Source organism: Candidatus Pelagibacter sp. HIMB1521, assembly GCF_052047875.1.
Lineage (GTDB): Bacteria > Pseudomonadota > Alphaproteobacteria > Pelagibacterales > Pelagibacteraceae > Pelagibacter.
This window is the reverse complement of sequence record NZ_JBNAIZ010000001.1, coordinates 1-56,823: the sequence shown is the minus strand read 5'-3', so window position 1 is coordinate 56,823 and position 56,823 is coordinate 1. Positions and strand designations below refer to the sequence as shown.

Below are 56,823 nucleotides of genomic sequence, written 5' to 3'. Positions count from 1 at the left end.
GTAGAAACTCTTCAAATTCAGTTAGACTTGTTGAAGTAGCAAAAAAATCAGGTTGTCAAAATTCACAACTTTTTCATTCTGAAAGTGAAATTCCTTTTGATCAAATACAGAATTCAAATACTATTGGTATATCATCAGGAGCATCAGCACCCGAAATTCTTGTAGAAAATTTTATTAATGAATTAAAAAAAAAATTTTCTATAAATCTTGAGGAAGTAGAAATTATAAAAGAAAATGTGGTCTTTAAAGTTCCTAACAAATTAAATTAAATGGCTGTATATACAAAAATAAATCAGAGTAATATCGATATAATAAATAAGAAGTTTAATATTGAAAAAATTTTAAGTTTCCAAGGAATTACTAAAGGAATTGAAAATACAAATTACATTTTAAAATCCAAAAATAAAAAGTTTATTCTCACAATTTTTGAGAAGAGAGTTCTTCCAAAAGAGATACCTTTTTTTATGAAATTAATGGATTATTTAAATGATTCAAAAATTAATTGCCCAAGACCACTTAAAACTAAAGACAAAAATTATTTAATTAAACTAAAAAATAAAACAGCCTGTATTGTGACTTTCTTAAGTGGAAAAGATAAAAAGAAAGTTAACGAAAGTGACTGCTATGTTATTGGAAAAGCAGTAGCTAAAATGCATATGGTTACTAAGAAGATAAAATTTACTAGAAAAAATTCAATGGGTGTAAAATATTTAAAACCTTTACTCCAGAGTATTAAATTTAAATCAAATAAAGGATCAAATTTGAAAAAATTTTTATTTAATAATTTTAATGATATTAAAAAAAATTGGCCAAAAAATCTTCCTTCTGGAATTATACATGGTGATTTATTCGTAGATAATATTTTTTTTGATAAAAATAAGCTGTCGGGAATTATAGACTTTTACTTTGCTGCTAACGATTACTATATGTATGAAATAGCAATCTGTATTAATGCACTATGTTTTGATGAAAAAAATAAAAAATTTGTAATTAATAAGAAGAAAGTTGATAAATTAATCAAGGGATACAACAGTGTTAAGAAAATTAATTTAAATGAAAAAAACAATTTAAATATTTTGTGCAGAGGTGCTGCTCTAAGATATCTGTTAACTAGACTATTTGATTATACAAATACTCCAAAAACAGCATTAATCAAAATTAAAGATCCAAACGAATATTATCAAAAACTTATTACCCATAACAATTTGAATAGTTTTAAAGATTATTTGATTTAATGATTAAAATTTATACTGATGGCTCATGTTTAAAAAATCCAGGAAATGGTGGATGGGCAGCAATAATATGCACTGATAATGAAGTGAAAAAAATAAGTGGAAGTGAAAAAGATACAACAAATAATAGAATGGAATTAATGGCGACAATCAATGCATTAAAAGAGGTAAATTCTGAAGATTTGATAGAAATCTACACGGATTCTAAATATGTTAAAAATGGAATTACTGATTGGATCCACAATTGGATTAAAAATAATTGGAAAACATCTAATAAAGAAGATGTTAAAAATAAAGATTTATGGGTTCAATTGCATGATTTGAATAATAATTCTAAAATTAAGTGGAACTGGGTTAAAGCTCATGCTGGAAATCCACTAAATGAAGAAGTTGATTTATTAGCTAAAAAAGCTGCAAGTCTAGATTAATTTAAAGAAATTTTCTGCTGCTGAGATTTCACAAGATCCTGTATCTGCTTCTTCCTGAAGTTTAATAACCTTCATGTTATCAACATACATCGTGTATCTATTAGATCTAATCCCTAAACCTCTGCCACTCTTATCAACATCTGCACCAATTTCTTTTGTGAAATTAAGAAATGGGTCACCCATCATAACAATTTTTTCACCTACATCATTTTGTTTACCCCAAGCATTCATCACAAAGGGATCATTTACTGAAATACAAATTATATGATCAATACCTTTTTCTTTATATTGATCATGCATCTTAATATATCCTGGCAAATGTTTAGCAGAACATACAGAAGTATATGCCCCAGGTAGTCCAAATATTACAACTTTTTTGTCTTTAAAAAAATCTTCTATATTTTTTTTTACAGGCTCTCCATCTTGAAGAACAAAAATTTCTGAATTTGGTAGGTTATCGTTTTCTTTTATTTTCATTTGGATCTATCTTTAATATGTTCTTTTACTTTTTCAATATCATTTTCAAGAATATCATAATTTTCTTTCTCATTTAATATAAATTGAAGTTCATTTGGTAACTCAGCTTTAATATTTATAGCACTTTGAATTGCATCAGGAAACTTACACGGATGTGCTGTTGCTAGCACAATATTATTACCATTGAGATTGTGTTTATCAAAAGCTCCATAACCAATTGCAGTATGAGGGTCTAAAACAATATTAAATTCTTGATAAACAGACTTAATAATATCAAGTGTTTCGGTCTCGCTCATTCTTGCTGATAAGAAATCTTGATTAATTAAATTTAACTTTTCTTTATCAATTGAATATTTTCCTTCATCTTTAATTTTCATCATGTCTTTTGATGTTTGTTCTGAATTCTTATCATTCAAATCAAAAATAAGTCTCTCAAAGTTACTTGCAATCTGTATATCCATGCTAGGAGAAATAGTCTCGGAAACAGTCTCAGCCTCGTAATTACCGTTTGAAATAGCTCTATGGAGAATGTCATTTTGATTTGTTGCAACAATCAACTTATTAATGGGCAAACCCATTTTTTTGGCTAAATAACCTGCGTATACATCTCCAAAATTCCCTGTGGGAACAGAAAAATTAGTGGGTTTAGTGTGATCATCAATGAGATAATAGCTGTAAAAGTAATAAACACATTGAGCAATAATTCTTGCCCAGTTGATTGAATTTACACCTGACATATTAATATCTTGAGAAAATTTTGTGTCTGAAAACATTGATTTAACTAAGTTTTGGCAGTCATCAAAATTTCCTTTAATAGCGATATTAAATACATTTTCATGTTTTCCAGTAGTCATGATTTTTCGCTGAACAGAAGAAACTCGATTATCAGGATGTAGTACAAAAATATTTAAATTTTCTTTTCCTTTTATTGCATCTATAGCTGCTGCCCCTGTATCTCCAGATGTGGCAACTACAATATTAATTTTTTCTTTTTGCTTGCTTAAATAAAATTCGTAAAAATTTCCAAGAAGTTGCATAGCAACATCCTTAAAGGCTAGTGTTGGGCCATGAAATAACTCTAAGACTGATCGATCTCCTATTTTTAAGAAATCAATTACATTTTCTCTCCTAAAAACAGAATAAGATTTATCAATTATTTTAGACAATTCATCTTTATCCATAAAACTTCCTATAAAAGGAAAAATAATTTTTTTTGCTAAATCTGAATAATTAAGTGATCTCAATTCTTGAATTTCTTTTTCACTATATTTTGGAAGTGAGCTAGGAATAAACAACCCCCCATCATCAGCAAGACCTTTAATAAAAACATCCTTAAATTCATATGTTTTTGAAGTATCTCTAGTGCTGACGTATCTCATTTAATAATTTTTCTTTCTAAAATATAGATATATTAAAAGGATTGAAATCGCCATCAAAAACCAAGTAATTGCGTACTTTTTGTGATTGTTTGAAATTTTAGCAGTGATCACTCTTGGTCTTGGGTTTTCGTAGTTACCGTTTAAATAAATAATATATTTTGAAAAGTTTTTTCCTGTAAATTTTAAAATATCTTCCCGATCTAGTGTAAACCAATAATTTTTATCCACTTCATTCTTAGGTTTGAATGAGCTTGATTTTGATTGAAGCATTAAAGTACCAATAATATTTTTTTGATCAACAACATTAATCTCTGGTTTGTTTTTATTATCAAAAGATATCCAGCCTCTATTAATTAGATAATCTTCATTTCCTATTTTAATTGGATTAATTACTTCGAATCCGGGTTTACCAGCTTCATTAAGATTATAGAGATAAATTTGTTTTTCAAAATCAATTTGTCCTGATGTTTTTATTCTTAAATAATTTTTTTTTTCTACATTTTGAAGTTCAACTGGATCAATCTTTAAAGAATTTTCAATTTGATTGATTAGATCTAATTTCCAACTTAATCTATACAATTGCCAAAAGCCTAATGACAACAAAACTAAAATTATAAAATAAACAAAAACTGAAAATAGAAGCTTATTCTTCAAGGATTAAATATTAACTTCCCCAAACGTAGATAGCCGCAAACAAGAATAACCAAACAACATCAACAAAGTGCCAGTACCAAGCAGCTGCCTCAAAACCAAAGTGGTGATCTTTCGTAAAGTGACCCAATCTTCCTCTCCATAAACAAACAGCAAGAAAGATTGTTCCAACAATTACGTGGAAACCGTGAAAACCTGTTGCCATATAAAATACTGCACCATAAATATGTCCTGAATAATCAAATGTAGCATGATGATATTCGTAAGCCTGCAACAAAGTAAAAAAGAAACCTAGTGCAACAGTTGCTGTTAGTCCTTGAATAAATCCTTTTCTATCATCTTCTAATAAAGAGTGATGAGCCCAAGTTACTGTAGTACCAGATAATAATAAAACTAGTGTATTGATTAATGGAATGTCCCATGGATCAAAAGTTTCTATGTCTTGTGGAGGCCAAACATTTCCAACAAACTCATTTGGGAACAAACTTATATCAAAATATGCCCAAAACCATGCAACGAAAAACATAACTTCAGAAGCAATAAATAAAGTCATTCCATATCTATGATGGATTTGAACAACTGGGGTATGGTGACCTTGATGTTCAGCTTCAATCACAACATCTCTGAACCACATATAAGCTGCATAAATTACAAGAGCTAATCCTAAATACATTCCCCAAGATACATCATTGTGCATATAAAAAATTGCTCCAATAGCTAGTACCAAGCATGCAAAAGATGTAAATATAGGCCAAGGACTTGGGTCTACTAAGTGATAATCATGTTTTTTTTCAGCTGACATATTTTTTTAATTATGATTGTTTATAATAATCTGTCGAGAAAAAAGTATACGACATAGTTACATCCTGTAAGTTTTTAACTGTTGGATCATTTACCAGTTCTGGGTCCAAATAAAAAGTCATAATATAAGTTGCCTTCTCACCTGCCTTAAGTTCCTGTTTTTCGAAGCAAAAACAGCCTAATTTACTATAATATTTACCAAAACTTGCAGGCGAAACATTGAAACTAGCAACTCCATAAGTTGTTTCATCTCCATAGTTCTCAACCTCAAACTCAATTCTATTTACCTGACCAACTTTAACATCAATGACATTTGATTTAGCCCTAAAATCCCAAGTAAGATTGTTTACATTCGTATCAAATCTTACACTCACAACTTTATCTAAAACTATTTTCGGAGCTTCTTTAGATACTTGGGTTGTTCCTCCAAAGCCAGTTACACGACAAAAAAGATCATATAAGGGCACTGCCGCAAAAGATAAACCTAACATTAAACAAAAAATACCTGCCAGAAGTAATGGAGTTAATGTTTTGCTCTTAATCATATCTGCCTATCAAATACGCCAACGTTATATAATGTAAAAACAAACAAAAAAACCATAAAAGCTAAAATTGCTAAAGCAGTAATAATATTTTTTTTCTTTGTTTTTTTATCGGGTGTTATCATAAAATTTTATCTATTAAGAAAAATACAAAAACTAAAAACAAATATAATATGGAGTATCCAAAAATTGTTTTTGCTTTTTTTGCATCAAACTTGTTCTTCTTAAATTTGTAAAGTTCAAAACATAAGTAATTATAATAAATTGTCAAAATTAATGATGGAATTAAAAATACTAGACCAACAAAATTAATTGCGTATGGGAAGACAATAACTGGCAACATTATTAACGAATAAACAAATATATTTAATTTTGTGCTTTCAACACCATTAGTCAATGGAAGCATTGGAATATTTGCTTTTTTATAATCATCAGATTTATATAAACTTAGTGCCCAGAAATGTGATGGTGTCCAAAAAAAGATAATTAGAAAGAAAGTTAATGGCTCAAGTGAAAGTGAGTTAGTAGCTATAGTCCAACCAATTACAGGTGGTAATGCTCCTGCAGCGCCTCCAATAACTATATTTTGAGGCGTTTTTCTTTTAAGCCAAACGGTATAAACCAGCACATAAAACAAAATTGTAAATAACAATAAAGCTGCTGAAACTGTATTTGCAAAATAGTCTAAAGCAACAACAGAAAATATTGATAAAGCGATACCAAAAATCAAAGCTTGGTTTTTATTAACCTTCCCAGTTGGTATAGGTCTTAAACAAGTCCTTGTCATTAATGCATCTAAATCAGACTCGTACCACATGTTTAAAGCTCCAGCGGCACCAGCCCCAATAGAAACTAAAATAATTCCAATTATTGCATCTTTTGTTGGAATAATATTTGGCGCCATTAACAATCCAACTGCACATGTAAAAATTACAAGAGACATTACTCTTGGCTTCATAAGTTTAAACAACTCAGAGAAATTGAAAACGTCTTCTTGACTTAAATTTCTATTTTTTAACTTAGACTTAATCATTTAATTTTAGACAAAAAATCTAAATACTTTTTAAGTAGTAGATTTTTCTGCACTTTCTTCATCTTCAAACTTCGGTAATTCATCAAAAGTATGAAAATTTGGAGGAGACGGTACTGTCCACTCTAAAGTTGTTGCCCCCTCACCCCAAGGGTTTTGTGCAGCAGCTTTTTTCTTATAAAATGCATAAATTAGATTTGCGAAAAATACTCCTAAACCAATTACAGAAATATATGATCCAATTGAAGATATATAATTCCAACCAGCAAATGCATCTGGATAATCTGCATATCTTCTAGGCATCCCCGCTAAACCTAAGAAGTGTTGAGGGAAGAAAATTAAGTTTACACCAATAAATGTTAACCAGAAGTGTAATTGACCTAACCATTCTGAATACTCGTAACCACTCATTTTTCCAAACCAGTAATAAAAGCCTGCAAAGATTGCGAACACCGCACCTAAAGATAATACATAGTGGAAGTGAGCTACTACATAGTAAGTATCATGCATTGCTGTATCTACACCTGCGTTTGCAAGAACTACACCTGTAACTCCACCAACTGTAAATAAAAATATAAACCCTAAAGCCCAGACCATAGGTGTCTTAAATGATATTGAACCACCCCACATAGTTGCTATCCAAGAAAATATTTTAATTCCCGTCGGAACAGCAATAATCATCGTAGCTGCTAAGAAGTAAGCTTTAGTATCTGTACTTAAACCAACTGTATACATATGGTGAGCCCATACAACGAAACCAACTATTCCAATTGCTACCATTGCATATGCCATTCCTAAATATCCGAATACTGGTTTTCTAGAAAATGTTGAAACAATATGACTGATCATTCCAAAACCTGGTAAAATTAAAATGTATACTTCAGGATGACCAAAGAACCAGAATAGGTGTTGAAATAATACTGGATCTCCACCTGTTTGAGCATCAAAGAATGCAGTTCCGAAATTTCTATCAGTTAATAGCATTGTGATTGCACCTGCTAACACTGGAAGTGATAAAAGTAATAAGAACGCTGTAACTAAAATTGACCAAGCAAATAAAGGCATTTTATGCAATGTCATACCTGGAGTTCTCATGTTTAAAATTGTAGTTATAAAGTTTACCGCTCCTAAAATTGAAGACGCTCCTGCTAAGTGTAAACTTAAAATAGCAAAGTCCATTGCTGGACCAGGCTGTCCTGCTGTAGATGATAAAGGAGGATAGATTGTCCATCCACCACCAACTCCAGTTTGACCTGGAGGGCCATCCATAAATATAGACATGATTAATAAAATGAATGAAGTTGGTAGTAACCAAAATGAAATGTTATTCATTCTTGGGAATGCCATATCAGGTGCACCAATCATAATTGGTACAAACCAATTTCCAAAACCACCAATCATTGCTGGCATAACCATAAAGAAGATCATGATTAAACCATGACCTGTTACTAAGACATTGTATAAATGATAGTTTCCACCTAAAATTCCATCACCTGGATGCATCAATTCCATTCTCATTAAAACTGAGAATGCAGTTCCTATCACACCTGCAACAATTGCAAAAATAAGGTACATTGTACCGATATCTTTGTGATTAGTTGAATACGCCCAACGTTTCCAACCAGTTGGTGTATGATGATCGTCGTGTGATGCAGTTTGTGTATACATATTATTTACTCGCTAGTTTTTTAAATTGATCTTCTTCATTAATTTCTTTTGCAAATTTTATTTTAGCACCAGTAAGCCATTCTTGATATTCCTCCTCAGAAACAACTCTTACTGTAATTGGCATAAAAGCATGTTTAATTCCGCAAAGCTCAGAACATTGTCCATAATAAGTTCCAACTTCTTCTGCTTTAAACCATGTTTCATTTATTCTTCCAGGAACTGCATCTCTTTTAACTCCAAAAGATGGTAAAGCCCAAGCGTGTAAAACATCATTTGCAGTAATTAAAACTTTAACTACTTTATTTACTGGAACCACTAATTCATTATCTACTGCTAATAATCTTGGCTGATTTTCTTTTAAATCCTTATCTTCAATCATGTAAGAGTCGAAAATAATATTTTCGTCTGGATACTCATATCCCCAGTACCATTGATAACCAATTGCCTTAACTGTTACATCTGCTTTTGGTATTGAATCTTGTTTATATAAAATTTTAAACGATGGAACTGCCATCACAATTAAAATTATACATGGAATTAATGTCCATAAAACTTCTACAGCAACATTGTGAGTTCTTTTAGAAGGAACTGGATTTGCTGATGCTCTAAATCTGACACATGCATAGACCATCAAAAATAAAACGAAAACGCTTATCGCAATTATGATTGGTAATAACAATTTGTCATGAAAATTAACTATATCTCTCATAGATTCCGAAGCTGCTTTTTGAAAACCCAATTGCCAATCTTTTGGCTGGTTGGCAAACGCAACTGAAGGAGTTAAAATTGAAATAATTGTTATTAAAATTTTTTTCATTTTTTTACCCTATATAGAACGTCTTCAAAAAAATTACACTTTAGTTTTCGCGACAAAATATCAATTTATGGCGTATTTTATGATCGATATAGCTGAAATTACAGCTGTTTCAGATCTCAATATATTCTCATTAATTTTCAATGGTTGAACTCCGCTAAATTTTAGAATCTTAGCCCTTTCCTCTTCAGAAAAATCTCCTTCTGGACCTATAATTACACATGTAGGTTTATCTGTAACCTTCTTTAAATCTATTTTAGTATTTTTAGAATTTAGATCAGTGAAAATTAAATCAACTTTATTGTTATTTAAAAAATCATCTAATGATTTTGGGTCTTCAATATCTGGAACATTAATTCTATTTGATTGTTCGGACGCCTCAATAATTACTTTCTCTAATCGCTCTTTATTAATTTTACGAACAATCGTTCTATCAAATATTATTGGAATAAATTTTGTAACTCCTAACTCAGTTGCTTTTTGAATCATAAAGTTAAAATAATTTGATTTAATTGGAGAAAATGCCAACCACAATTCTTTTGGATTTTCTTTCTGTCTTAATTGTTTTGTAACATTAAATTCAACAACACCTTTTGAGATATTTAAAATTTTTGCTTCCCATTCTCCACTGCTATTAAATAAAGAAAACATTTCATTTTCTTTAACTCTCATTACTTTGTTTACGTAATGTGATTGAGATTTATCAAGTGTATCAGTTAAATTATTAGATAAACTTTTAGAAAAATATAATCTAATGTTACTCATATTATTAAATTAGTTTATGAAAAATATTAAAGCAATAATTTTTGATGCTTACGGCACTTTATTCGATGTAAATTCAGCAGCAGAAAAATGTAAAGACAAAATTGGTGATAAGTGGGAAGCTTTTGCAAATTATTGGAGAACTACACAATTAGAATACACTTGGCTTAGAAGTTTAATGAAAAGACATAAAGATTTTTGGCAAATCACTGAAGACAGTTTAGATAAATCAATGAGTGTATTTAAAATAGATAATTCAATGAGAGAAGAATTATTAAATCTATATAAAATTCTCTCGCCTTTTGAAGAAGTTCCAGAAGTATTAAAATCTTTAAAAGAAAAAAATTTTAAACTAGCTATACTTTCCAATGGGACGCCTTCTTTGTTGAATGAATTAGTACAAAGTAATAATTTAAATAATTTGTTTGATGATATTTTTTCAATTGAAGAAGTTGGTGTTTTTAAGCCTGACTCTAAAGTTTATGATATGCCAGTAAAAAAATATAAAATTGAAAAAAATGAAGTTGCTTTTTTGAGTGCGAATACTTGGGATGTATCTGGTGGAGGAAACTATGGATACAATTCTATATGGGTAAATAGAAATAATAATATCTTTGATAAACTTGATTATTCACCACAAAATGAAATTAAAAACTTAAATGGTCTACTTGATATAACTAAGTAGATAATTATATCAGCATCTATGAAATCAATTGAAGTATCCAAAATTATAGATCCTATTCCAGCTTCGGATGGTGCAGGAGTAAAATTGAAAAGAAGTATTGGTGTTGAACCAAATTACTTTGATCCTTTCTTAATGTTAGATGAGTTTGGGTCAGAAAATAGTGAAGATTATATTGCTGGTTTTCCCCCTCACCCACATCGAGGAATTGAAACTGTTACTTATATGTTGGCAGGAGATTTTGAACACAAAGATAGCACTGGAGGTGAAGGAAAAATGACTGCAGGTGATGTTCAGTGGATGAAAACAGGAAGTGGAATTATTCATTCAGAGATGCCAGCTATGAAAGAAGGAAGACTTCATGGCTTTCAATTGTGGATTAACATGCCTGCTAAATTGAAAATGAGTAAGCCTGAATACATTTATATAGATGCTAATAAAATGAGTGTTCATAAAGATGATGAGAAACAAGTAAAAGTTATTGCAGGTAAATTTGAAAACGCTGAGGGTCCTGTAAAAGGTCATAATGTAGAGCCAGTTTATTTTGATGTAGAATTAAATAAAGACAAACAATTTAATTTTAATATTCCATCAACTCACAATACATTTATTTATTTAATAAATGGTGAAATAGAGATCGGCAGTGAAAAACATGATAATGTTAAAGATAGTACTTTAATATTATTAACAAAAGGTGAAGAGCTTAAAGTGAAATCAAAAACTAATGCTAAATTTCTTGTGATATCTGGAAAGCCAATAAATGAAGAAATTGCAAGAGGTGGGCCTTTTGTAATGAACACTAAAGCAGAAATCTTGCAAGCTGTTCAAGATTATCATAATGGTACATTTGTAAAATAAATTATGAATTCAGTAATAATATCAAAAGCAGGTGGGCCAGAAGTTTTAGAATATAAAGAACTTAAACTTGAGGAACCAAAAGCTGATGAGGTAACAATTAAAAACCATGCTATTGGTTTGAATTATATTGATACTTATCATCGGTCAGGACTTTATCCATTAACTCTTCCCTCTCCAATTGGTCTTGAAGGAGCTGGAGAAATAACTAAAGTTGGCTCTAACGTTAAAGATTTTAAAGTTGGAGATAAAGTTGCCTACTGTGCAGCTCCTCTTGGTGCCTATTCAACTCATAGAAATTATCCAACAAAAAACTTGGTAAAAGTTCCTGATAGTGTTGATTTAGAAACAGCAGCAACTTTAATGACAAAAGGAATAACTACTTTTTATCTTTTACATAAAACTTATCCTGTAAAATCAGGTGAAGATATTTTATTCCATGCAGCAGCTGGTGGTGTTGGTCAAATTTTTGGTCAGTGGGCTAAAAGTTTAGGATGCAATGTAATTGGTACTGTTGGTTCAGATGAAAAAATAGAAAATGCAAAACAAAATGGTTACGACCATGTAATTAATTATAATAAAGATAATTTTGCTGAAAAAGTAAAAGAAATTACTGAAGGAAAAGGATTGTCTGTTGTTTATGATGGTGTGGGAAAAAATACTTTTGATGGTTCAATTGAATGTTTAAAATTAAGAGGAATGTTAGTTTCTTTTGGAAATGCATCTGGTCCTTTAGATCCTGTTAATGTTGCAAAATCAATTCAGCCAAAAGGACTTTATTTAACAAGACCAAGTATTATGCAGTACACTACAACAAGAGAAGAGCTTGATGAAGCTGCGAATAAAGTTTTTGAAATGGCCTCAAGTGGAAAAGTAAAAGTAAAAATTTCAAAAAAATATTCTATAAAAGATATTGCGCAAGCACACAAAGATTTAGAGTCTAGAGTTCTTACTGGCCCTGCGGTTATACTTCCCTAATTTACATCTACATCCATATCAGACATATGGAGTTTAAGGGCATTTGTTGAAATTTGAATTTCTCTAATAAAAAAAATAATTGATATAATCATGGATAAACAACATGAGCCAAAAATTACTCTCGCTGCAAATACTTCATCTAAATAAAGTGCAAAAACAGTAAGCATATTAAATAGGAAGCCAAATGAAGCAAATAAAATTGTCCATCTAAGAAGTGTTATCCTGCCACTTAAATTGATAAACTGCTTCTTCCATTCAGGTGGAATATGCTTTTCATAAACATGCTCGTCATGAAGTTGACGAATTAAAATACTTAATGAGTGAAATCTATTGCTATAGACACTCATAAGCAATGGAATAGCCGGAAACATTAAAGCAGTAACTGTGTAATCAATGTTCATACGAATCAATTTGATTATGAAACTACCCTTTGTTATTTACAAGTAAAATATTATGAACCAAATTAAACTTTTCATTGAATTAACAAGATTAAAAAAACCTATCGGTTACATGCTTTTATTTTGGCCTTGTGCATGGGGTTTAACACTAGCATATGATTTTTACTTGAGTTGGAATAACTATTTTTTTTATTTAATTTTATTTTTTCTTGGTTCAGTTCTAATGCGTTCAGCCGGATGCATTGTGAATGATATTTTAGATAGAGAATTTGATGCTAAAGTTTTTAGGACAAAGGATCGACCGATAGCCTCAGGAAAAATTTCAGTTAAACTTGCAATCTTTTATTCAACAACACTTTGCTTATTAGCTTTTATAGTTTTAATTAATTTTAACTTATTCACTATAATTTTAGCTTTAGGTTCAATGCCACTTGCTTTTACTTATCCTTTAATGAAAAGATTTACTTATTGGCCTCAATTATTTTTAGGTATTACTTTTAATTATGGTCTAATACTTGGATGGACAGCAGTTAAAGGTCAGATTGATATAATTCCTGTTCTATTTTATTTAGGAGCCATATTTTGGACATTAGGCTATGACACGATATATGGGTTTCAAGATATTAAAGATGATGAAATTATAGGACTAAAATCAACCTCAATTAAATTTAAAGGAAATGCAAAAAAATTTTTATTTTTATGTTACTCAATTTTATTGGTTTTATTTTTTATTGGAGGATATCTAATAGAGTTTAAATCTATTTATTATTTTTTATCTATATTGCCTCTAATGCATTTATTTTTATATCAAATGAGAGTTTTTAATTTAACTGATCCATTTAGTTGTTTAAAAGCTTTTAAAAGTAATAATGTGTTTGGTCTAATTATTTTTATAAATATTTTAATCTCTAAAAATTTTTAATGAATAAATCTGAAATTTATAAAAGATTGTATAAAGATTATTCAAAAAAATATTTAAATAAAATTTTTTTATCAGCTTTTTTATCTATATTAGTGGCAGGGAGCACTTCATCAATTGCATGGCTTTTAGATCCTGCAATTAAAAAACTTTTTGTAGATAAAGATCAGTCGTTATTAGTTTTGATACCTTTAATGATAATATTTGCTTTTACAACCAAAGGTCTATCTTTATACTTTGCAAAAGCCACGATGATAGATGTTGGGGAGTCGATTAAAAAAAAACTTCAGAATGACATGGTAAATAATTTAGTTTCAACAGATACACAAATTATTGACAAAAAACATTCGGGAAAATTTATTTCAAATCTTACTTATGATGTTACACACATTACAAATTTACTAAGTAATGCAATATTAACTTTATTCAAAGATTCATTAACACTAGTTGGTTTGTTAATAGTAATGTTTTCACAAAATTGGAAATTGGCTCTAATATCTATCATAATGATACCTTTGGCGAGCTTATCTGCTAAAACTTTAGGAAAAAGAATCAGCAAAGTAGCTACCGAAGCTCAAGAAAAATCTGGTTTTCTAACCACCTATCTAGTTGAACTTTTCAAAAATCACAAACTGATTAAAATATTTCAAAAAGAGGAATTTGAAAAAAGTAGAGCTGATATATTTTTAACAGAATTAAAAGAGAAAAATCAAAAAATACAAACTGTATTTGTAAGGATGTCTCCAATTATGGAGACCTTTACCGGTATAATGATTGCAATTTTAATTTTTTATTCAGGATTACTAATGTCTAAAGGTGAACTTGAAATTAATAATTTTTTTTCTTTTTTAGCAGCAATGATGTTAGCTTACCAACCTGTGAGGGCACTATCGACGCTAAACTTGGTTGCAAATCAAGGATTATCTGCAGCTTCTAGGATACTTCCAATAATTGACCAAAAAAATAAAATTATTGACAAAAAAGGAGCAAGTAGACTTTTAATTAAAAATTCAAAAATACAATTTTTAAATGTAAATTTTGCTTATGAGAACCAAAGCGAAGATACACTAAATTCAATTAATCTTGAATTTGAAGGGGGAAAAATGACCTCGTTAGTTGGTCATAGTGGTTCAGGCAAATCAACAATTATGAATCTAATTCCAAGGTTTTATGACAAAAAATCTGGAGACATTTTAATAGACAACCAATCTATATATGATGTGAGCATAAAATCTTTGAGAAAAGAAATTTCTCTTGTAAGCCAAGAAACAACACTTTTTGATGATACAATAATTAATAATATTAAATATGCCAAAGACGACGCTACAGATGAAGAGATTTTTAAAGTATCAAAATTATCTTTTTGTCATGAATTTATAAATAATTTACCAAATAAATATGAAACAATAATTGGTGAAAATGGAGTAAGATTATCTGGAGGAGAAAAACAGAGACTATCAATTGCGAGAGCTATGATGAAGGAGAGTTCTATCATTCTTCTTGATGAAGCCACTTCATCATTGGACTCAGAAACAGAAACAAAGATACAAGAAGCATTAAAAATTTTAACTAAAAATAAAACAACTGTTGTTATTGCTCATAGACTTTCAACTATTTTAAATTCTAATAATATTTACTTAATAGATAATGGAAAAATTATTGATAATGGTAATCACGAAGATTTGTTTGGAAGATCCAAACTTTACAAAAGCTTTTATGAAAAACAAATACAAAAATAGAAATGTTATTTTTATATCAAATAATTGTTTTGTTAATTTTAATATTATCCCCTTTTATAATTGTATTTAGATTAATAAAAAAAAAAGAAGATAAAAATAGGTTTACAGAAAAATTTAGTTTTCCATCAAAAAAAAGAATTAAAGGCAAACTCATTTGGTTTCATGGTGCAAGTGTAGGTGAAATTATGAGTGTTATCCCTTTAATTAAACATTATGAAAAAAATAAATCTGTCAGACAAATATTAATTACATCCAGTACATTAAGTTCATCAAAAGTTATAAAAAAATTTAGGTTCAAAAAAACCACGCATCAATTTTATCCTGTAGATTTCTACCAAATTATAAATAGATTTTTAAATTTTTGGAAACCTGATGTGGCTATCTTCATCGACTCAGAAATTTGGCCCTGCATGTTTCAAAATATATATAAAAGAAAAATACCCTTAATTTTATTAAACGCAAGATTAACAAAAAAAACATTTAATAATTGGATTAAAATTAAGAGCTTTGGAAAATCAGTTTTTGACAATTTAACAATTGCTTATCCACAAAATATAGAAACGTTTTCTTATATAAAAAAACTTTCAAATACTAAAATCAATAATCTAGGAAATTTAAAATTTGCAGAAATTGGAGATTATTATTCTGATAAATTTAATTCGAACCTAATATCAGAATTTAAAAAGAAAAAAATTTGGATTGCTTCAAGCACACACAATCCTGAAGAGATATTTTGTGGCAAAACGCATCTGCATCTTAAAAAAAAATATAAAAATCTTTTAACAATTATTATTCCAAGACATATACATAGAGTAAATAAAATTAGTTCTGAACTAAATGACCTTGGATTAAATATAACTTTACATAGTTCAAAAAATCAAAAACTAAAAAATGTAGATATTTATTTAGTTGATAGTTTTGGTGAAACAAAAAAATTTCATGAAATTAGTTCATCAGTATTTTTAGGTGGCTCAATTGTCAATAAAGGTGGACAAAATCCATTAGAAGCAGCCCGATTTGGAGCAAATATATTGCATGGTCCTAATGTAAATAATTTTACTGATATTTATAAACATCTTAAATATTTAAATGTATCAAGAACTATTTACTCACCAAAACAATTAGCTTCTTTAATTAAATTCAAAAAAAACAAAAATACTGGGGTGAAAATAAAAAAGATTGGAGATAAAATTTTAAAAAAAACTATAAAAGAACTAGATAAATATATCCTAAATGAATTTAAAAAAACCTAGATTTTGGGAAATTAAGAAACCTAACTTTTTAGCATATTTATTAGTTCCTATTGCAGTATTAATTCAATTTTTAAGTTTACTTAAAAATAGTCCAAAAAAAACTAAATTTAAAATAAAAACTATCTGCATTGGAAACATTTATATAGGAGGTACTGGAAAAACTTCTCTAAGTATAGAAGTTAAAAATATTTTAGAAAAAAAAAGTATAAAATCTTGTTTTATTAAAAAATATTATAGTAATCAAAAAGATGAACAAATTCTCTTAAAAAATCATGGTGAACTTTTTTTATCTGAAAAAAGATTTAACGCTATTGCGGAAGCTGAAAAGAAAGGTTTTGAGGTTGCTATCTTAGATGATGGTCTTCAAGATAAAAGTATTGAATATGATACAAAAATTGTTTGTTTTAATAATATTAATTGGATTGGGAACGGATTTACAATCCCCGCGGGACCATTAAGAGAAAAAATTAGTAACTTAAAGAATTATGAAAATGTATTTATAAACGGCAATTTACAGAATTTAGAGCAACTTAAAAAAGAGATACTTAATATCAACCCAAATATTCAGATATATATAGGAAAATATATGCCAGAAAATTTAGATGAGTTTAATATTAAAGATAACTATTTAGCGTTTTCAGGAATTGGTAATCATGGAACTTTCATTTCAATGATGAAAGAATATGGTTTTAAAATTTTAAAAGATTTAGAATTTGCAGATCATTATCATTATAAAGATAAAGATATAAAAAAAATAATCAATTTAGCAAAAGAATTAGATTGCAAGATTGTGACAACTGAAAAAGATTTTTTACGATTAAAAGATATGAACTTTAATAATTTAAAATTTATAAAATCTAAATTGAACATCCTAGAAAAAGAAAAATTTATTGAGTCAATAATCTAAAATATGAAATTTATAAAATATTTTGTTCAATTTTTACTAACTTTGTTTTGTTTTATATTATTTAAAATATTAGGGGTAAAATTATCCTCAAAGTTGAGTGGAAAAATATTTGAAAATATAGGACCATTTTTTAGATCCACAAGAATAATTGATGAAAATATTAAAAGAGCATTACCAAACATAAGCAAAGAAAACCTAGATCAGATCAAAATTTCAATGTGGAATAACTACGGCAGGGTATTTGCAGAATATATTTTTATTAAAAATTTTAGATATGGAAATTTAGCAAAAAATATAGAAATAGATGGAAAAGAAATTTTGGAAGAAATAAAAGAAAAAAAATTACAGGTAGTTTTTATTTCAGGACATTTTAGTAATTTTGAATTAATGGCAATGAGTTTAGAAAAAAATAATATCAAACTTGCAACTATTTATCGTCCATTAAATAATATTTTCTTGAATATAATAATGGAAAAAATTAGAAAAAAATATATATGCCAAAATCAGATTAAAAAAGGCATAGGTGGTTTAAAAAATTTAGTAAAATATAAGAAACAAAATTTTTCAACTGCATTAATGATAGATCAAAGAGTATCAGAGGGAATTTTAAGCAATTTGTTTAACAAAAAAGCATTAACAACAACAATTCCAGCACAGTTAGTTAAAAAATACAACATTCCTATAGTGCCTGTCTTTATAGAAAGAATAAATGATTTAAAATTTAAGATAACTATTAATAAACCAATCTTTTTTTCAAAAGATATATCAATAAATTCCATTACTGATGAATTAAATAAAATTCTTGAAAAAATGATAATAAAGAAACCTGAGCACTGGATTTGGTCTCACAACCGTTGGAAGTAAATTTATTATTTTAAAGATAGTTCTCTTTTTTTGTTTGCTTCTACATAAGAGTAATAAGCTTCCTGTTTTTCAACATTCCAATATGTTAAGTCTTCTAACATGATTTTTTTACCTGAAACAGCACACATTACATGGTCACCGGCTTCCAACACATTGAAGTTATTAGGAAGATATTTTAATTTAGCTAATTTATTTTTCATTTCTAAGATATATAAATAGTTATATGAAAATTGCAATTTTAGGTAGTGGAGGTAGAGAACATGCTCTTACATTTTCAATATCTAAGTCAAACAAAGTTGAAAAAATTTACTGCATACCAGGTAATGCAGGAACATCTGAAATAGCTGAAAATATTTCGCTAGATATAAATAACTTCAAACAAGTTCATGAATTTTTAAAAAAAAATAATATCGATTTTGTTGTTGTAGGTCCTGAAGATCCACTTGTGAATGGAATTGTAGACTACTTGGAAAAATTAAATATAAAAGTTTTTGGACCAAATAAAATTGCTTCACAATTAGAAGGTTCAAAAATTTTCACAAAAAATCTATGTAAAAAATATAACATACCAACAGCAGAGTTTGGTGTTTTTAAAAATGCTGAGGAATCTTATAATTATATAGATAATGCAAAACACCCATTAGTAATTAAAGCAGATAATTTAGCAGCTGGTAAAGGTGTCTATATTTGTAGAGAAAAAAAAGAGTCATATTTAGCGGTAAAAGAAATATTTGACGGCAAGTTTGGAGTTGCAAAAAATATTCTTTTTGAGGAATTTTTAGAAGGTGAAGAAATGAGCTATTTCATAATTAGTGATGGAAAAACATTTAAGTATTTTGGCTCAGCTCAAGATCATAAAAGAGTTGGTGAAGGAGACAAAGGTAAAAATACTGGTGGGATGGGTGCATATTCGCCATCAAGATTATTTAATGAAAAATTAGAGCAAAAAATTTTAGAAAAAATTATTAAACCAACGTTAAAAGGTATAAATGATTTAGGAACAAAATATAGAGGTTTTCTATATGCAGGATTAATGATTGTTAAGGATGAACCATTTTTAATTGAATACAATGTAAGGATGGGTGATCCCGAATGTCAAACAATTTTGCCAACTTTAGACACTGATATCATTAAAATTTTTCAATCATGTATTAATGAAAAACTTGATGAAATAGATATAAAATGGATAAATAAAAAAAGTTTGTGTGTCGTATTATGCTCAAATGGTTATCCAGATAAATATGATAAAAATTTAATTATAAATAATTTTGATAAATTAAATTTAAATGAGAATAATTATCTATTTCATGCTGGAACACTAAAACAAGATAACAAAATTTATTCTGTTGGGGGCAGGGTATTAAATTTCATATCACTTTCAAACACTTACAGTGAAGCAAAAAAAAATATTCACGAAAACTTAGAAAAATTAAACTGGGAAAAGGGTTTTTTTAGAAAAGATATTGGATACAAAGTCATTAATAAATGAGAATTATTGGTGGTAATTTTAAAGGTAAAAAAATTCTTGAACCTAAAGATAAAGAAACAAGACCTTTAAAAGATTTAACAAAAGAGTCTATTTTTAACATTATTAATCATTCAAATAAATTTTCTATTGACCTTGAAAAATCTTATGTCCTGGATTTATTTTCTGGGACAGGATCTTTTGGTTTGGAATGTTTATCAAGAGAATCAAAACATGTAATTTTTGTAGAAAATTACAAAGGAATATTACCAATCTTAAAAAAAAATTTAACAAATTTAAAAACGGTCAAAAATTATTCAATTATTGAGAAGAATATTTTAATTGATATTGATTTTTTAGAAAAGAAAGAAAAGTTTGATATTATTTTTTTAGATCCTCCATACAAAGAAAGAGATGTTAATACTATTTTAAATAATCTTTCTAAATTCAAAACTCTTAAACCGGATGGAATAATAATTATTCATAGACATAAAAAAGAAAAGGACAATTTTCCAGACAAATTTAAGATTATTGAAGAAAAAAAATATGGAATTTCTAAAATAATATTTGGAAAATTTATTTAAGTTAAAATTTTCTTTGTTTCAGTTTTAATTAACTCAACAGCTGGTTGGTCAAAAGGATTAATTTTAAGAGCTCTTCCCAACAAGATTGTTTCTAAAATAAAGAAAGTAAAAAGTTCACTTAATGTTTTTTCATCTCTTTTCAAAATCTCAAAACTCCTGAAGGGTAATTTCTTATTTTTAAAAACATTTTCAGTAGCTTGTTTTTGAGCATAAATAATATGATCAATATCTTTATTTTTCAAATAACTTTGCATTTGTAAAATTTGACTATTGTTGATTTTTGGAGAATTTTTTTCTTTTACGTAAAAAAAAGTAAAAAAATTGTTCTTAAAACCATCTAAATATAATTGCATAACACTGTGATTATCTTTTGGCATATTTGAAACAATAGGAAGAATACCAATACCGTTTTTTCCTAAACTTTCAGCTACCAATTGTTGATACCAATTGAATAAATTTGTTGATTTCTCATCATAATTTATGATCACAGAATTAAATTTTTTTCTTTTTGCAAAGAATAGAATTTGGTCAACATTATTTACTAAAGAATTAAAATAATTTTTATTTTTCATCAAATTATTAAGTTGTTTAAATTTATTTGAATCTAGACCCATCAACTCTGCTGGCAACATTCCTACTTCTGATAAAACAGAGTATCTTCCTCCTATGAAATTATTGTGATGAACTATTTCTGATTTAAATTTTTCAGCTAAAATATGAAGATAATTTTTTTTATTTTCTGTAATGAAAATATTTTTACTTTTTTTTTTAACAAAAATATTTGTATTAACAATGGTTTCAGTAGTATTACCAGATTTAGATATTATTAAATTTAAATATCTTTTTTTTGTATTTTTTTTTTTATTTGATTTTAAATTATCTAAAAATTCAAATTTTTTATTTATTTTATGTCCTAGAAAATCATAAATCGCTTGGGTTCCTAGTGAGGATCCTCCCATCCCAATAACTCTAAAATTAATATAACTTTTAAATTTAGAAATTGTCTTTTTGTTAAAATTATTTTTGTATTCTTTTTTTAATGATTTGATTACAAAATTATCTTCTTTGAGGAGACTTATTAATTTTTTTTTTAAGTTTCTGTTTAACTTTTTTTCCCTAAAAAGCTTTAGTTTAATATTTTTTGTGAGCATTAATTATTTTTTATTTTGCCCAAAATAGATCCTTCTAGATCGATATCTGATACTTCCTGTTCGGTATTCGCACTACTATCAGTGATTAGACTTTTAATTTTATTCTCTTCTTTTTGTTCTGTATCTTTATTTTCATTAGGAATAGGAAGCTCATTAAATTCTGGAGGCATCACCAGAGGAGATTTTTTTTCCACCAAAAACTCATCGCTACTATTTTTTTTTGGATTTTTAAAACCTTCTTTAACTGTATTACATCCTGATAAAATAGTTAATATTAAACCTAAAATAAAAATAAGATTAAATTTTTTCATTATTTGTCTCTTCAGATTTGTTCATAATTTCAATTAATATCATTAAAATTATACCTATAGTTATAAATATATCTGATACATTAAAAATAAACCAATGAAAATTTCCCACATGAAAATCTATAAAATCTGGTACAGCTTTGTAAATTAGTCTATCAAAAAAATTTCCCAAAGCACCACCCAGTACTAATAATAGTGCAAATTTTCTTAAAGGATCACTTTTTTTTATCATAAAAATAATAAAAATAATTACTATAAATATTAAAAAAGTTAGTAAATTATAAAAATAATCGTCATTAAATGAAAATAATCCAAACGCTATTCCCTCATTCCAAATTAAATGAATATTCAAAAATTTTGATGAGTATATTTCAGAATTAAAATTAAGTTTATCCTGATGAATTACAAATAGTTTTGAAATTCTGTCTAAAAAAAAAATGATTAAAATAATAACTATTTCTAAAAAATAATTTTTAAATATTTTATTTAAAGACATTAAGAACTTTGAGGACAATTAGATCTGGCACATGCTTTTTCATTTATTTTCCAACACATAGAGCATTTCGTTCCTTTTGCTTTTTCTGTAAGAACATTTACGTCGATATTATTTTCATATTTAACTTCAGCTTTAGACGTTATACAAAGCTCTGAAAAATCAATATCTTTTGTGATACTTTCTAAATTTTGATCTAAATGAATTTTAATTTCAGCTTCTAAACTTGATCCTATTACTTTGGCTGCTCTTTTTTCTTCTATACTTACATTACATAAATTTCTGATTTTAATTAACTCAATCCATTTCTTATTTATTTTTTCATTATGAAAACTTTTTGGAAATGTTAAAAAATTTTCTAAATGAATACTTTTGTGATTTTTGAATAATAATTGATAAATTTCCTCAGTTGTGAAAGACAATATTGGAGCAAACCATCTAAGTAGAGAGTTTAAAATTATATTCAACAATAAAATAGTTGATTTTCGCTTAGCGCTTTCTAAAGAGTCACAGTATAAAGTGTCTTTTCTTATATCAAAATAAAATGCTGACAAATCTACAGTGCAAAAATTTAGTAGTTCTTTATACAAATTGTGAAAATCATAATTCTCAAAATATTTTTTGAAATTATTATTTAAAGAATACAATTTATGTAGCATGTACTGTTCTAAATCAGGTAAATTATTTAATTCTATTTTTTCAAGATCAATTATCTCAAAATTGTCATTAAGATTTCCTAATAAATATCTAAATGTATTTCTAATCTTCCTATATGAATCGGCATGTTGATCTAGGATTGAATAATCTATTCTTAAATCCTCTGAATAATTTGATGATGCTACCCAAATTCTTAAAATATCAGCTCCATATTTTTTTAAAATATCTTCTGGAGCAATCACATTTCCTAATGATTTAGACATTTTTAAACCTTTCCCATCCACAACAAAACCGTGAGATAAAATTGAGTCAAAAGGGGCTCTGCCTCTAGTTCCGCATGATTCTAATAATGATGAATGAAACCACCCTCTATGTTGATCTGAACCTTCTAAATACATTGATGCTGGCCATTTGAGGTCACTTCTTTTCTCTAATACAAATGAGTGAGTTGAGCCACTATCAAACCAAACTTCAACGATATCACTTAATTTGTCATAATCTTGGGCTTTATATTTATCGCCCAAAAATCTTTGCGGATCATCTGAAAACCAACAATCAGATCCCTCTTTTTCATAAATTGATGCAATATTTTCATTAACTTCATCATCAACTAAAATTTCTTTGGTTTTTTTATTAACAAAAATAGGTAAAGGGACACCCCATACTCTTTGTCTAGAAACACACCAATCAGGTCTAGTTTCGATCATAGATTTTAATCTTTCTTTTCCCTTACTTGGATAAAATGTTGTATCATCAATGGCTTTTAAAGCTTTGTCTCTTAATTTATGACTTTCCATAGAAATAAACCACTGAGGTGTTGCTCTATGAACCAATGGTGCTTTTGATCTCCAAGAATGAGGATAAGAATGAATTAGTTCACCATTTGATAATAAATTTTTTTGCTCTTTAAGTTTTTCAATTACTATTGGGTTAGCTTTAAAAATATGAACACCTTCAAATAATTTTACATTATTTGTATATTTCCCATCACCATCAACTGTCTCTATTGCTTTTATTCCATTATTCAAACATAAATTAAAATCATCTGGTCCGTGACTCGGCGCACAATGAACTATTCCTGTACCCTGCTCTGTCGTCACAAATCTTGCTTCTAACATTGGGATCTGAGTTTCATAACCTAAGTTTAAAAAGGGATGATTGCAAATAGTATCCTTGAACTCTTTTCCTTTAAACTTTTTAATCTCTTTATAATTTTTAATTCCACATTCTTTTATGACTGACTCAAGTAAAGCTTCTGCAACAATTATTTTTCTGTTTTGAAAATCTCCATCATCATTAACTTGCAATAAAACATATTCTAAGGACTCATTGTAAGCTAAAGCTTTGTTTGCAGGAATCGTCCATGGTGTTGTGGTCCAAATTATAATTTCACTTTTTTCTAACTCTTTAATCTTAGACGATCTTACTGGAAATGATGTATATATAGTGTCTGACTTGTGATCTTGGTATTCTACCTCTGCATCAGCAAGTGCAGTTTTTTCAACAGTTGACCACAAAACTGGTTTGTAGCCTCTATATAAACTTCCTTCTTTGAGAAATTTTCCTAGTTCTCTTACTATTTGAGCCTCTGCATCAAAACTCATTGTAGAATAATAATTCTCCCAATCACCAACTACTCCTAATCTTTTGAATTGACCTTTGTGAACTTCAATCCATTTTTCAGCAAAAGATCTACACTCTTTTCTAAATTCAACTATAGGAACATCATTTTTATTTTTTTTATTTTTTTTATATTGCTCTTCTATTTTCCATTCTATCGGTAAACCATGACAATCCCATCCAGGGACATAAATTGAGTCTTTTCCATCCATTTGATGAAATTTTACAATTATGTCTTTTAAAATTTTATTTAATGCTGTCCCCATATGAATATTGCCGTTTGCATAGGGAGGGCCATCGTGTAAAACAAATTTTTCTTTACCTTTGCTTGATTTTCTCAATTGATCATAAAGATTTATTTTTTGCCAATAATCCAGAATCTCAGGCTCTCTGATTGGTAAATTGGCCTTCATCGAGAAAGCTGTTTTAGGTAAATTTATGTTAGATTTACTCATTTAGTTTTTTTTGCAATATTTAAATCAGATTTAATTTGTCTTCTAAGTTGATCAACGTTTTTAAATTTTTTTTCTTTTCTAATAAACTTTAAAAACTCCACTGATAAAAGCTTATTATAAAGATTTCCAGAAAAATTGAACAAATGCACCTCAAGTAAGATTTTTTTTTGATTAAATGTGGGTCTATAGCCAAGATTTGCTATACCACTCAATTTTTTTTGATTTTTTTTCCTTAGTACTCTTACTGCATAAACTCCAGGCTGTGCTAAGATATAATCCTTAATATCTATGTTGCATGTTGGAAAACCAATTTTTTTTCCAACTTGTCTTCCCTTTTGAACTACTCCATCAATAGTCCATTCTCTTCCTAAAAATTTATTAGCTTGATTTAAGTTACCTATTTCTAATAAATTTCTTATTATCGTTGAAGATACTATTTTTTTATTTTTTAAAAGTGGCTTTGGTTTAATAACTTTATAATTATAATTTTTTTCATTTTGTATAAGTAATTTAACATCACCTTCTCTTTTATTTCCAAATCTAAAATTATTACTTACAAATATAAACTTGCAATTGAGTTTTTTATATAAAATTTCTTTTATAAATTTAGTTGATTTTATTTTAGAAAAATTTTTATCAAATTTTTTTGTAATTATAAAATCTACTTTTAATCCTTTGATTAATTCAATTTTTTGATTTACAGAAGAAATTTTAAAATTCTTCAATGAATTATTAAAATACATCTTGGGCATTGGATCAAAATTAATCACACCAATTTTTGAATTATATTTTTTTTTATAAGATAGAGCTAATTTAAATAATTTTTGATGTCCTAAGTGAAGACCATCAAAATTTCCAATTAATATAATTGAGTTTTTATGGTGATTATTAATATTGAAATTTTTATATAACTTTACCATTTTAATTCTGTTTGAGTAAAATTAACGATAGCTTCATACTCTTTTGAAACTTCGGTAACTCCTTTGTTCTGTATTTCTTCTTTATGAATTCCATTACAAACCAACAAGGAATGGTAATTTAATAAGTTAGCACCCTTTATATCTGTATTTAAATTATCACCAATCGCCAAAACTTTCTTACCAACATTGTCTATGGACTGATTATAAACTTCTGCATGAGGTTTGCCAAAATAAATTACTTTTCCACCCATTTTTTCAAAAACCATAGCAACTGAACCTGCACACAATTCTCTAATATTTCCTCGATCAACAATTAAATCAGGGTTGGTACAAATCATTTTTTTTGTTGTGTGATTTTCAAGTAAGTTTTTGTAATAACTTAAATCATCCTCATGGTCATCGAACAAACCTGTGCAAAGTAAATATTCACTTTCATTTAGCTCAGTTGATTTATTATTTTTAAATTCATTAAATAAATCAAAATCTCTAGGGGGACCTATATGAAAAAAATTCTTAGATTTGAAAGATGTTTTTAAAAAATTTAAAGCTGCTTCACCCGAGGTATAAACATGTTTTGTCAAATCTTCGCTCATGCCCATTTTTTCTAAAAATTTATTTACTGTAGTATTTGGTCTTGGGGCATTGGTTAATAGAACAAAACTTTTATTTTTTTTCTTAAGTTCATTTAAAGTTGCTATTGCTGAGTTATGTAATTTGACACCATTATGAATGACCCCCCACAAATCTATGTAAAAAAGGTCATAATTATCAGCAATTGACTGAAGGCCATCTAAGTCTAAATTTTTGGTCATTATTTTACCTATAAACCATAATATTTAGATTTTCCTAGCATAATTACTCTGAAAAGATTCTCTTATCTTGAAATAGGCTATGAAATATCTATATGAGGCTCATATTTATATAGAATTATAAAGGAGATTTATGAAGTTTAAACCGTTACATGACAGAGTATTAATCGAAGTTTTAGACAGCAGTGAAAAAACTGCTGGTGGAATAATTATCCCAGATACAGCTCAAGAAAAACCTCAAGAAGGAAAAGTTGTTGCTGTTGGTGGTGGAGCTAAAACAGAAGATGGAAAAACAATTCCAATGGATGTTAAAGTTGGAGACAAAGTTTTATTTGGCAAATGGTCAGGGACCGAAGTCAAAATAGATGGCAAAGAATATAGCATAATGAAAGAGTCTGACATTATGGGTATTTCAAGTAAGTAATTTAATTTAAAGGAGAAAATAAAATGGCAAAAGTTGTTAAATTTGATGCTGAAGCAAGAGCAGCTATGATTAGAGGAGTAAATATCTTAGCTGATACTGTTAAAGTAACTTTGGGTCCTAAAGGAAGAAACGTTGTTATGGATAAATCTTATGGTGCACCTAGAATTACTAAAGATGGTGTTTCTGTTGCTAAAGAAATTGATCTTGAAGATAAGTTTGAAAACATGGGCGCGCAGATGGTTAAAGAAGTTGCTAGCAAAACAAATGATGAAGCTGGTGATGGTACAACAACTGCAACCATTCTTGCACAAGCAATTGTTAGAGAAGGTGTAAAATACGTAACTGCTGGTATGAATCCTATGGATGTTAAGAGAGGAATTGATGCAGCGGTTGAGGTTGTAAAAGAAAACTTAGTCGCATCTGCTAAAAAAGTAAAAGACAGCGATGAAATTGCACAAGTTGGAACTATTTCTGCAAATGGTGATAAAGAAATTGGAACAATGATTGCAAAAGCAATGCAAAAAGTTGGTAACGAAGGTGTTATCACTGTTGAAGAAAATAAAGGAATTGAAACTGAACTAGACGTTGTTGAAGGTATGCAATTCGACAGAGGTTATTTATCACCATACTTTATTACTAATAGTGATAAAATGACTACTGAGTTAGATAACCCTTTCATTCTTTTACATGAAAAAAAATTAACAAACCTACAACCAATGGTTCCTCTATTAGAAGCTGTTGTTCAAGCAGGTAGACCATTAATGATTATTTCTGAAGATGTTGAAGGAGAAGCTTTAGCAACTTTAGTGGTAAACAAGTTAAGAGGTGGTCTAAAAGTAGTTGCGGTAAAAGCACCAGGTTTTGGTGATAGAAGAAAAGCAATGCTTGAAGATATTGCTATCTTAACTGGAGGTCAGGTTATTTCTGAAGATTTAGGAATTAAACTTGAGAATGTTAAACTTGATGACCTAGGTTCATGTAAGAAAGTTAAAGTAGATAAAGATAACAGTACCATTGTTAATGGAAGTGGTAAAAAATCTGATATCGAAGGAAGATGTGCTTCAATTAAACAACAAATTGATGAAACAACTTCTGAATATGACAGAGAGAAACTTCAAGAAAGACTTGCAAAACTAGCTGGCGGAGTTGCTGTAATCAAAGTTGGTGGTGCAACTGAAGTTGAAGTTAAAGAAAGAAAAGATAGAGTTGAAGATGCTTTGAACGCAACAAGAGCTGCAGTTGAAGAAGGTATTGTAACTGGCGGTGGTTGTGCATTACTTTACGCTGCTCAAGACCTTAATAAAGTTAAAGCAAAAGGTGATGATCAAAAAGCTGGAGTAGAGCTTGTTAGAAAAGCACTTGAAGCTCCAATCAGACAAATTACTAAAAATGCTGGTGTAGATGGTTCAGTAGTTGTTGGTAAATTGTTAGAGCAAAATAAAAAAACACATGGATATGATGCACAAAGCGAAGAATATTGCGATATGTTTGCTAAAGGAATTATAGATCCTGTTAAAGTTGTAAGAACTGCTCTACAAGATGCTGCTTCAATATCTGGATTATTAGTAACTACAGAAGCGATGATTGCTGACAAACCTGAGGAAAAAGATGCTGCTGGTGGTGGAATGCCTGGTGGTATGCCTGGTGGTATGGGCGGCATGGGTGGAATGGGTGGAATGGGAATGTAATCCCTCTGCTCTCAAACTAAAATTTAAAAGGCCATCACATGATGGCCTTTTTTTATGTAAATTCAAATTATGTCAAAAAGATACAGTGGAAAGTCATTTAAAGATTCGGGTGTAAAAAAGAAGCCTAAATTAAGTTTTAAAGAAAAAAGGAAACTTAAAAAAGATAAACAAAAAAAGCCTAATTAATCACAAGTTATTTAAATTAATCAAGCCAGTCATGAGTTTTTTTAAGTTTTAATATCAAATTAAATATGTATAAGAGCCAGAATTTATGAGCAACAATATAAGAAACATCACAATTATAGCCCATGTAGACCATGGTAAAACTACTTTGATTGATAATTTAATGAAACAAAGTGGATCATTTAGAGAAAATGAAGTTGTTGATGAAAGATTAATGGACTCTGGGGAACTAGAAAAAGAAAGAGGAATTACAATTCTTGCAAAACCTGCATCTATTAACTGGAATGATTCAAGAATAAATATTATTGATACGCCTGGCCACAGAGATTTTGCAGCAGAAGTTGAAAGAGTTTTGAGCATGGCTGACGGAGCTCTTTTATTAATTGACTCTGCAGAGGGAGTAATGCCTCAAACAAAATTTGTTTTATCGAAAGCATTAAAACAAGGTTTAAAACCAATTGTAGTTATTAATAAATTGGATAAAGCAGATCAAAGAGCTAATGAGGTCTTAGATGAAACTTTTGATTTATTTGTAAGTTTAGATGCAAATGAAGAACAATTAGATTTTCCTGTTTTATATGCAAGTGGAAGATCTGGATGGGCTGATGATGAGGTTGATGGGCCAAGAGAAAATTTAAATCCTTTATTAGACTTAATTGTGGAGCACGTTAAACCAGCAGAATTAGATAAAACAAAACCTTTTGCAATGTTATCAACATTGCTTTATTCAGACAGTTTTTTAGGTAGAAGTCTAGTAGGTAGAATCACACAAGGGACAGCAAAAGCAAACCAACCAATCAAAGCTATTAATTTAAATGGTGAAAAAGTTGATGAAGGAAAATTAACAAAGATTTTTAGATATGAAGGAACTAAAAAAGTTCCGATTGATGTTGGAGAAGCAGGAGATATTGTTGTTGTAGCAGGATTAGAAAAAGCAAATGTTGCTGATACAATTTGTAACTTAGAGGTTAATGATCCTATACCAGCGACTCCGATTGATCCTCCGACAATGTCGATTACAATAACTGTTAATACTTCTCCATTAGCAGGTACAGAAGGTAAAAAACTTACAAGTACTCAAATTAGAGAAAGATTAGTTCAAGAAGCACAAAACAATGTAGGAATTACTTTTTCAGAAAATGATGGAAAAGATTCATTCGTTGTAAGTGGACGAGGTGAATTAATGTTGGAAATTCTTCTTACTCAAATGAGAAGAGAGGGTTTTGAAATGACAGTAAGTCCACCAAAAGTTTTATATAAAACTGATGATCAAGGAAACAAACTTGAACCAATTGAAGAAATTACTATGGATTTAGATGAAGAACACTCTTCAAAAGTAATCGACTCAATGAATAGAAGAAAAGGTAAATTAATTGAATTAAAAGATACAGGCACAAATAAGAAAAGATTGATATTTCATGCACCTACGAGAGGTTTGATGGGATACACAAGTAGATTTCTAACTCTTACTAAAGGGGAAGGTGTAATTAATAGAATATTCCACGACTACGGTCCTTTTGAAGGTGAAATGGAAGGTAGAAGAAATGGTGCATTAATTGCAATGGAACAAGGAAAAGCAGTAGCATTTGCAATCTTTAACCTTCAAGCAAGAGGAGAAATGTTTGTTACCCATAATGATCCTGTTTATCCAGGCATGATTGTTGGATTATCGCCAAAACCAGGTGACATGATTATAAATGTCATGAAAGGAAAAAAATTAACAAATATGAGAACACAAGGAACAGACGAAAACGTCGTTCTTACTCCTGTTAGAAAAATGTCAATAGCTGAACAACTAAGTATGCTTAACAGTGATGAAGCATTAGAGATTACACCTGAGTCTTGTAGATTGAGAAAAGCAATTCTTGATCCTCATGAAAGAAAAAGAAGTGAGAAAACTAGCGCAGCTGCTTAGTTAAATATTTTTCCAACTAAAAATAATCCTAAAGCTACACAGGGTCCAATTCCAAAAGCAAATATAAGTGTGCCCACTCCAACGGTCCCACCTAAATACCAACCAATAATTACAACAGTAATTTCTAAAAAAGCTCTTACCAAGGCTATAGGTAAATTTGTTGTTTTTGTTAGTCCTGTCATTAAACCATCTCGTGGACCTGGACCAAGATTAGCTACTAAATAAATACCACTACCAAGTCCTACTAAAATTACTGAAAGAAATGCTAATAAGTATTTTGTAAAAAGGGATGAAGGTGGTTGAAAATAATTTAGAGTAAAATCAATCATGGCAGCAATCACGATGATATTAAATATTGTCCCAAGACCTGGTTTTTGTTTTAAAAAAATCCATAAAAAAAGTACTCCTACACTTACAAAAAATGTTGCTGCTCCAATGGATAAACTGGAGTTGAGTGAAATTCCTTCAGCTAATACTGACCAGGGTGAGTTTCCAGTTGTTGATAAAATTAACAAACCTTCTCCCAAACCAAAAATTGTTAAACCAAAAATTAAAAAAAATGATGTTGAAAATTTTGGCTTGAAGTTCAAACTTTCGTTTGAGCTCCAATTTACTTTTGGAATATTTTTTATAGATAGGAACATTAAATATTGATACTTTTAGATTAATTTTTATTTATATTATTATCATGAAAAAATTTTACACTATTATTATATTTTTTTTATTTATTTTTAACTCAAATGCACATGTTGGTCATTATAATAACTTCAAAAAAATTGAACTTGAAATCTTAAGAAATAATGAAGTTATAGGATATAATAATTATTCTTTTTCTAGAAAAGATAATGAAACAACTGTAAATAATAAATATAAATTTACAGTAAAACTACTTGGAGCAACTATTTTTGAAGTAGAAGGTTTTGGAGAAGAAAAATATTTAGGAGATAATTTAATTTCCTTTAAATCTAAAACACGTCAGAATAAAAAAGAAAAATTTGTAAATTTAATATTAAATAATCAAACTAATAAATTTGATATTCAAGGATCTTCTTTTTCTGGTGAAGCTTCTTTGAAAAATACAATTGGAAATTGGTGGAGCCATAAATTGTTACAGGCAGAGAGCCAAATTAGCCCTATTTCTGGAAGTATAAAAGAACAACTGGTTACATTTATCGGTAAAGAAAAAATCACAATTAATGGGAAGGAATTTGATACTGATCATTTTAAACTCACTTCTAAAAATATGACACTTCGAGAGGATAAAAGATTAAATTTTGATATATGGCTTGATAAAAAAACTTCAGTGATAGTTAAAGTTACCTATGAAAGGATGGGAAGTTGGGAGTATAGAATTAAAAATATTGAGTAATTTTATCTGTTTATTTTCCTAAAAAGGTCATTAGCACTTATCCACCCCGCTTCTAGCCTAGGTCCAACAAACCAATCAGCACAAACTCCTAAATTAATTTTTGAATTCCAATAACTTTTAATTTTTAAAGGTTTTGAATTTGATGAATACATCCATCCATGATTTAAAGAAAAAAAGACGTTGCTTTTTTTAATACCAGTAAGATTGAAAAATTTATTAATTAATATTTTTGAATTCAAATCTTTATTTTCTTTATTTTTCAAAATTTTTTTATTTGCCCACATTGCCGTACTTTGAAGTGTCCAAAATTCATAAATACTTTTAAATCTTAACTTGCTATTTTCTCTGGCAGCCCAACCTAAAATTTGATCATCAAACAAAAAACTACTTATATTTTTTTTTGTTTTTTTCATTTTTATCATGACTGTAATATTTGCATCCATTTTTAATTTTTTTTTAATAAATGAATGATGAATAAATTTTTTTGCTAATTTAAGTAATTGAGGATGTGGGCACGTTAAAATAAGATTATCATAAAATTTATTGTCACCATCAGCAAAGGTGAGTTTCCATTTGTTTTTATTATAATCAATTTTTTTTAATTCTTTTTGAAAATTACAATTAATTTTTTTTAATAAATACTTACTAATATCGTTATTACCTTGTCTACCAATTATTTTTTGATGATTTTTATTTTCTTTTATTTTTTTATTTTGAAAAATATGCTGACCCTTCCAATTTTTTAATATTTTTTTTGCTATGAGTTTTTTTGTAAATTTTTTAAACTCAGTACTCTTAGGGGAAATATATTGAACGCCATGATCAAACCCCATTTTTTTATCTAACCTTTTAAATGATGATCTCCCACCAGGACCTCTTGCTTTATCATAGAGATCTACAGAATGTTTTTTATTTAATAAATTTGAAATTGTAGCACCAGATATTCCTGATCCAATTACACAGTAAGTGCTCATTTACCTGCAACTGTCATTCCCTCTATCATCATAGTTGGTGAGTTGATAGAATATTCAAAATCTAAATCACTAGCTAAAGTTATATTTTTGAACATATCTTTAAAATTTCCTGCAATTGTTATCTCATTTACTGGAAATTTAAATTCGCCATTTTCAATTAAGAAACCTGTTGCACCTACTGAATAATCTCCTGTAACCAAATTACTTCCTTGGCCAATTGTTTCTGTTACATAAATGTGTTTTGAGTTACTTTTTAATAAATCTTCGAAACTAATGTTTCCATTATCAAAATATAAATTTGTTGTACCACCAGATCTTCCATTTGATTTTAAGTTAAGTTTTTTTCCATTGTACGTATCGACTAGATAATTTTTTAAGATGCCGTTTTGTACAAGATTTAAAGTATCTGATTTTACTCCCTCTGAATCAAAAATTTGAGATCCAACACCTTTATTTATATCTGGTTTGTCAATAACGTTTATTGTTTCTGTAAATATTTGTTCATTAATTTTATCTTTAAGAAAAGATGTTCCTCTAGAAATCGCAGATGATGATATGGCTCCAGCAAAAGCTCCTAGCATTCCTTTAGCTATCCTTTTGTCAAATATAATACTTATTTTTTCACTTCCAATTTTATTTGGGCTTAATTTTTTTATGGTTTGTTCAGACGCTTTTTTACCAAGTTCTTTTGCACCCTTAATGTCTGATAAATGACGTTTGCTTGTAAATTCATAGTCTCTTTCCATACTATTTTCATCTTTAGCAACAGTAACGCAAGATGCACTAAATGAAGATGATTTGTATCCTTCACAAAATCCATCACTATTTGCTAAAATAAAGTTAGATTTATTTTCAGTAAAACTAGATTCTGTATTTATGATTTTTTCTTCTGAAGATGCAACGCTCTCAAGCTCTTTCAAATATTCAATTTTTTTTTCGTTATCAAAGTGTGTTTCATCATATAAATTTAAATTTTTAATTTCTTTAGCTAAAAGATCTTTATCTGGTAAAGAATTAAATTCATCTTCAGGAGTATTTTTGGTTGTTTCAAAACATTTTTCAATTAATGTTTTAATATTATCATTTAATAAGTTTGACGAAGAAATTGATGACCTTTTTTTTCCCAAATAAGTCTCAATGCTTATTGCTAATCCATCAGATCTATTAGACTCGTCTAAAGTATTATTTCTAAAATTTACAGTTTCAGAAATTGAGTGACCTACTGTTACGCTTGATCCAGTTGCACCTAACTTTTTAGCTAAATCTAAGCAATATGATGCTTTTGATCTTAAATACTCTTGATCCTTAACCATAATTTAAAGTTTTGTCCCACCAACTGTCATTTTGTCAATTAAGATTGAAGGTTGGGCAACTCCAACAGGAACACCTTGTCCAGCTTTACCACAAGTTCCTATACCAGGATCTAACATCATATCGTTTCCAACCATGGAAACCTCTTTTAAAATTGAAGGACCATCTCCAATTAATGTCGCTCCCTTTATCGGTGAACCAATCTTTCCGTTATTAATTTCATATGCCTCAGTACAATTAAATACAAATTTTCCAGATGTAATGTCAACTTGTCCTCCTCCAAAACTTACTGCAAAAATTCCTTTGTCTACTGATTTGATCATTTCTTCTTGAGTTTGGTTTCCACTCAACATCATTGTATTTCTCATTCTTGGTAAAACAACGTGTCTGTAATTTTCTCTTCTTCCTGAGCCAGTGGATTTTGTATTCATCAATCTAGCATTTAATCTATCTTGCATAAAATTCTTTAGTATCCCATTTTCAATCAATACTGTTTTTTCTGTTGGTGTACCTTCGTCATCAATAGTTAAGCTACCTCTTCTATTATCAATTGTTCCATCATCAACAATCGTAACCCCTTCACTGGCAACTTTTTGTCCCATAAGATCATGAAATGCAGAGGTTTTTTTTCTATTAAAGTCTCCCTCTAAACCATGTCCAATAGCTTCATGAATTAAAATCGCTGGCCATCCAGGCCCTAAAACAACTTTCATTTCTCCTGCTGGAGCAGGTTTACTCTCTAAATTTACTGAGGCAATTCTAAATGCTTCCTCACATACAGTTTTCCAATTATCATTTTTTAAATATTCATCATAAGATTGTCTTCCACCTATTCCATAAACACCAGTTTCTTTTCTTCCATTTTTTTCCAACATCACAGATACATTAAATCTAATTAATGGTCGGACATCTGTTAATACTTCCCCACCTGATCTTATAATCTCAATAGATTTTTGTTCACCTGCAAAACTCGTAGTAACTTGTTTTACAGATTGATCTTTTTTTCTTAGATACTCATTTACTTTATTTAATACTTCTAATTTCGAATTTAATGTTTTTTGCTCTATGGGATTTATATCCTTATAAAATTTTTTATTAGATCTTGAAATATCTTGATTATAAGTACCTTTCATAGACTTCAGTGTAGATTTTAAATTTTCAGAAGATTTTTTTAATGAATCTTTTGATATTTCATTAGAGTGCGAATATGCAACCACTTCCCCTGTAATTGCTCTAAATCCAAAACCTAAATCTGAACTATAGCTTGAACTTTTAATTTTATTATCATCTAATAAAATAGACTCAGATTTAGTGTCCTCCAAATATAGTTCACCATCATCACAATTATGTAACGTATCAGACACTATTGCATCAGCATCTTTTCTTGTTAAATCAGATTTGTCAAAAAAATTACTCACCAGTTTTAGATAGTGCTTTATTATTAATTTTCAACTAATCATTTGGCGCATTTACATACTTAATTTTAAAGTTAATATAATTTTCTATGAAAGTTTATTTTAATAACTCTTGCAAAATCTGCAGATCAGAAATCAATATGTATAAAAAAGAAAATATTGAAGATATTGATTGGATAGATATTACGAATAACAAAAAAGCAGAAAAAGAAACTTCCAAAAATGACAAAGAACTTTTAAGAAAATTGCACATTAAAGAAAACGATCAAGTAATTGAAGGTGCAGAAGCTTTTCTTTATGTATGGAAGAGAATACCAAAATATAAATTTTTATATAGTTTTTTCAAACTTCCTATCATCTTTACAATTTTTAAATATGGATATGAAATAGTTGCGTATTTTTTGTATTTAAAAAATAAAAAACAATTAAAAAATTAATTAAGAAAAAATATCAAAATTTGACTCAATAAAGACATTGAAAGAATAAACATAATTAAAACTACAGAATACATTAGAGTAATAATTTTATTTCTTTTTCTTCTTAATCTTACAAAATTTTTGTCGTCCAAATCTGATATATCTCTTTCTCCATCAACTTCATAATCATAACTCCATCTCCAAGTTGATTGTCCTAACCTCTCGTCCTGACTATTAAAGAATCTGATCCAAGCAAGTATATAACTTAGCAGCACATATAGAATTACCATTGTAATTATTCCATAAAACATAACTAATAATACTTAAATTAAATAAAATAATTAATTGTTATTTTTTGATCTTTTTCTTGCAATTAATTGAGTTAAAGAGTCAACCATAGTGTCAGAAGCTTTAAATATTTCATTATTTTTAAATTCATGAGAGATATTTTTCTCAGGATTGGTTTTATCTTCAATGACTATACCTTCGTCAGGAGAATTATTTTTAATATAAATTAATAATAACCACTCCTCATCAGGAGCTTCATCCCACTTAACAAATATTTCACCTGTTTCAAATCTTCTATCGATACATCGAAAAATAGACATATGTCTTGTGATGTGTCTTTTATTTAATTGAAAAACTAAACTGCTGGCGCTTCTATAAAAACTTTCAAGAGCAAACTCAATTTTTTGCCTTGCTAAAGTATATTCTTTTTCTTTCCTTAATAATGTTTCTCTATCTTCATCACCTTGAATTTTAACTCCTAAAGCCTCTACTCTCTCTCTTATTTTTTGATCTCTGATAATTCGATATTTTTCTTTTAACTTTTCAATTCTCTGTTGAAGTCCTGCATAATCTTCTCTCTTTTCTTTTAATGATATTTTTTCTAATTTTTCTAATTCTTTAACTTCTCTTACTCTAAATTTTTCGATCTGCTTTTCTAATTTTAGTTGTTGTAAAAATTTCTTTTGCTTTTCAGCTTGTTCAATTCTTAATAATGCCTGCTCTTTTCTTAAAAATAACTTAATTTCTTTTGTTCTTTGTTTTTCTAATCTAATCTCTTCCTTTAATACTTGTTCATTAAGCTTTAATTTTAATTCTTGTTCTTTCTGCTTCTCTTGTTGTAAGGCTAGTTTTTCCTGTCTTTCTTGTTCTTGTTTTTCAAGTTTTATTCTTCTCTGCTCATCTTTTTTAAGAACTTTATAATCATTAATTGTTTTGGATATTTTATCAAAAAATGCTTGGATATATTTTTCTATGTTAATGTTTATTCTGAATTTAAATTCAGGTTTAAGTGAATTTTGAAAATTAATTATTTTTAAAAGGAAATTTTTTTCTTTAGGTTTTTTAATAATTATTTTTTTTCTTTTAACCTTTAAATTATTTTTTTTTTTATTTTTAGTTTTGTTTTTTTTATGAATTTTAGGTTTTGTTTTTTTAACTTTAGAAATTTTTTTTGATTTTTTAGATTTTAGCTGAGATTTTTTTTTACTTTTTTTGACAGATTTACTTTGTTTTTTTTTTATTTTTTTCATTTAAAGGAATTAATTATTTATCAATAAATTATTGATAAATATAGTCTCTTGTAACAGGTGTTGAAGTATAGTTTTTTGTAAGTTGAAATTGATATACAACTTGGTCCCCCCATTTAAAAGCCATTTCACAACCTGCTAAATAAAATTCCCACATTCTAAAAAAACGCTCATCAAACATATTAATAATTTTATCTTTGTTCTTTAGGCAATTTTCTTTCCAATTTCTTAATGTGTGAGAATAATGCATTCTTAATACCTCGATATCAGCAACGATTAAGCCTGCTTTTTCAATTGGAGTAGTTACTTCACTTAAACTTGGTGTGTAGCCACCTGGAAATATGTATTTTGTAATCCATGGATGAGGATCTCTTGGAGGATTTACTGATCCAATAGTATGAATTAATGAAACTCCATCGTCTTTAAGAAGTTTTTCAACTTGTGAGAAAAATTTTTTATAAAACTTTCTTCCAACGTGCTCAAACATCCCAACACTTACAACCCTATCAAATTTTTCATCAAGTTCCCTATAATCCATTAATTTAAATGTTAATTGATTTTCTAAATTAAGTTCTTTGGCTTTTTGTTTACAATATTTTAATTGATTTTCTGATAGTGTGATTCCAGTTACTTCACAGTTTGCTGATTTTGCAATGTCAATAGCTAGAGAGCCCCATCCACATCCAATATCTAATACTTTTTGATTTGGTTTTATATTTAATTTCTTAATTATATGTTGAATTTTATTATTTTGAGCAATCTCTAAAGTATCATTTTCATTTTTAAAGTAAGCACATGAATATTGTCTTTTGGGATCTAAAAATAAATCATAAAGATCATCTTTAATATCATAATGATGTGAGACATTCATTTTGGATTTTTTAATAAAATTGAAATTTGTTAGATATCTATATGATCCTCTTAATCTATTAATTAAATAGCTAAAAAAATTTAATTCACCTCTTCCAAAATTCATCAAAGATAAATCTAAAAAATCTGTGAGACTTCCATTTTCAATTACTATTTCTCCATCTGTATAAGCTTCTCCAAAATAAAGATCTGGATGAAGTAAAAGTTTATAATGAAGATTTTTATTTAGTATTTTAACTTTTATAGGATCCTCTCTTTCAGGATTTCCAATGATATAATTTTTTGAGTTTGCATCGACTAAAATAAAACCATCTTTCTTAAAAACACTGTTCAAGAACCTTGCTAACTGCATTTTAAGCTGCCATTGATGATTTTAAAGAAAAATTAAATTTTTCTAAATTATTTAGAAGATCACTTTCTTCATCTTTATTTAAAATTCTTAAAGGTGGAAGTAAATTTTTGTATGCACTGTCTTTATGTTTATAAAAAGTATGTAATCCAGAAATTAAATTATATTTTTCAAATGTCTCTCTTACATCACATAAATTGGTATTAACTTCTTGTTCTTTTCCTTCCTTAAAATCATCATATACTTTTCGAGCAAGTTTTGATGTTGCGTTACATGTTGCTGTAATTATTCCCGAACAACCTAATTCTAGTCCTTTTAATAATTTAGATTCAGAACCTGGCATAACAGAAAAATTATCTATCTTTAAATTTTCAAAAAGATTATATGAACTGTCCTTAACACCTACTATCTGATCTGGAAAATTTTTGGCTAGTTTTTCAACACATTCTACACTGAATTTATATCCACAAAGTTTTTCAAAATTATATAATATAATCTTAGCGTTTGGAATTGCCTCTACGATTTTAGAGTAAAATTTAAAAACATCTTCATCACTATATTTATAAAATGCAGGCGGCATAATTAAAAATTTTTCTAAATTTAATGAATTTGCAACTCTCATTAAATTTATTATTTCTCCTAAAGAATTTAGCCCTGTACCAATAATAAAATTATCTTTGTATTTATTAGTTGATATTTTATTTAGAAGTTTAATTTTTTCAGAAACTGGTATCAGCTGAGCTTGTCCTGTACTTCCAAAAATTGCAGCCCCATGACAACCATTTTCTATAACCATTTCAGAATGCTCAATTGTTTTATCAATATTTAATGTCAAATCTTCATTTAACACAGACATTGATGCAGCATAAATACCTTTTAATAAACTCATATATTTTTTAAAAGAATATAATAATTCAAAAAAAAATGAATAAAAATGTTCTTGGAAAAAAACTGATTAAAAAAATGTATAATTCTCTATGAAAACAGGAATATATTTAAGCTATTCAGGACTAGGTGCGAATTTAATACATCTCGCATACTGCCATCAGGTAGCAAAAAAATATGGGCCAGTTACAATTATTACACTTTGTAAAAATTTAAAAGAAGCATTGGCTGATGATCCATTAATTGAAAATGTATTTTACTTAGATAAATTTACTAAAAAATTTTTTGACATATTTAAACTTGGTAAAATTTTAAGAAAATTTAATTTTGAAAATTTATTAATTTTTTACCCAAGTTTAAGAATATATCTTGCAGCAAAAATTGCAGGTATAAAAAATATTTATTCTTATAAATTTTATAAAAAAAAGAATTTGCATTTAATTAAGACAGCTAAATTATTTACCGAAAAAACACTAAATATCACAAATTCTCCAACAGAGACAAAATTTTACATTAAAAAAGAAAGATTAGACAAAATTAAATCAGAAATAAAAAATGATTATTTTAAAATAGTGCTTGGTGTGGGATCTTCTGGACCAACAACAAGATGGGGTTCAAAAAATTTTTCTAATTTAGTAAACAATTTAAATAAAATAGGAAAATATTTTTTTTTAATTTTATGTGGTCCAAATGAAAAAGAAATTGAAAATGAAATTACTTCAAATTTAGAAAATGATAATTTTATGACATTAAGTGATAAAAAAATTTACGATGTTTTACCCTATTTGTGTGCTTCAGACATGTACGTAGGTAACGACTCTTTTGGCTCTCATGTAATTTCTCAATCAGGTAAAAAAAGTATTGTATTTTTATTAGATGCTCCAAAAGCTTACACTGATTATAGCAAAAACCATTTTAGATTAGTGCCTGATGGGTACAATATTGAGGAAATAACACATGGTACAAATGCAGACCCAAACCTTATTTCTGTGGAAAAAGTAATTGAAACTATAAATAAATTAAAAAATTAGCTAATATCATTAAGAACAATTTCTTTAGCCTCATTTACTAAAGTAGATAACCTAGAAGTTTCAGGAGAAATATCTGGATGAATTTTTTTTTGTATTTTTATGTATGCCTTGTTTACATCTTCTTTAGTTAAATTTTTCGAAGGATTTAAATTGAGTATACGGTATGCTTCTTCAGTAGACATCGTATTTAAATTTGAAGCAGTATTATTAAAAGAGAATCGTCCTGAATTTCTCAAAGTTTTGATCAATCTATATAGTGAAATTAATTGAAAAATAGACATACCTTTCAATTTTAAAAGAGCAAGACTCGCAAGAGTAAATGGCAATGTGAGTAAAAATTTACCTCCAATTGCAAACAAAACTGCAAAAATAATTAAAATTATAAATAAAAATACTCTTAAACCTTTAGAAATTTTTTTTGACGCAACACGAGTGAAAAGCCTTAATAAAAAATATAAACCAGCTACTATTAATAATGTATAAATAATAAAATTCATATATTTCCAATTAATAATGAAAGTACCATATCTTAAAAAAAAACCAGAGTTAAAATCTTGTCACAATACTGAATGGGAAGATAATTATAGCTGGATACATCAAGAAAATATTTTAGAAGTTCTGCAAGATAAAACCAAACTCCTTCCTGAGGTTAAAAAATATTTAGAAGATGAAAATGATTATACCGAATATCATCTAAAAAATACAAAAGATGCCCAAAAGAGATTATTTGATGAAATAAAAGGAAGAATAAAATTAGAAGATGAAAGCTTGTCCTTCAAAGATCATACCTTTGAATATTGGACTAAAACTACTGCCAAAGGTAATTACTCTATAAAATTAAGAAAAAAAATTGGTTCCTCTGAAGTTGAAGAAATTTGGAATGGAGACAAAGAAAAAGAAAAATTGAATGTTGAATATTTTGGTGTAGGTGATTTAGAAGTTAGTAATAATGATCAATATCTTGGATACTCATTAGATACTAAAGGTTCGGAATATTACACAATCTACATAAGAAACATTAAGACAAACAATATAATTTCAAAAGAAATCAAAGAAACTTCAGGAAGCATAATATTTAGCTTGGATGATAAATATATTTTTTATTCAAAGTTAGATGAAAATCATAGGGCCAGAAAAATTTTCAGACATAAAATTGGAGATTTTGAAAATGAAGACGAATTAATCTTTGATGAAAAAAGTGAAGCTTTTACCGTTAGTATTGGATTAAGTTCTGATGAGAAATATTATTTTATTAATACTTCTGATCACAATACTTCAGAACAATATTATTTTTCTGTAAACGAAGAAAAACCAAATCCAAAATTAATAATTAAACGAGAAAAGGGAATTCTTTATTCTGTAAACTCATGGAATGGAAAATTTTATAATCATACAAATAAAGATGCAGAAGATTTTAAAATAGATATTTCAGAAAGTTTAGAAAATCAAAACTGGAAGTCATTCATTGCTCCAAAAAAAGAAGTATTAATTGGTGGCTGTACATTTTTAACAAACTGGATAATTAGATCAGAAACATCAGAGGCTTTGGATAAATTATTTGTTATCAACACTTTGACAAACAAAGAAGAGGAATTAATTTTTTCTGATGAAAGTGTGTATGTACCTGGGATTTCGTTAACACAAAGAAATAGAGATACAGATGAAGTTTATGTCTCATATTCTTCACCTAAAACGCCTTCAAGAGTTTACAAATATAATTTGAAAACCAAATCTAAAACATTTGTTAAAGAACAAGAAATACCATCGGGACATGACAGAGATAATTATATAGTTGAAAGAATAGAGTATGAATCTCATGATGGAAGAATGGTTCCACTCACAATTACAAGACACAAAAATACAAAAATAGACGGAACAGCGAATTTATTATTATATGGATATGGATCTTATGGTAGTTCAATGAGTCCTGGTTTTTCTTCAACAAGACTTAGCTTAATAAATAGAGATATTATTTGGGCGACTGCTCACATAAGAGGTGGAATGGAAAAAGGAATGAAATGGTGGAAGGAAGGAAAACTAACAAACAAAAAAAATACATTTGAAGATTATATTTTTGCTGCAAAATATTTGATTGAAAACAACTATACTTCAAACGGTAAAATAATTGGAATGGGTGGATCTGCAGGTGGCTTGTTAATGGGTGCAGTTGTAAATAAATCTCCTGAATTATTTTTAGGTATAATTATGGCTGTTCCCTTTGTAGACTCTTTAACGACAAATCTTGATCACTCTTTGCCACTCACAGTTGGTGAATTTGATGAATTTGGAAATGCGAAAGAAAACAAGGAGCACTTCGATTATATATTTTCATATGCTCCATATAATAATATAAAAAAAATGGGTTATCCTCATATGCTAATAACAACTAGTTTAAGTGATAACAGGGTTTTGTTTGATGAACCTGCAAAATTTACAGCTAAACTTAGAGACTATAAAACTGATAATAATTTATTACTTCTCAAAACAGAAATGAATGCAGGTCATGGAGGAAAATCTGGTAGAGATGGAGCAATAGAAGAAATTGCACTCGACTACGCATTTGCATTAAAAATTTCAGAAAAAATTTAATTTTTCAGATATTGAAATCTTTTTAATCATACCTAAATATACAAAGTAAGTCGCCTTATGGGGCTTGCATAAAATAAACTTGCTTAAAAAAGGAGAATATTATGACAAGTAAGGATCTATCTATATTTAACTCATTAAGACCTTTTTCAATTGGCTTTGACGATATGTTTGAGCAATTTGAAAGTATGTTGGGCAATGGAGGTTTGACAATGCAATCAAACTACCCCCCATACAATATCAGAAAGACTGGTAAGGATAACTATGCAATAGAAGTTGCATTAGCTGGTTTTAATAAAAATGATGTTGAAGTTGAGTTTGAAGATAATTTATTAACTGTAAGAACAAAACAAGTTAATAAATCTGAAAACAATGAAGTTAATGGAGAAATAATTCATAAAGGTATTTCTCAAAGACAATTTGCAAGATCATTCACTATTGCTGATGATGTAAAAGTTAATGGTGCTGAACTTAAAGATGGTCTTTTAACAATATCTTGTGAAAGAATTATCCCAGAACACAAAAAGAAAAAACTTATAGAAATTAAATAAGTTTACCCTTACTTGCGAGGATTTATCCTCGCAGGTAAAATTCAAAAACATCCGTTAGAAGCAAATCCAATTACAATTTTATCTGGATCTATTTCAAATCTTCTTTCACATGGAAATCCATACTTCTTGGTATTGTAAACAAAAATAAAATTACCTTTTTCATTTTCAAAATCTTCATCAGGTTTTCCAAGTTCCATTTGTAGTTTACTGGCTGATTGACCAATAAATTCACTTAAATTTTTATTTTCTTTTTCAATAGCAGCATCAGTTTTTTGCTTTACTGTTTGACATCCTGAAACAAATAAAAAGATAACAAATGTAATGAACAAAGTTCTCAAATTTTTCATATAAGAACATTATCATTACAATTATGGCATAAATATAAACTTGTGAGTTGAATTTTGTGAATAAAAGTGACTTATTCAAAGTATTATTCAACAGAATCAAATATTTATCTGACATTAGGAGGACAAATGCTTGATAATTATTTTAATTATAAAAAACACAAAACAGATTTTAAAACAGAAGTCATAGCGGGAACTACAACGTTCTTGACGATGGCTTATATAATGTTTTTAAATCCATTTATCTTATCGGGAGAATTCGCTGGACCCGAAAAAGGTTTCTTTGATTTCGGCGCAGTTTACACAGCTACGATTTTAGCCACAGCTTTAGCATGTTTTATTATGGCTTTTTATGGAAAAACTTGGCCAATAGGACTTGCGCCCGGAATGGGTATTAACGCATTCGTTGCATTCGGAGTATGTGCAGGCATGGGATACTCACCTCAAGAAGCACTTGGTGCAGTATTAGTTGCTGGTGTATTATTCTTAATAATATCTTTAACACCAATAAGAGCATGGCTGATTAACTCAATTCCAAAAAGTTTAAAATTAGGAATTGGTGCAGGCATAGGATTGTTTTTAGCAATTATAGGACTTCAAATTATGGAAGTAGTTGTGGATGATCCTGTAACTTTAGTTAAACTTGGAAATCTTAGCGATCCTTTGGTTCTTTTAGGATGTGCAACTTTTATAGCAATAATTGTTTTAGAAAAAATGAATGTAAAAGGAAATATCATTATAGGAATTTTGGTATTTAGTATTATTGCTTGGGCTGCTGGCCTTGCCAAATTTAATGGTTTAGCTAGCTCACCTCCTCCAATGACATATCTTTTTGAGTTTGATCTGTCTGCTGCAATGACTGCTAGTATGTCTACAGTAATCTTTACTTTATTGTTTATCGACTTCTTTGACACGGCTGGAACTTTAACTTCTGTTGCAAACGTTGCGGGTAAAGTTGGTAAAGATGGAAAAGTTCAAGATATCAATAAAGCAATGTTATCTGACAGTGTTGGAACAGTTGCGGGTGCAGTGATGGGAACTACTACTGTAACAAGTTATGTTGAGTCTGGTGCTGGTGTAAAAGCAGGTGGTAAAACAGGAATGACATCTCTTGTAATAGGTATTTTGTTTTTAGCGTGTATCTTTTTTGCTCCTTTAGCAACTAGTTTACCTAAACAAATTGATGGTGCAGCTCTACTTTTTGTGTCTGTTCTTTTTGTAAGAAATATTACAGATATTGAGTGGAACGATATTTCTGAGTCTGCTCCTGCAATACTTGCAATGATAGCAATGCCGTTAACATACAGTATTAGTAATGGAATTGCCCTGGCATTTGTTTCTTACGCATTAATTAAAATATTTACTGGAAAGTTTTCAAGCACTTCTCCAGCAATATGGGTAGTTGCAATACTTAGTGTTGTAAGTTTTGCTGTAAGTTAAATAAGATCTTAACAGGGCTAGTAAACTAGCCCTGTAAACTAATTTCTTTTAATTAATTCTTCAATAGATAATTCTTCGTAATGCTCAGTTGGCTGAACAATCCATGGGTCAGAATCTAATCTTACGGGACAGAAATCTGGTTCAAAAGTTGATGATTTTTTTTTCCAAAGACAAGCAGTTTTAACTTCTTTTATAAAATTTTTTGTTTGAGGATAATTTTTTAACCACTCAATACTTTTATTTAAAGTTAAACCAGTATCAGAAAGATCATCTATCAATAAAACTTTACTAAAATCTTCGTTATTAGCTAATGAGCTTATTTCTCTAGCAAACATAAGTTCACCTTGCTTATCTTCCATTCCTTCGCCTGAATAACTTTGAATAACAATGTAGGCTATTGGTAATTTTAAAATCCTCGATAAGATATCAAGAATTGGTGCAGCACCTCTCATAATACCAATTAAAACCGTAGGTTTGTATTCCTTGTGAATTTGTATTGCCAGTTTCTCAACAATTTTTATATATTCATCAAAAGAGATTATGAGTTTATCAGCCATGAAGTTTAGTATCATAAGTAAAAAAATTTAAAAAGGAGAAATGATGAAGGTTTACTGGATTGCTTTGTATAAAAAGATAGATAGCCAAGAAAATATTAAAAAATATGGAGCTAAAGTTACAGATATAATCAAAAGTTATGGAGGCATACCATTAGTAAGAGGAGGAAAATTTAATACTTTAGAGGGAGAAACTTACCCAAGAACAGTAATTTGGGAATTTCCTAGTTATGAAAAAGCTATGGAGTGTCATGACTCTAAAGAATATCAAGAAGGTTGGGCAATCGCAAAAGATACTACCGAAAGAAACTTGCAGATAGTCGAGGCTTTTAATATTGAATAGGCTCAGGATCTATACTTCTCCAAAGATACCATGTTGCTACAGAGCAATAGGGGGAAAATCTTTTTTTTAATAATTTTACATAGCTTTCTGGTGGAAGATATTTTTTATTATAATTTTTTGATATAGCTCTTAGAAGTCCTATATCTTGTACAGGCCATATATCGGGACGATTATAAGTAAATAATAAAATCATTTCAGCAGACCATCTTCCTATTTGTCTTAGTTTAGATAAATAAATAATTGCTTCTTCATCAGACATACCTGGAATAACTTTAGGATTAAATGTTTTATTTAATACTTGTTCTGCTAAACTTTTTATACCCTTAACTTTTTGTCTGCTTAATCCACAGCTCTTTAATTGAGAGCTTGATAATTTATTCACTGTTTTTGCATTAATTTTGTTTTTACACTTTTTTTTAAACTTTAAAAAAACTGAGTTAGCAGCAGCTACACTAATTTGTTGACCAATTATACTTTTACAAAGAGAAAAGAAAACATCTCGCCTTGACGTAAGAACAGTTTCTGATGGTGACTTATATTTTTTAATCAAAAAAGACATTGTTTTATCTTTTTTTGATAAATACTTTTTTGCTTTATTCCAATATGATGGGGTTTTACTCATGACGTGATACAGATAGTTTTTTTTTCAAATACATTTCTCTTCTAAATATAATTATAGATGAAACAATAACTAATAAAGCACCTAATAAAGTTTTAGAAGTTGGTATTTCATTCCAAATAAAATATCCAAATATTATTGCAAAAACTAATCCAAGATATTTTAAGGGAGAAACCAAACTAACTTCTGAATATTTATATGATTGTGATAGCCATAAATTTGCAAGACCACCTAATATACCAACCATTGATAGCAAAAATAAATCAACTAGACTTGGCAAGATCCATCCCTGATAAAACGATAAAAAGCTTAGAAGCATTATCGAGAATGAAAAAAAAAAACTAATCAACCAGGCAGGTTCGGTTGATGATAATTTTCTTATAGCAATTGCTACATAGGAAAGACCTAAACAAAAAATAATTGGATAAATATAGTACACATTTAAAGCACTAAATCCTGGCTCTGTAATAAATATTATTCCTAAAAATCCAACTAAAACTGCCATCCATCTATACAAACCTACCTTTTCATTTAATAAAAAAATTGAAAAAATTGTAATAAAAATTGGTGCAGCAAAAGAAATACTTACAACGGTCGCTAAAGGTAAATTTCTAAGTGCAACAAATATAGAAACTAAAGCTATAAGTCCTGCTAAACATCTTTTAAAATGAAGCACAGGTCGCGTTGTTTTATAGAAATCAAAATACCGATCTTTAGGTATAAGGAATAAAATTGGGATTATTCCACAAAAGCCTCTAAAAAACAAAACTTGCCCAACTGGATAATCATCAGACCATTTAACAATTAAATCCATTAGCGAGAAAGCGCATACAGATATAAACATATAAAAAAAGCCCAATTGATTTTTTGACAGCATGTGATTAACTTAGATTAATTAAGGTATTTATCAATGGAAATAGCAATTTTAGGTTTGGGATGTTTTTGGGGTCCAGAAATAAAGTTCAGCAAACTTGATGGAGTTACAAAGACAGAAGTAGGATATTGTGGAGGTAACTCTGACAAAACAAATTATAAAGAAGTTTGTTCTGGTACAACCAATCATGCTGAAGTAGTTAAGTTAGAATTTGATCCAAATATAATTTCTTACGAAAATATTCTTGAACATTTTTTTAAATTTCATGATCCCACTACGTTAAATTCTCAAGGGCCTGACTTTGGTACTCAGTATAGAAGTGAAATTTTTTATACAAACGATGATCAAAAAAATATTGCTGAAAAGATGGTAGAAAAAGAAAATATTAAACTATCTGGCAAAGTAGTAACAAAAATTTCATTAACTAAAAACTATTGTGTTGCAGAAGAGTATCACCAAAAGTATCTAGAAAAAAGATAGTATGTCATTGGTTGATACAGATTGGCTAGAGAAAAATATCGACAAAGTGAAGATAATTGATTGTTCTTGGCATATGCCTGCTGAAAATAGAAATGCTCAAGATGAATTTGATAAAGAGCATATCCCAAATGCTATTTTTTTTGATTTAGATAAAAATTCAAAACAAGATACAGACCTTCCTCATATGCTTCCAAGCTTAGTGACTTGGAATGAAATAATTTCAGACTTAGGAATTTCAAATGATGATCAAATTATAATTTATGATAATTCAAATGTCATAAGTTCATGCAGAGGTTGGTATAATTTCATTTATTTTGGTCATGATCCAAAATTGGTTAATGTTCTTGATGGTGGTTTTAAAAAATGGAAGAGCGAAAATAAAGAAACATCAAACATTTCAGCAAATTTAAATAAATCTAATTATGAGGGTAATGAATTAACTAAACTTGTAAAAAATAAAGTCTTAATTGATCAAAATATTTCTAAAAAAGAATTCAAGGTAGTAGATGCGCGAAGTAGAGAAAGATTTGAAGGTAAAGCTCCAGATCCAAGAAAAAATGTAAGAAGTGGTTCTATTCCAAATTCGGTATGTTTACCTTTTGTAGAGGTAATAAATGAAAATAAGACTTTTAAAAATAAAGAGGATTTAAATAAATTATTTCAAAAAATATCAAAAAATTTTGAGGAAAATTTAGTTTTTTCTTGTGGATCTGGTGTTACTGCTTGTGTTTTAGCGCTTGCATATTCTTTAGTTAATACTAAATATCTCCCAACCATTTATGACGGATCTTGGTCAGAATATGGAAAAATTTAAATTATGAAAACATCAACTAAAATCACGAGTATAATCGTCATCTTCTTTTTAATTATTGCCATAGTGATTATTGGTAGAACAATGATTGGAAATCATTTCAAGAAAAAATTTAGTAAAAGACCTCCTCCTGGAATAATAGTAACCACAACACAAGAGAGAACTTTTGAAAATGTTATAAGTACATACGGAACAGCAGCACCAGTTAAAACTCAGTCATTTAAGGTTGAAAAGTATGAGATATTAAAGCCAATAGATTTTAATAAAAAAGTTAAAAAAGGCGATGTTGTTGCTAATCTTAAGAATAGAAAAATTATTGCTCAATTTGATGGGGTTATTGGAAAAAGAGAATTTTCTGAAGATTTAGAGGTATCAAAATCTTCTCTATTAATTAATTTAGAAGATACTAGCTCACTATATTGTGATGTGGATATACCAGAAATTTTTGTTCCATTTATAAAAGTTGGTTTACCTGTTGATATAAAGTTTTCAGGATACAAAAATAAAATTTATAAAGGTGAAGTTGACTCTTTTGCAAGCAGAATAAGTCAAGACACCAGATCATTAGCCACAAGAATTAAAATGGATAATAAATTTGGAGAAATTTTACCAGGTTCATTTTTGGAAATTTCAATTAAATACAATGTTAGAGATGGTTTAAGTGCACCCGATACAAGCACAATAGTCGAAGGTGAAAACATTTTTATATATAAAGTGGATGAGAAAAATAAAGTAATGAAAACAAACGTAACTGTAGGTGATAGATATTTAGGATTTGTAGAAATTTTAGATGGATTAAATAAAGGAGATAAAATTGTTGCTGAGGGTACAAAAAAAGTTAGACCAAATTTAACCATAAGACCCATAGAAAAAGGTGCAAAGAAAAAACAAGGAAATTCTGGTTGGGGTAAAAAAAAGGGATCCAAAAAAGCTGAGGAAAAAAAAGGTAAATTTGATTGGTTAAAAAATATTTTTAAAAAATCTGAAAAAGAAAAAAAATAATTAAATGTATATAACCGAAGTTAGTATTAAACGACCTGTTGTTGCTTGGGTAATGTCTTTAATTCTAATTATTTTTGGAATATTTGTTTTTGCAGAGCTACCAGTTCGAGAGCTTCCAGATGGAATACAGCCTCCAGTAGTTCAAGTTCAAACAGATTATAAATCAGCATCAGCAGAAATTGTTGATGAAGAAATAACTCAAAAACTTGAAGATGTTATAGGTGGTGCAGAAGGTATTAAAAACATAGACTCTAGTTCTTTGAATGGACGAAGTAGAATTAATATACAATTTAATACAGATATTGATTTAGACGATGCAGCGAATGATATTAGAGAAAGAGTTGCTCGTGTTGTTGACAATTTACCTAGCGAGTCTAATCCACCCCAAATTCTAAAACAAGCAGCAGGTTTCACAACTACAATGTGGGTAGCACTGACATCTCCTACATGGGATGATCTTGATCTTGGAGATTATGCCGAAAGATATCTGATAGATGCTTTTTCAAGTGTTCCAAATGTTGGAAGAATTTTAGTTGGTGGACTAAGAGAGCTTAGTGTAAGAGTTTGGATAGACCCTATTAAATTAGCAGCCAATAACCTTACAATTCAAGAGGTTGAGAGAGCTTTAAGAAATGAAAATCTTAATATTCCTGCTGGTACATTAGAGGCAAATAATAAAGATTTAACTTTAAATATAGATAAGTCTTATTCAAAAATAGATACTATAAAGCAACTTCCTCTTAGAAAAAATAAAGACAAAGTAGTAATACTTTCTGATGTTGCAAATATAGAATTTGGACCTGTTTCAGAGAAAACTCTATTCAAAGCACAAAGTAAAAATGCACTCAACTTAAAAACTGTAGGAATTGGCATATATGCTAAAAGTGGTGCTTCAACAGTAGAGTTATCAAACCAAATTAAAGCCAAAATAAAAGAACTAAATAAATCACTTCCAGATGGACTAAGTCTAGAGATAGCATTTAATAGAGCAACATATATTGGTGCTGCAATCGAAGAAGTTTATAAAAGTTTAATTATTGCTTTTGTTTTGGTGGTTTTAATTATTTATCTTTTTCTTGGAAATCTTAAAGCGGTAATTGTACCAGCTGTAGCTCTTCCTGTTAGTTTAATTGGTTCATTTCTTGGATTGTACATTTTTGATCTCTCTATAAATATTTTTGTATTATTAAGTTTTATTTTAGCAATAGGAATAATTACTGATGACTCTGTAATTATGACAGATGCTATTTATACTAGAATAGAAAATGGTGAAACACCACTAGTTGCTGCTTATAAAGGTTCTAAACAAATTACTTTTGCTATTATTGCAACTACTTTAATTCTAATTGCAGTGTTCTTGCCCCTTATATTTATTAAAGGAATATCTGGAACATTGTTTAAAGAAACCGCAATAGCATTGTCTTTTTCAATTGTAGTATCATCCTTTGTTGCATTAACTCTGTCTCCAATGCTTGGGAGTAAGTTTTTAAATAAAAAAGAAAAAGTTAATTTCTTAGTTAAAAAATTTAATAATAAATTTAAATCTTTTACTGAATTTTATATTGATTCACTTAAGTACTGGATAAACAGACAAAAAACTATTTCGATATTTATAATTTTTATTATTGCAGCATCTGCTTATCTTTTTAATTTTTCAAAAAAAGAATTGTTGCCTATGGAGGATAGAGGTTCTTATTTAATAATAGGATCAACAGATGAAGGTAGTTCATTTGAATATACCCAAGAAAAGGCTCAGATAATTGAAGGAAGAATATTAAGATTATTGCAAGCAGAAGATAGCCCATATGAAAGACTAATCATGAGAGTTCCTGGGTTTGGAAGATCTGCAACGTCTTATAACACTTTTATAATAATTGCTTTACTTGATGAATGGAAAAATAGAGAAAAAAATAGTCAAACTGTATTAAGAGAAGCTATTGGACAAGTGGTTTCGGTTCCAGAAACTTTTGCATTTCCAATATCTCCACAAGGAATAAGAGTTTCAAACTACAACAAACCAGTACAGATGGTTATTTATGGAACAAGCTATGAAGAATTAGAAGATATTCAAAATAGTGTTCTAAGAGAATTAAGAAAAAATAGAAATATGTTCAGAATTGAAAGTGATTACACAAAAAACAAACCTGAAGTTAAATTAATCACAAACAAAAATCGAGCTAATGACCTAGGTGTATCTACAGAAAATATAGGTAGAACTCTTGAGACACTTTATGGAGGAAAAAGAGTTACTTCATTTAGTAAAGAAGGAAGAGAATACCCAATAATCTTACAACAATATTTAGCTGATAGACGTGATCAAGATGGATTATCAAAAATATTTGTAAGATCTGAAACAACTGGAAAATTAGTTTCAATAGCTAGTCTTGTTGAATTTGAGGAAAAAGGAACTGCAGAGGCACTACCAAGATATAATCGACAAAGAGCTGTTACAATTTCAGCTGCACTATCAGAAAATTACACACTAACTGAAGCTGTTAAATATTTAGAAGATGTAATGATAAAAGTTGCGCCTCAAAACCAAATTACTTGGAAAGGAAAATCAGAAGAATTGAAAGAAACTACAAACGAAATTTATTTAATTTTTGCTTTAGCCTTGTTGACTGCTTATTTGGTAATGGCAGCAACATTTAACTCTTTTGTACACCCTTTCATAATTATTTTGACAGTTCCTTTAGCTGTATTTGGTGGTTTAGTATTTATTTTATTTTTAAATAGTTCAGTAAATATATTCTCACAAATTGCCTTAATCATTCTTATTGGTATTTCTACGAAGAATAGTATTTTAATAGTCGATTATGCCAATCAAATAAGAACGACAGGTGTTAAAATTCAAGAGGCAGTGTTGAAATCCTGTAAGCTAAGAATTAGACCTATTATAATGACATCACTAAGTACTATGATTGCTATGATACCTTTGGTTATCGGAAATATAGGTCCTGGTGCTGGAGAAGGATCAAGATTAGCAGTTGGAGCAACTATTTTAGGTGGAATGATTATATCAACATTCTTTACTCTATATGTAACTCCTACAATGTATTTAGCATTAGCAAAAAATACTAAGCGTATTGATGCAGTAGATATAGAGCTAAAAAAACAATTAAATTAAAAAATAATATACTTACTTATAGTTAATTTATTTTTACAATCTGATAATTGTTTTTTATAAATATCAGACTGTTTCTCAACTCTTTTAGCTAATTTGATAACCTTGTTATTTTTTTTATAATTTTTGTAATTCCCCCACCCCTCATGGTATGCAACATATTGTCTAAAAGCATCTTTCTTTGAAACTTTTAAAATTTTCTCAGTTTTGTTTGTATACCAACCAATAAAATCTACACTGTCTTTAAATCTTGTTCTTGTTGCAAATTTATTTCCTGTTTCTTTTTTATATTGTTTCCAAGTACCTTTAACTGCTTGCGAATATCCAAAAGAACTGGAAGGTCTTTTGTAAGGGATAACTTTAAATATTTTTTGTCTTGGAGGTTTTGCCAACCAATCAAAGCTGGATTCCATCTTAATTATAGCTAGTTGTAAATACACTGGTGTACCCCACTTTGCTTCTGTTTTTTTAGCGTGCTTGTACCACAAATATCTTTCATTAAATATTGAGCAACCATCAGATACATTTTTTGGTACAGAAGAACAGCCACTTAAAAATAAAATAAATATAAATATATAAATACTTCTAATATTTTTCATTTTTTTTTAAAAAAAAGCTTATGATTACAACTATAACAACACCAATTAAATTTCCAAATAAATCAGAAAATTGAAAACTTCTTTCCGGAATTACTAAATGTAAAAATTCTAAAATTATAGAAAGTAAAATCAAATAAATACTTATTATTTTAAATTGTTTTATTTTATTAAAAGTAAAAAATCCCACTACAGAAAGTATTAAAAAAGCATACAAATGGTTTGTTGAAATCAAAAAATCTGGGGTAATTTGTGGTTGTTTTAGACAATTATCATATAAAAAACATCCTAAAAAACTTCCAGGAAATAAATACAGAAAAATTATTACAAAGTTAAAAAAATAAAAAATGAACTTATATCTTGAAAATATATTAATCATTGATGTAAAAGTTTTATTATCAAATAAATCTAAAAGATAAACAAATGAGTTATTTAATCTTAGTAAGACACGGTCAAAGTGTTTGGAATCTGGAAAAAAAATTCACTGGTTGGGTAGATGTTGATTTAACAGATAACGGTAAATCAGAAGCAAAAAAAGCGGGTGAATTAATTAATAAATATAATCTAAAAATAGATCTTTATTTCTCTTCTGTTCAATTAAGAGCCAAAAATACGCTTAAAATTATCCAAAATGAATTAAAGGATGATAAGAATCCTACTCAAGCATGGGAACTAAACGAAAGACATTATGGTGCACTTACTGGTCTTAATAAAGACGAAATGAAGATAAAATTGGGAGAAGATAAGGTACATCAGTTTAGAAGGTCTTGGGATTTAAGACCTGATCCTCTAGAAAAACAAAATCCATATCATCCATGTAATATAGAAATTTATAAAAATATTCCTGAAGATAAAATACCTAGTACAGAGTCTCTAAAAGACACTTATGAGAGAGTAATAGATTTTTACAAAAAGAAAATTGAAATCATAAATAATAAAAATATTTTAATATCTGCACATGGAAATTCAATTAGAGCTCTTTGTAAGTACCTATTTAATTTGGATAATAATGTAATTTCAAAATTAGAAATACCAACAGGTAATCCTTTGCTCATTGAAGTAAATGGAGATAGAAAAGTTTTAAGTGCTAAATATTTAGACTCTGATAGAGCTAAAGATCTTTTAGTTTTTTGAAGATTTCCAAGTTAGTTAAATGATAAAAATTTTGTTTGCTTTCATATCCATTTAAATCTTTGGTATCAATCAATTTGTTCCAAATTTTAGAAATTGAAAACTTTTCATTAGTTTCATTTTTAAACAATTTTTTACTTAATATCTGACAGCCGATGTAAATATAATTTTTATCTAATTCCTTAGTAATAATATTATTTTTTAAATTGAAATCGCCCTTTAAATTTTTATCAAAACTTAAATTTTTGTTTACTAATAGAAGAATATTTTTTAGTTTTTCACTAAAATAGAACTCTTCCATTTTATTAATTTCATCAAAATACTCTTTTGTCCAAACAGTATCAGGATTAAAAACAATAAAATCATCTTCATTAGAATGCTTGATTAAATTTAAAATACCACCCCCAGTATCTAGAATTTCATTTCCATCCTCTATAATTTCAATATCAATATCAAAATTGTTATCTTTAAAAAATTTTGGAAAATGATCTTTTAAATAAAATGAATTTATTAAAATTTTTTTAATTCCCAATCTTTTAATCAATTGGATACATTTTTCTAACATTGTTACATTATTTAACTCTAATAATGGTTTGGGTGTATCTAATGTTATTGGGTTTAATCTTTTTCCATATCCTGCACATAATATTAAAGCTGTATTTATTTTCATAATTTAATTAATAAATTCTGGAAAATTATTTTTTAATAATAGTTTTAAATCCTTAAAAATCTTATTCTGTTTTAATCTGTAATCTATCATTTCCCATGCATAAGGGATTAATTGAGTATATTTTTTTTTATTATCTCTATAAGCAAGCCTTGTGAAAATTCCAATGATTTTTAAATTTCTTAGAACTGATAGTATTTCAAAGTCTTGTTTAAATTTAATTAAATTAATTTTTTTATTGGTTTTTATGTAATAATCAAAAATTTTTTTTTTTAATTTGTTATTAGTTTTTAATCTAACATCATCTATCAATGATGCTAAATCATAAGCTTTATTTCCAATAAGAGCGTCTTGATTGTCAATTAAGCTAATTTGATTTTTAAAATACATTAAATTTGAAACATGAAAATCCCTATGTACAAAAGTAATGTTTTTATTATTAAGTTTAGATAATAATTTATTTATCTCGTTTTTAAATTTTTTTTTGAATAAAGA

The 56,823-nt window shown here is 28.3% G+C and carries 62 protein-coding genes (1 of these 62 only partly in view); 28 read left to right on the top strand and 34 right to left on the bottom strand.

Annotated features, from left to right (window positions below):
* The 3 genes in view from ispH to rnhA are tightly spaced (each overlapping or abutting the next) and all read left to right on the top strand, a layout consistent with a single transcriptional unit that may run on beyond the window.
* Positions 1-269, top strand: partial view of a 4-hydroxy-3-methylbut-2-enyl diphosphate reductase gene (gene ispH, locus ACTTA5_RS00310; protein WP_440646997.1) — the 3' end only. The gene continues 676 nt to the left of window position 1, outside the view; only the last 269 of its 945 coding nucleotides appear in the window; its start codon lies beyond the left edge, outside the window; the stop codon is at positions 267-269.
* Positions 270-1,235 carry a homoserine kinase gene (locus ACTTA5_RS00305; protein WP_440646995.1) on the top strand — a complete coding sequence of 322 codons (966 nt, stop codon included), beginning with the start codon at positions 270-272 and terminating at the stop codon, positions 1,233-1,235.
* On the top strand, positions 1,235-1,660 hold the full coding sequence (gene rnhA / locus ACTTA5_RS00300; protein WP_440633004.1) for a ribonuclease HI: 426 nt from the start codon (positions 1,235-1,237) through the stop codon (positions 1,658-1,660). Before ACTTA5_RS00305 ends, rnhA begins: the two co-directional genes overlap by 1 nt.
* Here the strand turns inward: rnhA and ACTTA5_RS00295 are convergent.
* From ACTTA5_RS00295 to ACTTA5_RS00255, 9 genes are all read right to left on the bottom strand, one after another.
* On the bottom strand, positions 1,652-2,137 hold the full coding sequence (locus tag ACTTA5_RS00295) for a peroxiredoxin (RefSeq protein ID WP_440646993.1): 486 nt from the start codon (positions 2,135-2,137) through the stop codon (positions 1,652-1,654). The genes rnhA and ACTTA5_RS00295 overlap by 9 nt on opposite strands.
* The gene (gene thrC / locus ACTTA5_RS00290) at positions 2,134-3,516 is read right to left on the bottom strand and encodes a threonine synthase (RefSeq protein ID WP_440646991.1); all 1,383 of its coding nucleotides are present in this window, start codon (positions 3,514-3,516) and stop codon (positions 2,134-2,136) included. The genes ACTTA5_RS00295 and thrC overlap by 4 nt, the downstream gene beginning before the upstream one ends.
* Positions 3,517-4,170 carry an SURF1 family protein gene (locus ACTTA5_RS00285; protein WP_440646989.1) on the bottom strand — a complete coding sequence of 218 codons (654 nt, stop codon included), beginning with the start codon at positions 4,168-4,170 and terminating at the stop codon, positions 3,517-3,519.
* 10 nt (positions 4,171-4,180) lie between these two features.
* Positions 4,181-4,969 carry a cytochrome c oxidase subunit 3 gene (locus tag ACTTA5_RS00280; protein ID WP_440646987.1) on the bottom strand — a complete coding sequence of 263 codons (789 nt, stop codon included), beginning with the start codon at positions 4,967-4,969 and terminating at the stop codon, positions 4,181-4,183.
* A gap of 10 nt (positions 4,970-4,979) precedes the next feature.
* The gene (locus ACTTA5_RS00275) at positions 4,980-5,510 is read right to left on the bottom strand and encodes a cytochrome c oxidase assembly protein (protein WP_440647126.1); all 531 of its coding nucleotides are present in this window, start codon (positions 5,508-5,510) and stop codon (positions 4,980-4,982) included.
* Positions 5,511-5,631: 121 nt separating this feature from the next.
* A complete protein-coding gene (gene cyoE, locus ACTTA5_RS00270; RefSeq protein WP_262589797.1) occupies positions 5,632-6,543 on the bottom strand; it encodes a heme o synthase in 912 nt (303 codons plus the stop codon).
* Positions 6,544-6,573: 30 nt separating this feature from the next.
* Positions 6,574-8,208, bottom strand: a complete 1,635-nt coding sequence (gene ctaD, locus ACTTA5_RS00265; RefSeq protein WP_075506423.1) for a cytochrome c oxidase subunit I — start codon at positions 8,206-8,208, stop codon at positions 6,574-6,576.
* 1 nt (position 8,209) lies between these two features.
* On the bottom strand, positions 8,210-9,025 hold the full coding sequence (gene coxB / locus ACTTA5_RS00260; RefSeq protein WP_440646985.1) for a cytochrome c oxidase subunit II: 816 nt from the start codon (positions 9,023-9,025) through the stop codon (positions 8,210-8,212).
* Between the two features lie 60 nt (positions 9,026-9,085).
* Positions 9,086-9,787: an RsmE family RNA methyltransferase gene (locus tag ACTTA5_RS00255; RefSeq protein WP_440646983.1), complete on the bottom strand. Its 702-nt coding sequence runs from the start codon at positions 9,785-9,787 to the stop codon at positions 9,086-9,088.
* Between the two features lie 16 nt (positions 9,788-9,803).
* Here ACTTA5_RS00255 and ACTTA5_RS00250 point away from each other — a divergent pair, with 16 nt between their 5' ends.
* The 3 genes from ACTTA5_RS00250 to ACTTA5_RS00240 are packed head-to-tail and all read left to right on the top strand — an operon-like array spanning position 9,804 to position 12,299.
* A complete protein-coding gene (locus ACTTA5_RS00250; protein ID WP_440646981.1) occupies positions 9,804-10,469 on the top strand; it encodes a haloacid dehalogenase type II in 666 nt (221 codons plus the stop codon).
* A gap of 18 nt (positions 10,470-10,487) precedes the next feature.
* A complete protein-coding gene (locus ACTTA5_RS00245; RefSeq protein WP_440646979.1) occupies positions 10,488-11,324 on the top strand; it encodes a pirin family protein in 837 nt (278 codons plus the stop codon).
* A gap of 3 nt (positions 11,325-11,327) precedes the next feature.
* Complete coding sequence (locus tag ACTTA5_RS00240; RefSeq protein WP_440646977.1) at positions 11,328-12,299, top strand: quinone oxidoreductase family protein; 972 nt, start codon at positions 11,328-11,330, stop codon at positions 12,297-12,299.
* On the opposite strand, the gene ACTTA5_RS00235 is transcribed toward ACTTA5_RS00240, so the two are convergent.
* Positions 12,296-12,700 carry a DUF2721 domain-containing protein gene (locus tag ACTTA5_RS00235; RefSeq protein WP_075506429.1) on the bottom strand — a complete coding sequence of 135 codons (405 nt, stop codon included), beginning with the start codon at positions 12,698-12,700 and terminating at the stop codon, positions 12,296-12,298. The two genes, ACTTA5_RS00240 and ACTTA5_RS00235, sit on opposite strands and share 4 nt — an antisense overlap.
* Before the next feature lie 52 nt (positions 12,701-12,752).
* Here ACTTA5_RS00235 and ubiA point away from each other — a divergent pair, with 52 nt between their 5' ends.
* The 5 genes from ubiA to ACTTA5_RS00210 are packed head-to-tail and all read left to right on the top strand — an operon-like array spanning position 12,753 to position 18,379.
* Positions 12,753-13,619 (top strand): 4-hydroxybenzoate octaprenyltransferase, encoded by an 867-nt coding sequence (gene ubiA, locus ACTTA5_RS00230; protein ID WP_440646975.1) that lies wholly within the window; start codon positions 12,753-12,755, stop codon positions 13,617-13,619.
* The gene (locus ACTTA5_RS00225) at positions 13,619-15,355 is read left to right on the top strand and encodes an ABC transporter ATP-binding protein (RefSeq protein WP_440646973.1); all 1,737 of its coding nucleotides are present in this window, start codon (positions 13,619-13,621) and stop codon (positions 15,353-15,355) included. Before ubiA ends, ACTTA5_RS00225 begins: the two co-directional genes overlap by 1 nt.
* A gap of 2 nt (positions 15,356-15,357) precedes the next feature.
* Positions 15,358-16,608: a 3-deoxy-D-manno-octulosonic acid transferase gene (locus ACTTA5_RS00220; protein WP_440646971.1), complete on the top strand. Its 1,251-nt coding sequence runs from the start codon at positions 15,358-15,360 to the stop codon at positions 16,606-16,608.
* On the top strand, positions 16,589-17,515 hold the full coding sequence (gene lpxK, locus ACTTA5_RS00215) for a tetraacyldisaccharide 4'-kinase (RefSeq protein ID WP_440646969.1): 927 nt from the start codon (positions 16,589-16,591) through the stop codon (positions 17,513-17,515). The genes ACTTA5_RS00220 and lpxK overlap by 20 nt, the downstream gene beginning before the upstream one ends.
* Positions 17,516-17,518: 3 nt before the next feature.
* Positions 17,519-18,379, top strand: coding sequence for a lysophospholipid acyltransferase family protein (locus ACTTA5_RS00210; RefSeq protein ID WP_440646967.1), 861 nt, complete (start codon positions 17,519-17,521; stop codon positions 18,377-18,379).
* A gap of 5 nt (positions 18,380-18,384) precedes the next feature.
* Here ACTTA5_RS00210 and ACTTA5_RS00205 read toward each other — a convergent pair whose 3' ends face one another.
* Positions 18,385-18,579 (bottom strand): DUF2093 domain-containing protein, encoded by a 195-nt coding sequence (locus tag ACTTA5_RS00205; RefSeq protein ID WP_440646965.1) that lies wholly within the window; start codon positions 18,577-18,579, stop codon positions 18,385-18,387.
* Positions 18,580-18,602: 23 nt separating this feature from the next.
* Here ACTTA5_RS00205 and purD point away from each other — a divergent pair, with 23 nt between their 5' ends.
* Positions 18,603-19,868, top strand: coding sequence for a phosphoribosylamine--glycine ligase (gene purD / locus ACTTA5_RS00200; protein ID WP_440646963.1), 1,266 nt, complete (start codon positions 18,603-18,605; stop codon positions 19,866-19,868).
* The gene (gene rsmD / locus ACTTA5_RS00195; RefSeq protein ID WP_440646961.1) at positions 19,865-20,428 is read left to right on the top strand and encodes a 16S rRNA (guanine(966)-N(2))-methyltransferase RsmD; all 564 of its coding nucleotides are present in this window, start codon (positions 19,865-19,867) and stop codon (positions 20,426-20,428) included. The genes purD and rsmD overlap by 4 nt, the downstream gene beginning before the upstream one ends.
* Here rsmD and ACTTA5_RS00190 read toward each other — a convergent pair.
* Genes ACTTA5_RS00190 through ACTTA5_RS00165 form a run of 6 tightly spaced genes read right to left on the bottom strand, consistent with a single transcriptional unit; the run spans position 20,425 to position 26,844 of the window.
* Entirely contained in the window at positions 20,425-21,579 is a 1,155-nt protein-coding gene (locus tag ACTTA5_RS00190; protein WP_440646959.1) for a glucose-6-phosphate isomerase, read from the bottom strand. The genes rsmD and ACTTA5_RS00190 overlap by 4 nt on opposite strands.
* The gene (locus ACTTA5_RS00185; RefSeq protein ID WP_440646957.1) at positions 21,579-21,890 is read right to left on the bottom strand and encodes a DUF3035 domain-containing protein; all 312 of its coding nucleotides are present in this window, start codon (positions 21,888-21,890) and stop codon (positions 21,579-21,581) included. Before ACTTA5_RS00185 ends, ACTTA5_RS00190 begins: the two co-directional genes overlap by 1 nt.
* A complete protein-coding gene (lspA, locus tag ACTTA5_RS00180) occupies positions 21,877-22,383 on the bottom strand; it encodes a signal peptidase II (protein WP_440646955.1) in 507 nt (168 codons plus the stop codon). The genes ACTTA5_RS00185 and lspA overlap by 14 nt, the downstream gene beginning before the upstream one ends.
* Positions 22,383-25,112, bottom strand: coding sequence for an isoleucine--tRNA ligase (gene ileS, locus ACTTA5_RS00175; RefSeq protein WP_440646953.1), 2,730 nt, complete (start codon positions 25,110-25,112; stop codon positions 22,383-22,385). The genes lspA and ileS overlap by 1 nt, the downstream gene beginning before the upstream one ends.
* A complete protein-coding gene (locus tag ACTTA5_RS00170) occupies positions 25,109-26,032 on the bottom strand; it encodes a bifunctional riboflavin kinase/FAD synthetase (protein ID WP_440646952.1) in 924 nt (307 codons plus the stop codon). The genes ileS and ACTTA5_RS00170 overlap by 4 nt, the downstream gene beginning before the upstream one ends.
* Positions 26,026-26,844 carry a TIGR01459 family HAD-type hydrolase gene (locus tag ACTTA5_RS00165; protein ID WP_440646950.1) on the bottom strand — a complete coding sequence of 273 codons (819 nt, stop codon included), beginning with the start codon at positions 26,842-26,844 and terminating at the stop codon, positions 26,026-26,028. The genes ACTTA5_RS00170 and ACTTA5_RS00165 overlap by 7 nt, the downstream gene beginning before the upstream one ends.
* A 130-nt stretch (positions 26,845-26,974) precedes the next feature.
* Here ACTTA5_RS00165 and groES point away from each other — a divergent pair, with 130 nt between their 5' ends.
* From groES to typA, 3 genes are all read left to right on the top strand, one after another.
* Positions 26,975-27,265 carry a co-chaperone GroES gene (gene groES, locus ACTTA5_RS00160; protein WP_075506443.1) on the top strand — a complete coding sequence of 97 codons (291 nt, stop codon included), beginning with the start codon at positions 26,975-26,977 and terminating at the stop codon, positions 27,263-27,265.
* Between the two features lie 23 nt (positions 27,266-27,288).
* On the top strand, positions 27,289-28,953 hold the full coding sequence (gene groL, locus ACTTA5_RS00155) for a chaperonin GroEL (protein ID WP_440646948.1): 1,665 nt from the start codon (positions 27,289-27,291) through the stop codon (positions 28,951-28,953).
* Positions 28,954-29,224: 271 nt separating this feature from the next.
* Positions 29,225-31,051, top strand: coding sequence for a translational GTPase TypA (gene typA, locus ACTTA5_RS00150; RefSeq protein ID WP_440646946.1), 1,827 nt, complete (start codon positions 29,225-29,227; stop codon positions 31,049-31,051).
* Here typA and yczE read toward each other — a convergent pair.
* Positions 31,048-31,695 (bottom strand): membrane protein YczE, encoded by a 648-nt coding sequence (gene yczE, locus ACTTA5_RS00145; protein ID WP_440646944.1) that lies wholly within the window; start codon positions 31,693-31,695, stop codon positions 31,048-31,050. The genes typA and yczE overlap by 4 nt on opposite strands.
* Before the next feature lie 44 nt (positions 31,696-31,739).
* On the opposite strand from yczE, the gene ACTTA5_RS00140 reads away from it, so the two are divergent.
* The gene (locus ACTTA5_RS00140) at positions 31,740-32,420 is read left to right on the top strand and encodes a DUF6134 family protein (protein WP_440646942.1); all 681 of its coding nucleotides are present in this window, start codon (positions 31,740-31,742) and stop codon (positions 32,418-32,420) included.
* Between the two features lie 2 nt (positions 32,421-32,422).
* On the opposite strand, the gene ACTTA5_RS00135 is transcribed toward ACTTA5_RS00140, so the two are convergent.
* Genes ACTTA5_RS00135 through tldD form a run of 3 tightly spaced genes read right to left on the bottom strand, consistent with a single transcriptional unit; the run spans position 32,423 to position 36,123 of the window.
* On the bottom strand, positions 32,423-33,394 hold the full coding sequence (locus tag ACTTA5_RS00135) for an NAD(P)-binding protein (RefSeq protein ID WP_440646940.1): 972 nt from the start codon (positions 33,392-33,394) through the stop codon (positions 32,423-32,425).
* Complete coding sequence (locus ACTTA5_RS00130; protein WP_440646938.1) at positions 33,391-34,707, bottom strand: TldD/PmbA family protein; 1,317 nt, start codon at positions 34,705-34,707, stop codon at positions 33,391-33,393. The genes ACTTA5_RS00135 and ACTTA5_RS00130 overlap by 4 nt, the downstream gene beginning before the upstream one ends.
* 3 nt (positions 34,708-34,710) lie before the next feature.
* The gene (tldD, locus tag ACTTA5_RS00125) at positions 34,711-36,123 is read right to left on the bottom strand and encodes a metalloprotease TldD (RefSeq protein ID WP_440646936.1); all 1,413 of its coding nucleotides are present in this window, start codon (positions 36,121-36,123) and stop codon (positions 34,711-34,713) included.
* An 86-nt stretch (positions 36,124-36,209) separates the two neighbouring features.
* Here tldD and ACTTA5_RS00120 point away from each other — a divergent pair, with 86 nt between their 5' ends.
* Complete coding sequence (locus ACTTA5_RS00120; RefSeq protein WP_440646934.1) at positions 36,210-36,557, top strand: DCC1-like thiol-disulfide oxidoreductase family protein; 348 nt, start codon at positions 36,210-36,212, stop codon at positions 36,555-36,557.
* Here ACTTA5_RS00120 and ACTTA5_RS00115 read toward each other — a convergent pair.
* Genes ACTTA5_RS00115 through ACTTA5_RS00100 form a run of 4 tightly spaced genes read right to left on the bottom strand, consistent with a single transcriptional unit; the run spans position 36,554 to position 40,179 of the window.
* Positions 36,554-36,847, bottom strand: a complete 294-nt coding sequence (locus ACTTA5_RS00115) for a hypothetical protein (protein ID WP_440646932.1) — start codon at positions 36,845-36,847, stop codon at positions 36,554-36,556. The two genes, ACTTA5_RS00120 and ACTTA5_RS00115, sit on opposite strands and share 4 nt — an antisense overlap.
* A 30-nt stretch (positions 36,848-36,877) precedes the next feature.
* Positions 36,878-38,074, bottom strand: a complete 1,197-nt coding sequence (locus ACTTA5_RS00110; protein WP_440646930.1) for a hypothetical protein — start codon at positions 38,072-38,074, stop codon at positions 36,878-36,880.
* A 28-nt stretch (positions 38,075-38,102) separates the two neighbouring features.
* Positions 38,103-39,293, bottom strand: coding sequence for a class I SAM-dependent methyltransferase (locus ACTTA5_RS00105; protein WP_440646928.1), 1,191 nt, complete (start codon positions 39,291-39,293; stop codon positions 38,103-38,105).
* 1 nt (position 39,294) lies between these two features.
* Positions 39,295-40,179, bottom strand: coding sequence for a dihydrodipicolinate synthase family protein (locus ACTTA5_RS00100; protein ID WP_440646926.1), 885 nt, complete (start codon positions 40,177-40,179; stop codon positions 39,295-39,297).
* Positions 40,180-40,267: 88 nt separating this feature from the next.
* On the opposite strand from ACTTA5_RS00100, the gene ACTTA5_RS00095 reads away from it, so the two are divergent.
* Positions 40,268-41,206 (top strand): glycosyltransferase family 9 protein, encoded by a 939-nt coding sequence (locus ACTTA5_RS00095; RefSeq protein ID WP_440646924.1) that lies wholly within the window; start codon positions 40,268-40,270, stop codon positions 41,204-41,206.
* Here the strand turns inward: ACTTA5_RS00095 and ACTTA5_RS00090 are convergent.
* The gene (locus tag ACTTA5_RS00090) at positions 41,203-41,703 is read right to left on the bottom strand and encodes a J domain-containing protein (protein WP_440646922.1); all 501 of its coding nucleotides are present in this window, start codon (positions 41,701-41,703) and stop codon (positions 41,203-41,205) included. The two genes, ACTTA5_RS00095 and ACTTA5_RS00090, sit on opposite strands and share 4 nt — an antisense overlap.
* A 16-nt stretch (positions 41,704-41,719) precedes the next feature.
* Between ACTTA5_RS00090 and ACTTA5_RS00085 the strand changes: the two genes are divergently transcribed.
* Entirely contained in the window at positions 41,720-43,795 is a 2,076-nt protein-coding gene (locus ACTTA5_RS00085; protein WP_440646921.1) for a S9 family peptidase, read from the top strand.
* Between the two features lie 101 nt (positions 43,796-43,896).
* Complete coding sequence (locus ACTTA5_RS00080; RefSeq protein ID WP_075506460.1) at positions 43,897-44,343, top strand: Hsp20 family protein; 447 nt, start codon at positions 43,897-43,899, stop codon at positions 44,341-44,343.
* Between the two features lie 41 nt (positions 44,344-44,384).
* Here the strand turns inward: ACTTA5_RS00080 and ACTTA5_RS00075 are convergent, their stop codons facing one another.
* Complete coding sequence (locus ACTTA5_RS00075) at positions 44,385-44,690, bottom strand: hypothetical protein (RefSeq protein ID WP_440646919.1); 306 nt, start codon at positions 44,688-44,690, stop codon at positions 44,385-44,387.
* Positions 44,691-44,816: 126 nt separating this feature from the next.
* Here ACTTA5_RS00075 and ACTTA5_RS00070 point away from each other — a divergent pair, with 126 nt between their 5' ends.
* Entirely contained in the window at positions 44,817-46,127 is a 1,311-nt protein-coding gene (locus ACTTA5_RS00070) for an NCS2 family permease (protein ID WP_440646917.1), read from the top strand.
* A 38-nt stretch (positions 46,128-46,165) separates the two neighbouring features.
* Here ACTTA5_RS00070 and ACTTA5_RS00065 read toward each other — a convergent pair whose 3' ends face one another.
* Entirely contained in the window at positions 46,166-46,684 is a 519-nt protein-coding gene (locus tag ACTTA5_RS00065) for a phosphoribosyltransferase (RefSeq protein ID WP_425304636.1), read from the bottom strand.
* A 43-nt stretch (positions 46,685-46,727) separates the two neighbouring features.
* Here ACTTA5_RS00065 and ACTTA5_RS00060 point away from each other — a divergent pair, with 43 nt between their 5' ends.
* On the top strand, positions 46,728-47,024 hold the full coding sequence (locus tag ACTTA5_RS00060; protein ID WP_440647124.1) for a DUF1330 domain-containing protein: 297 nt from the start codon (positions 46,728-46,730) through the stop codon (positions 47,022-47,024).
* On the opposite strand, the gene ACTTA5_RS00055 is transcribed toward ACTTA5_RS00060, so the two are convergent.
* A complete protein-coding gene (locus ACTTA5_RS00055) occupies positions 47,011-47,646 on the bottom strand; it encodes a DNA-3-methyladenine glycosylase family protein (RefSeq protein WP_440646914.1) in 636 nt (211 codons plus the stop codon). The genes ACTTA5_RS00060 and ACTTA5_RS00055 overlap by 14 nt on opposite strands.
* The gene (locus tag ACTTA5_RS00050; RefSeq protein ID WP_440646912.1) at positions 47,639-48,520 is read right to left on the bottom strand and encodes a DMT family transporter; all 882 of its coding nucleotides are present in this window, start codon (positions 48,518-48,520) and stop codon (positions 47,639-47,641) included. Before ACTTA5_RS00050 ends, ACTTA5_RS00055 begins: the two co-directional genes overlap by 8 nt.
* Before the next feature lie 33 nt (positions 48,521-48,553).
* Between ACTTA5_RS00050 and msrA the strand changes: the two genes are divergently transcribed.
* Genes msrA through ACTTA5_RS00030 form a run of 4 tightly spaced genes read left to right on the top strand, consistent with a single transcriptional unit; the run spans position 48,554 to position 53,937 of the window.
* On the top strand, positions 48,554-48,997 hold the full coding sequence (msrA, locus tag ACTTA5_RS00045) for a peptide-methionine (S)-S-oxide reductase MsrA (RefSeq protein ID WP_440646910.1): 444 nt from the start codon (positions 48,554-48,556) through the stop codon (positions 48,995-48,997).
* 1 nt (position 48,998) lies between these two features.
* Positions 48,999-49,811, top strand: a complete 813-nt coding sequence (locus ACTTA5_RS00040; protein WP_440646908.1) for a rhodanese-like domain-containing protein — start codon at positions 48,999-49,001, stop codon at positions 49,809-49,811.
* Between the two features lie 3 nt (positions 49,812-49,814).
* Positions 49,815-50,810, top strand: a complete 996-nt coding sequence (locus tag ACTTA5_RS00035; RefSeq protein ID WP_440646906.1) for an efflux RND transporter periplasmic adaptor subunit — start codon at positions 49,815-49,817, stop codon at positions 50,808-50,810.
* A gap of 4 nt (positions 50,811-50,814) precedes the next feature.
* Positions 50,815-53,937, top strand: a complete 3,123-nt coding sequence (locus ACTTA5_RS00030) for an efflux RND transporter permease subunit (RefSeq protein ID WP_440646904.1) — start codon at positions 50,815-50,817, stop codon at positions 53,935-53,937.
* Here the strand turns inward: ACTTA5_RS00030 and ACTTA5_RS00025 are convergent.
* Both ACTTA5_RS00025 and ACTTA5_RS00020 read right to left on the bottom strand, forming a co-directional pair.
* The gene (locus tag ACTTA5_RS00025; RefSeq protein WP_440646902.1) at positions 53,934-54,533 is read right to left on the bottom strand and encodes a transglycosylase SLT domain-containing protein; all 600 of its coding nucleotides are present in this window, start codon (positions 54,531-54,533) and stop codon (positions 53,934-53,936) included. The genes ACTTA5_RS00030 and ACTTA5_RS00025 overlap by 4 nt on opposite strands.
* A complete protein-coding gene (locus tag ACTTA5_RS00020) occupies positions 54,520-54,909 on the bottom strand; it encodes a hypothetical protein (protein ID WP_440646900.1) in 390 nt (129 codons plus the stop codon). The genes ACTTA5_RS00025 and ACTTA5_RS00020 overlap by 14 nt, the downstream gene beginning before the upstream one ends.
* Before the next feature lie 44 nt (positions 54,910-54,953).
* On the opposite strand from ACTTA5_RS00020, the gene ACTTA5_RS00015 reads away from it, so the two are divergent.
* Positions 54,954-55,664, top strand: a complete 711-nt coding sequence (locus tag ACTTA5_RS00015) for a 2,3-bisphosphoglycerate-dependent phosphoglycerate mutase (RefSeq protein WP_440646898.1) — start codon at positions 54,954-54,956, stop codon at positions 55,662-55,664.
* Here the strand turns inward: ACTTA5_RS00015 and ACTTA5_RS00010 are convergent.
* Positions 55,642-56,331, bottom strand: coding sequence for a sugar phosphate nucleotidyltransferase (locus ACTTA5_RS00010; protein ID WP_440646896.1), 690 nt, complete (start codon positions 56,329-56,331; stop codon positions 55,642-55,644). The two genes, ACTTA5_RS00015 and ACTTA5_RS00010, sit on opposite strands and share 23 nt — an antisense overlap.
* 3 nt (positions 56,332-56,334) lie before the next feature.
* Positions 56,335-56,823, bottom strand: a 489-nt coding sequence (locus tag ACTTA5_RS00005) for a phosphotransferase (protein WP_440646894.1), incomplete at its 5' end; no start/stop codon positions are given.

What these genes read in the sequence shown, in the direction of transcription:
- groES (WP_075506443.1), top strand. Translation starts at nt 26,975, where the DNA reads ATGAAGTTTAAACCGTTACATGACAGAGTATTAATCGAAGTTTTAGAC.
- thrC (WP_440646991.1), bottom strand. Translation starts at nt 3,516, where the DNA reads ATGAGATACGTCAGCACTAGAGATACTTCAAAAACATATGAATTTAAG.
- ACTTA5_RS00050 (WP_440646912.1), bottom strand. Translation starts at nt 48,520, where the DNA reads ATGCTGTCAAAAAATCAATTGGGCTTTTTTTATATGTTTATATCTGTA.
- ACTTA5_RS00015 (WP_440646898.1), top strand. Translation starts at nt 54,954, where the DNA reads ATGAGTTATTTAATCTTAGTAAGACACGGTCAAAGTGTTTGGAATCTG.
- typA (WP_440646946.1), top strand. Translation starts at nt 29,225, where the DNA reads ATGAGCAACAATATAAGAAACATCACAATTATAGCCCATGTAGACCAT.
- ACTTA5_RS00105 (WP_440646928.1), bottom strand. Translation starts at nt 39,293, where the DNA reads ATGCAGTTAGCAAGGTTCTTGAACAGTGTTTTTAAGAAAGATGGTTTT.
- lspA (WP_440646955.1), bottom strand. Translation starts at nt 22,383, where the DNA reads ATGTCTTTAAATAAAATATTTAAAAATTATTTTTTAGAAATAGTTATT.
- ACTTA5_RS00035 (WP_440646906.1), top strand. Translation starts at nt 49,815, where the DNA reads ATGAAAACATCAACTAAAATCACGAGTATAATCGTCATCTTCTTTTTA.
- coxB (WP_440646985.1), bottom strand. Translation starts at nt 9,025, where the DNA reads ATGAAAAAAATTTTAATAACAATTATTTCAATTTTAACTCCTTCAGTT.
- ACTTA5_RS00095 (WP_440646924.1), top strand. Translation starts at nt 40,268, where the DNA reads ATGAAAACAGGAATATATTTAAGCTATTCAGGACTAGGTGCGAATTTA.
- ACTTA5_RS00010 (WP_440646896.1), bottom strand. Translation starts at nt 56,331, where the DNA reads ATGAAAATAAATACAGCTTTAATATTATGTGCAGGATATGGAAAAAGA.
- ACTTA5_RS00165 (WP_440646950.1), bottom strand. Translation starts at nt 26,844, where the DNA reads ATGACCAAAAATTTAGACTTAGATGGCCTTCAGTCAATTGCTGATAAT.
- ACTTA5_RS00220 (WP_440646971.1), top strand. Translation starts at nt 15,358, where the DNA reads ATGTTATTTTTATATCAAATAATTGTTTTGTTAATTTTAATATTATCC.
- ACTTA5_RS00055 (WP_440646914.1), bottom strand. Translation starts at nt 47,646, where the DNA reads ATGAGTAAAACCCCATCATATTGGAATAAAGCAAAAAAGTATTTATCA.
- ACTTA5_RS00210 (WP_440646967.1), top strand. Translation starts at nt 17,519, where the DNA reads ATGAAATTTATAAAATATTTTGTTCAATTTTTACTAACTTTGTTTTGT.
- ACTTA5_RS00060 (WP_440647124.1), top strand. Translation starts at nt 46,728, where the DNA reads ATGAAGGTTTACTGGATTGCTTTGTATAAAAAGATAGATAGCCAAGAA.
- ileS (WP_440646953.1), bottom strand. Translation starts at nt 25,112, where the DNA reads ATGAGTAAATCTAACATAAATTTACCTAAAACAGCTTTCTCGATGAAG.
- ACTTA5_RS00140 (WP_440646942.1), top strand. Translation starts at nt 31,740, where the DNA reads ATGAAAAAATTTTACACTATTATTATATTTTTTTTATTTATTTTTAAC.
- ACTTA5_RS00065 (WP_425304636.1), bottom strand. Translation starts at nt 46,684, where the DNA reads ATGGCTGATAAACTCATAATCTCTTTTGATGAATATATAAAAATTGTT.
- ACTTA5_RS00170 (WP_440646952.1), bottom strand. Translation starts at nt 26,032, where the DNA reads ATGGTAAAGTTATATAAAAATTTCAATATTAATAATCACCATAAAAAC.
- cyoE (WP_262589797.1), bottom strand. Translation starts at nt 6,543, where the DNA reads ATGATTAAGTCTAAGTTAAAAAATAGAAATTTAAGTCAAGAAGACGTT.
- lpxK (WP_440646969.1), top strand. Translation starts at nt 16,589, where the DNA reads ATGAATTTAAAAAAACCTAGATTTTGGGAAATTAAGAAACCTAACTTT.
- purD (WP_440646963.1), top strand. Translation starts at nt 18,603, where the DNA reads ATGAAAATTGCAATTTTAGGTAGTGGAGGTAGAGAACATGCTCTTACA.
- ctaD (WP_075506423.1), bottom strand. Translation starts at nt 8,208, where the DNA reads ATGTATACACAAACTGCATCACACGACGATCATCATACACCAACTGGT.
- ACTTA5_RS00030 (WP_440646904.1), top strand. Translation starts at nt 50,815, where the DNA reads ATGTATATAACCGAAGTTAGTATTAAACGACCTGTTGTTGCTTGGGTA.
- rsmD (WP_440646961.1), top strand. Translation starts at nt 19,865, where the DNA reads ATGAGAATTATTGGTGGTAATTTTAAAGGTAAAAAAATTCTTGAACCT.
- ACTTA5_RS00080 (WP_075506460.1), top strand. Translation starts at nt 43,897, where the DNA reads ATGACAAGTAAGGATCTATCTATATTTAACTCATTAAGACCTTTTTCA.
- ACTTA5_RS00110 (WP_440646930.1), bottom strand. Translation starts at nt 38,074, where the DNA reads ATGAAAAAAATAAAAAAAAAACAAAGTAAATCTGTCAAAAAAAGTAAA.
- ACTTA5_RS00305 (WP_440646995.1), top strand. Translation starts at nt 270, where the DNA reads ATGGCTGTATATACAAAAATAAATCAGAGTAATATCGATATAATAAAT.
- ACTTA5_RS00020 (WP_440646900.1), bottom strand. Translation starts at nt 54,909, where the DNA reads ATGATTAATATATTTTCAAGATATAAGTTCATTTTTTATTTTTTTAAC.
- ACTTA5_RS00225 (WP_440646973.1), top strand. Translation starts at nt 13,619, where the DNA reads ATGAATAAATCTGAAATTTATAAAAGATTGTATAAAGATTATTCAAAA.
- ACTTA5_RS00295 (WP_440646993.1), bottom strand. Translation starts at nt 2,137, where the DNA reads ATGAAAATAAAAGAAAACGATAACCTACCAAATTCAGAAATTTTTGTT.
- ACTTA5_RS00205 (WP_440646965.1), bottom strand. Translation starts at nt 18,579, where the DNA reads ATGAAAAATAAATTAGCTAAATTAAAATATCTTCCTAATAACTTCAAT.
- yczE (WP_440646944.1), bottom strand. Translation starts at nt 31,695, where the DNA reads ATGTTCCTATCTATAAAAAATATTCCAAAAGTAAATTGGAGCTCAAAC.
- ACTTA5_RS00130 (WP_440646938.1), bottom strand. Translation starts at nt 34,707, where the DNA reads ATGGTTAAGGATCAAGAGTATTTAAGATCAAAAGCATCATATTGCTTA.
- msrA (WP_440646910.1), top strand. Translation starts at nt 48,554, where the DNA reads ATGGAAATAGCAATTTTAGGTTTGGGATGTTTTTGGGGTCCAGAAATA.
- ACTTA5_RS00245 (WP_440646979.1), top strand. Translation starts at nt 10,488, where the DNA reads ATGAAATCAATTGAAGTATCCAAAATTATAGATCCTATTCCAGCTTCG.
- ACTTA5_RS00255 (WP_440646983.1), bottom strand. Translation starts at nt 9,787, where the DNA reads ATGAGTAACATTAGATTATATTTTTCTAAAAGTTTATCTAATAATTTA.
- ACTTA5_RS00235 (WP_075506429.1), bottom strand. Translation starts at nt 12,700, where the DNA reads ATGAACATTGATTACACAGTTACTGCTTTAATGTTTCCGGCTATTCCA.
- ACTTA5_RS00135 (WP_440646940.1), bottom strand. Translation starts at nt 33,394, where the DNA reads ATGAGCACTTACTGTGTAATTGGATCAGGAATATCTGGTGCTACAATT.
- ACTTA5_RS00090 (WP_440646922.1), bottom strand. Translation starts at nt 41,703, where the DNA reads ATGAATTTTATTATTTATACATTATTAATAGTAGCTGGTTTATATTTT.
- ACTTA5_RS00085 (WP_440646921.1), top strand. Translation starts at nt 41,720, where the DNA reads ATGAAAGTACCATATCTTAAAAAAAAACCAGAGTTAAAATCTTGTCAC.
- ACTTA5_RS00075 (WP_440646919.1), bottom strand. Translation starts at nt 44,690, where the DNA reads ATGAAAAATTTGAGAACTTTGTTCATTACATTTGTTATCTTTTTATTT.
- ACTTA5_RS00190 (WP_440646959.1), bottom strand. Translation starts at nt 21,579, where the DNA reads ATGCTCACAAAAAATATTAAACTAAAGCTTTTTAGGGAAAAAAAGTTA.
- ACTTA5_RS00070 (WP_440646917.1), top strand. Translation starts at nt 44,817, where the DNA reads ATGCTTGATAATTATTTTAATTATAAAAAACACAAAACAGATTTTAAA.
- ubiA (WP_440646975.1), top strand. Translation starts at nt 12,753, where the DNA reads ATGAACCAAATTAAACTTTTCATTGAATTAACAAGATTAAAAAAACCT.
- ACTTA5_RS00040 (WP_440646908.1), top strand. Translation starts at nt 48,999, where the DNA reads ATGTCATTGGTTGATACAGATTGGCTAGAGAAAAATATCGACAAAGTG.
- ACTTA5_RS00025 (WP_440646902.1), bottom strand. Translation starts at nt 54,533, where the DNA reads ATGAAAAATATTAGAAGTATTTATATATTTATATTTATTTTATTTTTA.
- ACTTA5_RS00240 (WP_440646977.1), top strand. Translation starts at nt 11,328, where the DNA reads ATGAATTCAGTAATAATATCAAAAGCAGGTGGGCCAGAAGTTTTAGAA.
- ACTTA5_RS00185 (WP_440646957.1), bottom strand. Translation starts at nt 21,890, where the DNA reads ATGAAAAAATTTAATCTTATTTTTATTTTAGGTTTAATATTAACTATT.
- ACTTA5_RS00280 (WP_440646987.1), bottom strand. Translation starts at nt 4,969, where the DNA reads ATGTCAGCTGAAAAAAAACATGATTATCACTTAGTAGACCCAAGTCCT.
- ACTTA5_RS00250 (WP_440646981.1), top strand. Translation starts at nt 9,804, where the DNA reads ATGAAAAATATTAAAGCAATAATTTTTGATGCTTACGGCACTTTATTC.
- ACTTA5_RS00115 (WP_440646932.1), bottom strand. Translation starts at nt 36,847, where the DNA reads ATGTTTTATGGAATAATTACAATGGTAATTCTATATGTGCTGCTAAGT.
- groL (WP_440646948.1), top strand. Translation starts at nt 27,289, where the DNA reads ATGGCAAAAGTTGTTAAATTTGATGCTGAAGCAAGAGCAGCTATGATT.
- ACTTA5_RS00120 (WP_440646934.1), top strand. Translation starts at nt 36,210, where the DNA reads ATGAAAGTTTATTTTAATAACTCTTGCAAAATCTGCAGATCAGAAATC.
- rnhA (WP_440633004.1), top strand. Translation starts at nt 1,235, where the DNA reads ATGATTAAAATTTATACTGATGGCTCATGTTTAAAAAATCCAGGAAAT.
- ACTTA5_RS00100 (WP_440646926.1), bottom strand. Translation starts at nt 40,179, where the DNA reads ATGAGTTTATTAAAAGGTATTTATGCTGCATCAATGTCTGTGTTAAAT.